Here is a 56,958-nt window from a genome sequence, read left to right as displayed (position 1 = left end):
GATCGTCGAGGTCCCGGAACTGGCCGAGCAGGCTCATCCCCGCCTCCTCCTGCGTTTCGACGAATTCCCGGTCGAAGAGTTCGATGAGCTCGTCGCGCCGGCCGGGACGCAGCGTGTACTGGCGGAGCTCGATCACGGCAGGCGGCGGGCCGACGATGTCGGTGGACACAGCGGGACTCCTGTTCGGTGAGGTGTGAGGTGCGGTGCATGGCGGAGGAAGATCCCGGCCGACGATAGGAGAACCGTGTGACAGGTCCTGTCAGGGTTTTCCGAGGAGAATGCGCGCATGCCTGCGAGTCGACTGCTCTCGGTTCTTCTGCTGCTGCAATCGCGGGGCCGCCTCTCCGCGCAGGCGATCGCCGACGAGCTGAACGTGTCCGTGCGCACCGCCTACCGTGACCTCGCGCGCCTTCAGACCGCAGGCGTCCCGGTCTACGCCGAGACGGGCCGTGGGGGCGGCTACCAGCTGCTCGACGGCTACCGCACCCGGCTGACCGGGATGAGCGAGGGCGAGGCACGGGCCCTGTTCTTCGCTGGACTGCCCGGCCCCGCCGCCGACCTGGGGCTCTCGGCCGAGGTGACCGCCGCCCGGCTGAAGCTGCTCGCCGCGTTGCCGACGGCGCTGGCCGAAGAGGCCGCGCGGGTCGCGGCGGTCTTCCACCTGGACGCCCCCGGCTGGTACCGGGAGCCCGAACAGGCCCCGCGTCTCCCCTTGTTCGTCGACGCGGTGCTCACGCGGCGAGCGGTGGACGTGCGCTACCGCCGCTGGCGTGCCCCGCAGGAAGTGGAGCGCCGTCTCCGCCCCTACGGCCTGGTCCTCAAATCCGGGACCTGGTACCTCGTGGCCGCCACGGAGAAGGGAACCGCGACGTACCGCGTCACCCAGATCCTCGACGCGACACTGGGCGACGAGCGGTTCGACCGGCCGGCGGACTTCGACCTGGGCGCGTACTGGGCCGCCTACCTCGAAGACTTCCACGCCCGCCGCTACACCGGCACAGCCACCGTCCGGCTCTCCCCGGCGGGCCGCCGGCGCCTGCCCGACAACGTCGCGCCGGAAGTGGTGCGGGCCGTCGACTCCACCGCGACCCCCATCGGCGACGACATCGGCGACGACGGATGGGTCGAGGCGGTCATCCCCACCGAGAGCATCGACCACGCCCGCGGCGAGCTGCTCCGACTCGGCACAGACGTCGTGGTCGTCGCACCACCCGAACTGCGCCGGGCCATGGCCACCACCGTGGAGACACTCGCCCGGGCGTACAGCGCCCCTGACGCCGAAAAGAGCCGCTGACCGGCCTTGACCGGCCGAACCTCAGCGGCCTAGGCGGACGTGGTGACCCTGGTGGCGCTGCCGAGGATCTTGGTCGGGGTGATGCGGAGGACCACGCGGACCGCCTCCGGTGGGGCCTCCAGGTACGCCTTGCCGCCGCCCGGGCCGAGGTACTCCTCGGCGATGCGGACGGCCGTCGCGCGGCCGGGGTCGTCGGTGACGGTGGCCGTGCCGCGGATCTCGACGTACAGGTTCGGGTCGGCGGGGTCGAAGACGGTCAGGCCGACGCGTGGGTCGCGGAGTATGTTCCGCGCCTTGCGCCGGCCCTGTTCGGTGGAGATCAGCAGCTCGCCGCCGTCCCGGCTCACCCAGACCACCGAACTCTGCGGGCCGCCGTCGGGGTTCAAAGTGGACAGGACGGCCATGAGCGGGACGTCGAGCAGGCCGCGTACGGTGTCGTTCATCTCAAGGGGCATGGTGGCGAGGCTAATCGCGGACTCCCGCGCGGCGCACCGGAATACCACGGCGGAGCGTCCCGCTCCGGGATCATGCCGTGCCAGAATGCGGCGCATGTCCGTTCGATACCCGCGTCCCCTTCGTCCCGGTGACCGCATCGGCGTCACCTCCCCTTCGAGTGGCGTCCCGAAGGAGCTGCGTGAGCGTCTGGAGGTGGCGATCCGCCGCGTCGAGGCGCGGGGGTACGAGGTGGTCCTCGGGTCCTGCATGGACGGGGCCGGTCATGTCAGCGCCCCTGCCGCCGAGCGGGCCCGGGAGTTCATGTCGATGATGACGGACCCCGGCATCCGCGCCGTGGTGCCGCCATGGGGTGGGGAGACCGCGATCGACCTGCTGCCGCTGCTCGACTGGCAGCGGTTGCGGGACGCCGAGCCGACCTGGCTCGTCGGGTACTCGGACATGTCGGTCCTCATGACGCCGATGACCCTCCTCACCGGCATCGCGACCGTGCACGGCAACAACCTCATGGACACCCCGTACCGGGCACCCGAGGGCTTGCTCTCGTGGCTCGACATCGTCTCCGCCCCGCAGGGGCGGCCGTTCACGCAGATCCCGCCGGACCGCCACCGCGCCTCCGGCTGGGACGACTACCGACTTCACCCCGAGGCCAGTGAGTTCACGCTCGACACGCCGGGCAGATGGACCCGGCTGGACAGCGGCGGCGGCGGCGTCGGCGACGGGGGCGTGGGCGCGGAGGGCCTGGAGGTCGAGGGGCGGTTGATCGGGGGGTGCACCGAGATCCTGTGCAACCTCACGGGCACCGGCTACCTCGACACGTCCGCCTTCGCGCGCGCCGAGGCACCGGAAGGGCTCCTCGTGTACGTCGAAGCGGTGGACGGCGACGCCTTCGCCATCTGCCGGAACCTGCACGGGATGCGGATGGCCGGCTTCTTCGACCCGGCGAACGCGGTGATCGTGGGCCGGACCTCGGCGCCCGACGGCGCCTCACTCACCCAGCACGAAGCGGTCCTTGACGCCCTCGGACCCCTGAACGTGCCGATCATCGCCGATGTCGAGTGCGGACACGTTCCCCCGTACCTGCCCCTCGTCAACGGGGCGCGCGCCCGCCTCGTCCTCACCCCGACCCGTAGCGAGATCACGCAGACGCTGGACTGATCACGCCCCCCACCACCAGCGCCACCGCGGCGTCCAGGCGGGCCAGTTCCGTCGCGCCCGAACACGTCCGCCGTCCGTCCCGTGCCGATCAGTTCCGCCGTCTCCATGGCGCGCACCCTAGCGTGGGCGCCATGAAGACCATCGGCCTCATCGGCGGTATGAGCTGGGAGTCCAGCGCCGCGTACTACCGCCTCCTCAACGAACTCGTCCGTGAACGCCTCGGCGGCCTGCACTCCGCCCGCTGCGTCCTGCACTCCGTCGACTTCGCCGAGATCGAGCGGCTCCAGGTCGCCGGCGAGTGGCACAAGGCGGGTGAGGTGCTCGCCGACGCGGCCAAGGGGCTCGAAGCGGCCGGTGCCGAGCTGCTCCTGATCTGTACGAACACCATGCACAAGGTCGCCGACCAGGTGGAGGAAGCCGTCGCCGTGCCCCTTCTCCATCTCGGGGACGCCACCGCGCGCGCCGTCCGCGCCCAGGGGCTCACCACGGTCGGGCTGCTCGGTACCGCCTTCACCATGGAGCAGGACTTCTACCGCGACCGGCTCGCCTCCCATGGCCTGACCGTCCTCGTGCCCGACGCCGACGACCGCGCCGCCGTCCACCGGATCATCTACGAGGAGCTCTGCCTCGGCGTCGTGCGCGAGACCTCCCGCGTCACGTACCAGCAGGTCATCGAGCGGCTCGTCGCCGCCGGCGCCGAGGGAGTGATCCTCGGCTGCACCGAGATCGAGCTGCTCGTGCGCCCCGAGGACAGCCCCGTGCCGGTCTTCCCCACCACCCGTATCCACGCCGAGGCGGCGGTCCGCGACGCCCTCGGCTGACGTGTCCCCCGCGCGAACACCGCGGAAGGGCCCGTCCGAGGGGAACGGGCCCTTTCCACGTCATTCGCCACGCCCGGCGCGGGTCTCGCGCGGGATCGTGCGGAGCCGGAGGTCACTCCTCCAGGGTCAGCCCCTTGCGCAGCCTGCCGAGCGTCCGGGAGAGCAGCCGGGAGACGTGCATCTGCGAGATGCCCAGCTCCTCGCCGATCTCCGACTGGGTCATGCCGGCGACGAAGCGGAGGGAGAGGATGCGCCGGTCGCGGGGCGGCAGCGAGGCGATCATCGGCTTGAGGGACTCGACGTACTCGATGCCCTCGATCCCGTGGTCCTCGTAGCCGATCCGGTCGGCGAGCGCGCCCTCGCCGTCGTCCTCGTCGGGCTGGGCGTCCAGCGAGCTCGCGGTGTACGCGTTGCTGGCGGCCATGCCCTCGACGACCTCGTCGCGGCTCAGGCCGAGCGCCTCGGCGAGTTCGGCGACGGTCGGCGCGCGGTCGAGCCGCTGGGCCAGTTCGTCACCGGCCTTGGCGAGGTCGAGGCGGAGTTCCTGGAGCCTGCGCGGCACGCGCACGGACCACGAGGTGTCGCGGAAGAAGCGCTTGATCTCGCCGATGATCGTCGGCATCGCGAAGGTCGGGAACTCGACGCCGCGGGACAGCTCGAAGCGGTCGATCGCCTTGATGAGGCCGATCGTGCCGACCTGGATGATGTCCTCCATCGGCTCGCTGCGGGAGCGGAACCGGGAGGCGGCGAACTTGACCAGGGCGAGGTTGAGCTCGACGAGGGTGTTGCGGACGTACGCGTACTCGTGCGTGCCCTCTTCGAGGGCCTCGAGCCGGGCGAACAGCGTCTTCGACAGCGCCCGTGCGTCGAGAGGGTCGACCTGGTCGAAGGGGCCGATCTCCGGAAGATTGTCGGACAGGTCTCCGGGAAGGTGCTGGGGAAGGCTGAGGGTGGGGGGCGGAGTTGCTGCCGACGGCGCGTCGTGGGTACGCGGGGCGTCGAGCCGGGGTGACATGGTCTCCTCCATCGTTTCTTCCTGCTGCGGTTTGCGGCGCCTCCAAAGCCGGCCGTTTCGAATGTTCCTTACTAGCCCTACCTGCTCGACATGGCTTGTTGCAAGTGCCTGTTGTCCTGTTTGACCAGGTATGTGGTGGAGTTCAGGTGCGCGCGTCGGCGTCTCGCTTGTATGGTGCGAGGCACGTCAACCGGCATGCGCGAGAGCGAGAAGAGGCACGGGAATGGACCGCCAGAACACGGGCAGCACGCAGCCGGGGAGGCTGCGGGTCGAGGTCCGCACCGTGGGGGAGAGCGAGGTCCTCACCCCGGTGGGTGAGCTCGATCACCACACGGCCGACGTGTTGCGTGCGCCACTCGACGACGCGCTGGACGCCGGCCGGTCACGGCTTGTCGTCGACTGCTCACGCCTCGACTTCTGCGACTCCACCGGGCTCAACGTGCTCCTCGGGGCGCGACTGAGGGCCGACGCCGCCGGGGGAGGGGTCCACCTGGCGGGAATGCGGCCGGTCGTGGCCCGGGTTTTCGAGATCACAGGCGCGGACGTCGTCTTTACCGTGCACCCGTCGCTCGCGGCGGCGCTGCCCGACTGAGCGGCGGGTGTCGTCGGGGAAAGACCGGGCAGGAGAGCCCCGGTTTGGTCCGTTGTCTGGTGAATCGGTTGATTCGGTTGAGCCGGTTGAATCGGTGAGGTGAAGCGCTGATGGACACTGCTGCCGGTGGCAGGGAGGTCGAGGCTTCGATGGGCCCTGTCGTGGGCGCCGTCGGCCTCGACGCACGTACGCTCGCGCTGGGCGCCACCAGCGGCACCGTCCCGCTCGCTCGCGATTTCACGAGGACGGCCCTCTACGACTGGGGCTGGCTGCCCGCCGCCTCCGCCGACGCCCGGGCCGCCGCCGAGGACGTCCTGCTCGTCGTCTCCGAGCTGGTCACCAACGCCTGTCTGCATGCGGACGGCCCCGAGGCGCTGCGCGTGGTACGTCGGGCCGGGGTGCTGCGCCTGGAGGTCACCGACCGCGGCGCCGGACAGCCCGCGCCGCGCACGCCTCACCGGGGCGGGCGTCCCGGCGGGCACGGCATGTTCATCGTGCAGCGGCTCTGCCTGGACTGGGGGATCGAGCGCAGGCCGGGTGCCCCCGGCAAGACGGTCTGGGCGGAACTGGCCGCTCCCGCCTAGCGCCCACCGGGCGCCCGCCCAGCGCGCCCACTACACCTGGCACGCACACCCAGCACGCACACCCAGCGCGCGCGTCGTACGCGCCTGCGAGGACCGCGGTGGCGCCCGGCGACGGGCGCACACTTCGGTCCTCCTTTTGTCTTCCCTCCGCAACGCCCCAGGCGTACCTTGACGCCCAATCTGATAAGCCGTCAGTAACTTTGCGGTGAGGGGTGCTTGGATCGTGCCGTACCGGAGGAGAACAGCCGTCGCGCTGGCAGCGGCAGCGGCGGCGGCAGGCTCGGCGGTGCTGGTCTCCGCCCCTGCCGCGCAGGCCGCGGTCGTCGACGTGGACTACGCGTGCGAGACGAAGATCGGCCCCAAGAGCGCCGTCTCGCCCGTCGACATCACGGCCGTCAAGAGCGGCACCGCCTACACGATCACCATGTCCTTCGAGAAGGGCGTCTCCGACAGCCCCATCGAACTGCCCAAGGGCGTCATGACCCCGCGCGCCGAGCTCAGGCTCGGCGGGGCGGACCAGGGCACGATCAAGGTCAAGGGCGTGCCGAACACGGCGGCCATCCCACCCGACACCCCCATCAAGATCGGCCGGCTGACCGGCACGTACACGCCGAAGAAGAGCGGCAGGGTCACCTTCACGGCCGGGGTGCTCACCGTGCACGCCCTCGGCATGGACGCGGCCGTCTGCACCCCCAAGAACAACCCGAAGCCGTCCCTGGAGCTCGACGTGACGGCCGGGGGCGGATCCCCGGGAGAGACGGAGGCCACCGGCGGCGGCGAACTGCCGAAGACCGGACCGCTCGACTCCGCGACGGCGCTCGGCACCCTCGGCGGCACGGTGCTGCTGACCGGCGCGGCCGGAGTGCTCTGGCTCACGCGGCGCACGGCGCGCTGATGCGGGGGGCGTGGGTGGCCGTCATGCTCGGCGTGGTGGCGGCCGCGCCCGCACCGCCGGGATGGACGGCGGGCGCGGCCCAGGGGCGTCCGTACGTCTATCTGGAGGGCGCGGCCGGCAGCGTCCTGGAGGACACCCTCTCCGTCACCAACCCGGGCCCGAAGCCGCTCACCGTACGGCTGAGCGGCCAGGGCACCCCGCTCGCCTTCGCCGCGCGGACGGTGACGGTACCGGCGCGGACCCGCGCGGACGTGCCGTTCGCCGTCACCGTCACGGCGGACACCGCGCCCGGAGAGCACCGGGGAACGGTGAGCGCCGAGGCGGGCGGGCGCGCGGTGCGAGTGCCGGTGCACCTCCGGGTGAGCGGACCGAGCCTGGCGGCGCTCACCGTCGAGAAGGTACGGCTCGACGGCTCGGGCACCGTGCACTACACCCTGGTCAACCGCGGCAACACGGTGCTCGCACCCAGCCTGTCCCTCCGCGCCGAAGGCGTCCGCGGCACCGTCCTCGACCGCGCCGCCCGGGCCCTGCCGCTCACCCTGCGCCCCGGCGAACGGATCACCCGCACCGAACCCTGGCCCGACCCGCCCGCGCTCGACTCGGTCACGCTCGACCTGCGGGCCACGGCCCCCGGCGCCCCGGCCGCGGCGGCCCGCGCCGAGCGGGTGTTCGTGTCCGGGGGTGCGGTCGCCGCCGGGGCGGGAGCCCTGCTCGCGGCGGCGGGCGCTGCCGCCGCCCTCGCGACCCGAAGACGCCGCGACCGGGCCGTGGACCGGCACGAGATGCCCGTGGAGGAACCCCAGTTGGCGAACGTGGTGGACGTGGCGGCAGGAGCGGACCGATGAGGACCAGTGGTACGGGGACGGGGACGGGTCGGGCGCAGCAGCGGAGCGCCCGGTTCACGACGGGGGCCGGGACGCCGACGCCCCGCGCCCGCCGCCGGGCCCGCCGGGCGGGAGCGCTGGCCGGAACCCTGCTCGTGGCGCTCGCGCTCGCCCTCCTCCCGCCCACCGCCCAGGCGTCCGCGCCCCGGCCCACCGTCGAGCTGTCGCAGACCGAGGGAGGCAAGGGCGGCGAGATCACGGTGAGCGGGGCCGGGTGGAAGCCGGGCGCGCTGCTGATGCTGCTGATCTGCGGGCAGTCCGCGCCCGGCAAGGGGGTGATCGGGGGCACCAACTCCTGCGCCAACACCCTCGGCCGGGCCGCCACCGTCGACGCCGCGGGCGCCTTCAGCCGGAAGATGCCGGTGGCCGAGCCGCCCAAGCCCTGCCCCTGCGTGGTGCACGTGGCCGGGGTCACCGGACAGCAGGACGTCGTGGACGTGGCCTTCACGGTCTCCGGGCATCCGACCGCCCCGCTCCCCGAGGCCACCGGCGAGGGCAGGCTCGCCGTCCTCGCCTCCGTACGCCTCGACGGCTCCAGCGGCGTCCTGGTCTGGTTCGGCGCGCCCGCCCGGCGCGAGATCGCCTTCACCGTCGGCAACCTCGGCCAGACCCCCGTCAAGGACCCGGTCTTCCAGGTGGGCACGAGCCATGGTGTCTTCTCCCCGCGGTACGAGGAGCGCCAGTGGCGCGGCACGATCGAGCCCGGCAGGAAGGCGCAGATCAGACTGCCCGTCGAGCTGTCGGCTGGCGCGCACGGCGACTACGAGGTGTCGGTGAGGTACGCCGGCGAGGTCCTGGTCGAGCAACCGTGGGGGGTCGGCCGGCCCTGGGGCGTGACGCTGTTCTGGCTGCTGCTCGCTGTGGTCGTCCCGGCCGCGCTCTTCCGGATCGGCATGGCGGTGGTGGACCGCGTCCGGCCGGGCGGCGCCGCCGTGCCCCGCGCCGGACACCGCCGTCGCCGCGCTCTCGTACGTACATCTGCATGCGGACCCGCCCCCGAGCGGGACGAAAGCACCACCGCGACCACGGTCCTGCCGTGGTTCACCCCGGACTCCGCACCGTCCGCACCGTCAGAGATCAGCCCGACGACGAAGGGACACCAGTGAGCACGCAACGGAGGATGAGCGCGGCAGGAGTCGCGCTGATGCTCGGCGGCGCGGGGATCATGCTGGCCGCCAGCCCCGCTCAGGCCGCCGAGGTCTCGTTCAAGACCGAGTGCATTCCGCCGTCCATCTCCGGCATGCCGCCGGTGCAGGGCACCACGAAGGTGCGGATCACCGCGCCGGCGGAGGCGAAGGTCGGCGACGAGGTCGAGGTCGTCTGGAAGACGGTCGAGGCCGCGTCCAAGAATCCCGACGTCATCGACCTGGAGAAGGACACGGTGAAGCCGACCGGCGTCATCAAGGTCGGCGGCGCGGCGAGCGGCACGCTGACCATGGAGGGGCCCCGGCAGAACCCGCCGATCCCGAAGAACAGCCCGATGGTGCTGCCGGACATGAAGGGCAAGCTGAAGCTGGAGAAGGCCGGCGAGATCACGCTGACGCCGGACAAGTACACCATCAACGTCTCGAAGCCGATGTCGACGGACACGAAGTGTTCGCCGAAGGAGACGGTGGCGGTCGGCGCGACGATCAAGGTCTCGGCGGGCGGGGGCGGCGGCTCGTCCGGCGGTACGAGTACGTCGGGAGGCTCGACGAGCACCTCGGGCGGCAGTACCTCGGGCGGGAGTACCTCGGGCGGCAGTACGTCCGGCGGCGCCTCCGGAGGCGGCGGTGGGCAGACCGACTTCGCGGGCAAGGAGGTCGCGGTCCAGTTCTCCTGCCAGTCGCCCGGCCCGGCGAACATCACCTCCAAGGTCACCATCAACGCCAAGAAGAACGGCGGCAGCTACGACCTCACGGTCAAGACCGCCAAGGGCGTCATGGACAGCCCCGCCCCGCTTCCCGCCGGAGCGCTCAAGCCCTCCATGGCGGTCAAGCTCGGCGGCGCCGACAGTGGCACGGTCAAGGTCGACGGCCCGGCGAACGCCGCCCCGCTGGAGCAGGGCAAGCCGGTCGACCTGCCGGACATGAAGGGCACGTACAAGCCCGGCGCGAGCGGCAAGGCCACGCTCAGCCCCGGCACCCTGACCATCAACGTCTCGCTCGGCGGCTCGCCGATCGTGATCCCCTGCCAGGTCAAGGGCACGGTCCAGGCCTCCCTGGAGCTCGACACGACCAAGCAGGAGGGCGGTGCGAGCGGCGGCGGCTCGACATCCGGCGGCGGCTCGGGCGGCTCGGGCGGCTCGGCCGGCTCCGGCGGCGGCCTCGCCGAGACCGGCGCCGAGGACGACGGCGCCCTGCGCGCACTCGCCCTGGTCGCTGGCACGGTGATCCTGCTCGGCGGCGCGGTGTTCACGTTCACGCCGTGGGCGCGGCTGCGGCGCTGACGTAGGTACGGAGACAGGTACGAGAACGGGCCGGTACGAAACGTGCTTCGTACCGGCCCGTTCGGGTCGCGCGGGGCGCGAAGGCTTACTTCACGTCGCCCATGAGCGCGCGGATCTTCTTGCCCGCCGTCATGAACGCGAAGCCTGCGGCGACCGCCACGACCGCCCACAGGGTGTAGTACATGGCGTCGCCCAGCGGCTTGTTGAGCTTGGTCGTCCAGCCGTTCAGCGCGTTGCCCGTCGCCGTGGCCAGGAACCACAGACCCATGATCTGGCCGACGAACTGCTTGGGGGCCAGCTTCGTGGACAGGGAGAGCCCGACCGGCGAGAGGCACATCTCACCGATGGTCTGGACGAGGTAGACGCTCAGCAGCCAGAAGACGGTGACCTTGCCGGTGTCGCTGTTCGCCGCGGCCGCGCCCGCGAGGCCCATGATGGCGAACGAGCCACCGATGAGGAGCATCGCGAGGGCGAACTTCATCGGAGCGCTGGGCTCGCGGTTGCGCGCGGCGAGCTTGACCCACAGCGCGGCGAAGACCGGCGCCAGGACGATGACCATTGCCGGGTTCACCGACTGGTACCAGGAAGCCGGGAACTCCCAGCCGCCGATCATGCGGTCCGTCTTGTTGTCGGCGAAGAGCGTCAGCAGCGAGCCCGACTGGTCGTAGATCATCCAGAACAGGACGGCGGTGGCGAAGAACCACGCGAACGCCTTGATCTTCGGCTTGTCCTCCGCGGCCAGGGCCGGGTTGCGGTACATCGCGACGAAGTACACGACCGGCACGACGATGCCGAGGACCGCGAGCACGTTCACGATGTGCTCTATGTCGTACGTGCCGAGAGCGATGTCGGCCAGGAGCGCGGCGACGGCCAGCCCGCCCCACAGCAGGACCTTGCGCAGCGCGCTGCGCTTCTCCTCGGGCGACGCCGGGGTGCCCGGCTCCTTGCCGACGTCACCGAGGTGACGGGAGCCGAGGATGTACTGGATGACCGCCAGGGTCATACCGAGACCGGCGACGGCGAAGCCGAGGTGCCAGTTGACGTGCTCGCCGAGGTAACCGACGACCAGCGGAGCGGCCATGCCGCCGATGTTGATCGCCATGTAGAAGAGGGTGAAGCCGGCGTCGCGGCGGGCGCTCGGCCGGCCCTCGTAGAGACCACCGACCATGGCCGAGATGTTCGGCTTCAGCAGACCCGTACCGGCGGCGATGAGCGCGAGGCCCGCGAAGAACGCCGTGTCGGAGGGGATGGCCAGGGTGAAGTGACCCAGGGCGATGACGATGCCGCCGACGAGGACCGCCTTGCGGGCGCCCCACAGTCGGTCGGCTACCCAGCCGCCGGGCATCGCGGCCATGTAGACGACCGCGTTGTACACACCGTAGATGGAGGCGGCCAGCGCCCCACGGTCCTCCAGAGGGCCGTCGAGTACACCCGCGACCAGGTAGAGGACGAGGATGGCGCGCATTCCGTACCAGGAGAAGCGCTCCCACATCTCGGTCATGAAGAGAGTGGCCAGGCCGCGGGGGTGGCCGAAGAAGGTCTTCTCGGAACCGGGGGTTCCGGCGGAATCCTTCGTCAGGCTGGACGCCATGTCGATCCTTGCTCTGTCGGGACGCGCGCCTTGTGAGCGTGGTGCGCCCGGTGGGGGAGGCCGGCACCGGTGGGAGTGGTCGCACCCCGCCGGGATCCACGCCCCGGGACGCTGTACGCGCCACGGAACCCGGCCCACAGGTCGTTCACCGTCCTCAAGGTTGGCGGAGCCGACCTCGCGCAGAGAAGAGGACCTTGGCGCTCAAAGCCAGCCAAAGGTCCCCGTTTACCGCAACAGACGTCTCGCCACCATACGACACGACAGTGCCGGATATGGAAGGACTTGAGAGATGGATCACAGGTGACGAAGGAACCAACAGGAGTCATTCCAAGGTCATGCACAGGTTCGCCACCGTGATCCCCAGGGTAGCCGGGGACCCTGTGGATCACGCCCCGGGCCGTCCCCCGTGCGGACTACCATCACCCCATGACCCGTGTACTGCTCGCCGAGGACGACGCATCCATCTCGGAACCGCTGGCCCGTGCGCTGCGGAGAGAGGGATACGAGGTCGAGGTGCGGGAGGACGGACCGACCGCCCTCGACGCCGGACTCAGGGGCGGGGTCGACCTCGTCGTGCTCGATCTGGGGCTGCCCGGCATGGACGGCCTCGAGGTCGCCCGGCGGCTGCGCTCCGAGGGGCACGCGGTCCCGATCCTGGTCCTGACCGCCCGCGCCGACGAGGTCGACACCGTCGTCGGGCTCGACGCGGGCGCCGACGACTACGTCACGAAGCCCTTCCGCCTCGCCGAGCTCCTCGCCCGCGTCCGGGCCCTGCTCCGGCGCGGCGCCAGCGAGCCGGCCGTCCCGCCCGCGACGCACGGGGTCCGGATCGACGTCGAGTCGCACCGCGCCTGGATGGGCGACGAGGAGCTCCAGCTCACGGCGAAGGAGTTCGACCTGCTCCGGGTCCTCGTCCGCGACGCGGGCCGGGTCGTCACCCGCGACCAGCTGATGCGGGAGGTCTGGGACACCACCTGGTGGTCCTCGACCAAGACCCTCGACATGCACATCTCCTGGCTCCGCAAGAAGCTCGGCGACGACGCGGCGAACCCGCGCTACATCGCCACCGTCCGGGGCGTCGGCTTCCGCTTCGAGAAGAGCTGACGGGCGGCGCGTAGGGCCAGGGCCGTCCGGCCCGGGGAGCCCTACGGCCCGTAGGCTCGGGGAAGTTTCCCGTACCCCGCCCGGAGGGCACCGTGCGTCGCCGCCTCATCAACTCCACGCTCGCCGTCGTCCTCGTCGTCATCGCCGTGTTCGGGGTGTCCCTCGTCATCGTCGAGACGCGGACCATCTCCAGCAGCGCCCAGGAGAGCGTGGACTCCGAGGCCGTGCGGCTGGTCTCCATCGTCGACAGCCGGCTCATCGGCGGGGAGCCCGTCAACCCGGACATCCTCGCCGAGCAGAGCGGCGCCAAGCGGTACGCCCTGATCGAGATCCCCGGCCGCGCCCCCATCGAGATCGGCACCCGCCCCGAAGGCAGCGTGATCCGGGGGAGCGCCGAGGGCGAGCGCGGCGAGACCGTGACCGTCGAGGAGTCCCGGTCCACGGTCACCGCGGAGGTCGGCCGCACCCTGCTGATCATCGGCGCCGTGGCCCTGCTGGCCGTCGTCGCAGCCGTCCTGCTCGCCGTACGGCAGGCGAACCGGCTCACGTCCCCGCTCACCGACCTCGCCGAGACCGCCGAACGCCTCGGCTCCGGCGACCCCCGCCCGCGCCACAAGCGGTACGGGGTGCCGGAGCTGGACCGGGTCGCCGACGTCCTGGACGCGTCGGCCGAGCGGATCGCCCGGATGCTCACCGCCGAGCGCCGGCTCGCCGCCGACGCCTCGCACCAGCTCCGTACGCCCCTCACGGCGCTCTCCATGCGCCTGGAGGAGGTGGCCGTCGCCGACGACCTGGAGACGGTCAAGGAGGAGGCGACGATCGCGCTCACGCAGGTCGAGCGGCTCACCGACGTCGTGGAGCGGCTGCTCACCAACTCGCGCGACCCCCGCACGGGCTCCGCCATCGCCTTCGACCTCGACGAGGTCGTCAAGCAGCAGATCGAGGAGTGGCGCCCCGCCTACCGCAGCGCCGGCCGGGCCATCGTCCGCTCGGGCAAGCAGGGCATGCGCGCGGTCGGCACCCCGGGAGCCGTGGCGCAGGTCCTCGCCGCGCTGATCGAGAACTCGCTCATGCACGGCGGCGGCACCGTCGCCCTGCGCACCCGGGTCACCGGCAACCAGTCGGTGATCGAGGTCACCGACGAGGGCCCGGGCGTCCCCGCCGACCTCGGCGCGCGGATCTTCGAGCGGACCATCAGCGGCCGCAACTCCACCGGGATCGGCCTCGCCGTCGCCCGGGACCTGGCGGAGGCGGACGGCGGCCGGCTGGAGCTGCTCCAGCAGCAGCCTCCGGTGTTCGCGCTCTTCCTGGGCCGCGAGGTCAGGAGCCGCAAGGACCAGACCCGCCCGGTCCGCTAGCCGGGCTCGTGTGCGCGAGTGCTAGGGAACGCGGTCCGGCTGCTTCCTGGTGGCCCTGGTGGCCTGCGCCGGGGTCTGTACGGGTGCCTGCGCGGCCGTCTGTACGGGCGTCTGGGCCGGCGCCCGCTCCAGGAACGATTCGGCCGTCTGCACCGCCTCCCGCGCCGGCAGCGTCCGGAACACCCAGGTCCGGTACGACCAGAAGCGGAACAGCGTCGCGACGCCGATCCCGAAGAACTTGAAGAAGTTGCTCTGCAGCGGGCTGTCCCAGCCGAAGCCGTACGTCGCCGCGTACAGGATGCCGTTCTGGATCACCAGACCGGCGACGCTGAACAGCAGGAAGAGCGTCAGCTCCTTCGTCCGGCTGCTCTTGTCGCGGTCCCGGTAGGTGAAGTACCGGAAGCCCAGGTAGTTGAATCCGATCGCGATGACGGTGGCGATGATGCTCGCCCGGACGACGGGGACCTCCGTGAGATGGCGTACGAGGTTGAAGACCCCGAGGTCCACCAGGAGGCCGACACCACCGACCGCACCGAACTTCGCGAACTCGCGTGTGAGCCGGTCAAGCCGCACACGCAGTGCGCTGGGTTCACTCATGGTGATTGCTCAGCCCCGTCCGTTCGGTTTCGTCGACCAAGCCATGCTAACCAGCCCGTCTGGCACCTGCCCGGGGACATTGCAAACCATGGGGAAACCCCGCCTCGCTGTCATAAACCACAGGCGGCGGAGGGTCCGCGCATGGTGCGGATACCCTAAGAGGGTGACGTTCCCGGTAGTCGGTATGGTCGGTGGCGGTCAGCTCGCCCGTATGACCCACGAGGCGGGCATCCCCCTCGGTATCAAGTTCAAGCTGCTCAGTGACACCCCGCAGGACTCGGCGGCCCAGGTGGTGAGCGATGTCGTCATCGGCGACTATCGCGACCTGGCCACGCTGCGTGACTTCGCGCGCGGATGCGATGTGATCACCTTCGATCACGAGCATGTCCCCGCCGAGCATCTGCGAGCCCTGGAGGACGACGGCGTCGTCATCCGCCCCGGGCTCGCCGCGCTGGTGCACGCCCAGGACAAGGGGGTGATGCGCGCGAAGCTCGACGAGATCGGCGTGCCGAGCCCGCGCCACCGCATCGTCGCCGATCCGGCGGACGCGGCGGCCTTCGCGGCCGAGGTGGGGGGCTTCCCGATCATCCTCAAGACCGTGCGCGGCGGCTACGACGGCAAGGGCGTCTGGTTCGTGCGCACGGAGGCCGACGCGGAGGACCCGTTCCGTGCGGGCGTCCCGGTGCTCGCCGAGGAGAAGGTCGACTTCGCCCGCGAGCTCGCGGCGAACATCGTCCGCTCCCCGCACGGCCAGGCCGTCGCCTACCCGGTCGTCGAGTCCCAGCAGGTCGACGGCGTCTGCGACACGGTGATCGCGCCCGCGCCGGACCTGTCCGACGAGCTGGCCGGCCAGGCGCAGGAGCTGGCGCTGCGGATCGCCAAGGAGCTCGGCGTCGTCGGTCATCTGGCGGTGGAGCTCTTCGAAACCACCGACGGCCGCATCCTCGTCAACGAGCTCGCCATGCGTCCGCACAACTCCGGCCACTGGACCCAGGACGGCGCGATCACCTCGCAGTTCGCCAACCACGTGCGGGCCGTCCTCGACCTTCCGCTGGGCGACCCGCGCCCGCGCGCGACGTGGACGGTCATGTGCAACGTACTGGGCGGGGACTACCCGGACATGTACTACGCCTACCTGCATTGCATGGCCAGGGATCCGCAGCTCAAGATCCATATGTATGGCAAGGACGTGAAGCCCGGCCGCAAGGTGGGGCACGTCAACACCTACGGCGACGACCTGGACGACGTGCTGGAGCGCGCGCGTCACGCCGCCGGCTATCTGCGAGGAACGATCACCGAGTGAGCAGCATGAGCACCGCCACCGCCCCCGTCGTCGGCATCGCCATGGGATCCGACTCCGACTGGACCGTCATGGAGGCCGCCGCGCAGGCCCTCGACGAGTTCGAGATCCCGTACGAGGTGAACGTCCTCTCGGCGCACCGGATGCCGCGCGAGATGATCGCGTACGGCGAGGACGCCGCCGACCGCGGGATCAAGGTGCTCATCGCGGGCGCGGGAGGCGCCGCCCACCTGCCCGGCATGCTCGCCTCGGTCACCCCGCTCCCCGTCATCGGCGTGCCCGTGCCGCTGAAGTACCTCGACGGCATGGACTCGCTGCTGTCCATCGTGCAGATGCCGGCCGGTGTGCCCGTGGCCACGGTCTCCGTCGGCGGCGCGCGCAACGCCGGTCTGCTCGCGGCCCGGATCCTCGCCGCCCACGACGCCGAACTGCTCGGCCGGATGCGGGAGTTCCTCCAGGAACTCAACGACCAGGCGACCGAGAAGGGCAAGCGGCTGCGGGCCAAGGTCGAGGGCTCGGAGTCGTTCGGCTTCGCCAAGTGAGCAGCGCGGTCAGCGCGGCGGACCGGTTGGCCCAGGCGCGGGAGCTCCTCGCCTCCGCGCCCGTGGTCGACGGCCACAACGACCTGCCGTGGGCGCTGCGCCAGCATGTGCGCTACGACCTGGACCGCCTCGACATCGCGGCCGACCAGACCGGGGCGCTCCACACCGACCTGGCCCGGCTGCGTGCGGGCGGGGTCGGCGCCCAGTTCTGGTCGGTGTACGTCCCCTGTGATCTGACGGGCGACGACGCGGTCAGCGCCACCCTGGAGCAGATCGACATCGTCGACCAGCTGCTCGAGCGGTACGCGGGAGAACTGGCCCCCGCGCTGACCGCGGACGACATGGAGTCGGCGCGGCGGGAGGGCCGTATCGCCTCCCTGAAGGGCGCCGAGGGCGGCCACTCCATCAACGACTCCCTCGCCACGCTGCGCGCGCTGCACACCCTCGGCGTGCGCTACATGACGCTCACCCACAACGACAACACCGCGTGGGCGGACTCGGCGACCGACGAGCCCGGCGTCGGCGGGCTCTCGCCCTTCGGCCACGAGGTCGTCCGGGAGATGAACCGGATCGGCATGCTGGTCGACCTCTCGCACGTCGCGGCGACGACGATGCGGGACGCGCTCGCCACCTCCGTCGCGCCGGTGATCTTCTCGCACTCCTCGTCGCTGGCGGTCTGCGATCACCCGCGGAACATCCCCGACGACGTGCTGGAGCGGCTGCCCGGCAACGGGGGAGTGGCGATGGCGACGTTCGTACCGAAGTTCATCCTCCCCGAGGCCGTGGAGTGGACGGCGCGGGCCGACGAGAACATGCGGGCGCACGGACTCCACCACCTCGACACGACGCCGGCGGCGATGAAGATCCACCGCGCCTTCGAGGCGGAGAACCCGCGCCCGATCGCCACCGCGGCGACCGTCGCCGACCACCTCGACCACATGCGCGAGGTCGCCGGCATCGATCACCTCGGCATCGGCGGCGACTACGACGGTACGGCGTTCACCCCGGCCGGTCTCGACGATGTCGCCGGCTATCCGAACCTGATCGCGGAGCTGCTGCACCGCGGCTGGTCGCACGCCGACCTCGCCAAGCTCACCTGGTCCAACGCGGTCCGCGCGCTGCGGGACGCGGAGGCGGTCTCGCGCGAGCTGCGGGCGACGCGCGGGCCGTCGAACGCGACGATCGACGCGCTCGACACCCCGTCCTCCTGACGGGACGACGGGACAGGTCTTGGCCGTCCAAGGCCCCGCTTCGGCGGGGCCTTGGCGCGTCCGGGCCGGCGGTCGGGGGCGGCGGTCACCCGAACGGAGCGCCCCGCCGCGCCGAGGGAGGGCGCGACTGTCACGGTGGGGCGGTACTGCCTCGTTCAGTTCGGAGTACCGCCATGGCAGATCTTGATGATCACCAGCCTGTCACCGTCGCGCCCCTCGGCCATGTCGGAGAGCCCGACCTTCCCGAACAAGAGGGGTCACTCGACGAGTCGGCCCGGGCGCGGTCCCTGCTCGCGGAGCAGCCCGTCGTCGAGGGGTACACGGAGCCGCCCAGGGTGTTCGACCCGGAGGACCTTCCGCCGGTACGGGCGGCGGAGACCGGTGCCCAGCTCTGGTCCCTGCACGCCGAGCCCGAGGAGGGCGTGGTCGGCACGCTGCGGCGGATCGACGCGATGCGCGCGCTCGTCGCGGCCTGCCCCGAGGACCTGCGCCTCGCGCACACCACCGCGGAGATGGCCCACGCCGTCAACTGCGGACGGGTCGCCGCGCTCCTCGGCCCGGTCAGCTGGGCCGCGGTCGGCGGTTCGCTCGCCACGCTGCGGGCCTACCAGGTGCTCGGCGTACGGGCCGTGAACCTGCCCCGCTTCGACGGCTTCGCCCGCGAGGCCGTACGGGAGATGAACCGTCTGGGCGTCGTCGTGGACCTCTCGGGCGCCGACCCCGAATCGGTGCGCCGTACCCTCGCGCTCACCAGGGCCCCGGTCCTGCTGACCCGCGCGGATCCGGAGGAGCTGCCGGACGACGTCCTGCGCCTGCTCGGCGAGAACGGCGGGGTCTGCATGGTCCCGGTGACCGAGGACCTGTTGGCGACCGCCGACACCCTCGACCGCCTCCGTGCCGTGGCGGGCCCGCACGGCGTGGGCATCTCCCACACCGTGGACCCGGCGACCGGGTACGCCCCGCTCTTCGCCGAGCTGCTCCACCGCGACTGGCCCGCCCCGGACCTGGCCGCCCTGGCTCGCGCGAACGCGATCAGGGTCCTGCGGGACACCGAGTTCCTCGCCCGCACGGCCCGCCTCCGCCGCGCGGTCTCACACGACGGACACGCCTGACACGACGGTGCCCCGCCGCCCCCGGTCGACCGGGGGCGGTTGGGCACCGTCATGTCAGGCGTACAGGCTCTACGCGCGCGGGCGGCCCATCGCGCGGTACACCCAGCCCGCCTCGCGCCAGAGCGTCGAGTCCAGCGCGTTACGCCCGTCCAGGATCACCCGCGAGCTCACCGCCTCCCCCAGCTCCGCCGGGTCCAGCCCGTCGCGGAACTCGCGCCACTCCGTCAGGTGCAGCACCACGTCCGCTCCCCGCCCGGCCTCCAACGCCGAGTCCGCGTACCCCAGCGTCGGGAAGAGCCGCCGCGCGTTGTCCATGCCCTTGGGGTCGTAGACCGTGACCTGTCCGCCCTGGAGGTGGATCTGTCCGGCCACGTTCAGCGCGGGCGAGTCCCGGACGTCGTCCGAGTCCGGCTTGAACGTGGCGCCGAGCACCGCCACCCGCTTGCCCAGGAACGACCCGCCGCCGAGCGCCTCACGCGCCATCTCGACCATCTGGCCGCGGCGCCGCATGTTGATCGAGTCGATCTCCCGCAGGAAGGTCAGCGCCTGGTCCGCGCCCAGCTCGCCCGCCCGCGCCATGAAGGCGCGGATGTCCTTCGGCAGACAGCCGCCGCCGAAGCCGATCCCGGCCCGCAGGAACTTGGACCCGATCCGCTCGTCGTAACCGATCGCCTCCGCCAGCTTCGCGACGTCGCCGCCCGCGGCCTCGCAGACCTCCGCCATCGCGTTGATGAAGGAGATCTTGGTCGCCAGGAAGGAGTTCGCCGCGGTCTTCACCAGCTCCGCCGTCGGGAAGTCCGTCACCACGAACGGCGAGCCCTCGGCGATCGGCCCGGCGTACACCTCGCGCAGCAGCTTCTCCGCCCGCTCGCTCTGCACACCGACCACCACCCGGTCCGGGTGCAGGGTGTCCCGCACCGCGAAGCCCTCCCGCAGGAACTCCGGGTTCCAGGCCAGCTCGACGCCCTCCGGCAGCAACGTCGCCAGCCGCTCGGCCGAGCCGACCGGCACGGTCGACTTGCCGACGACCAGCGCGCCCGACCGGACCACACCCGCGAGCGAGGTGAACGCGGCGTCGACGTAGCTCATGTCACACGCGTACTCGCCGTGCTTCTGCGGAGTGTTCACACAGACGAAGTGGATGTCGCCGAAGGCGCCGACCTCCTCCCAGGAGGTGGTGAAGCGCAGCCGGCCCGTCGACCCCTCGATCCCGGCGACGTGCCGGGACAGCAGCTCCTCAAGGCCGGGCTCGTACATCGGTACGCGCCCGGTGGCCAGCATCTCGACCTTCGCGGGCACGACATCGAGGCCGAGGACCTCGAACCCGAGCTCCGCCATGGCCGCTGCGTGCGTGGCCCCGAGATATCCGGTGCCGATCACGGTGATCTTGAGGGCCATACGGGACTCCAGTGGACGTCGGGCGGAATGCCTGCCCGAGCATAGTCGGGCCCGCGGGCGCGGCATGCCTTCGCCGCCGGTCAGCGAGCCGCCGGTCAGCGATCCGAGGTGACGGTGACCTTCTCGTCGTTCTGGATCTGCTGCACCAGCTGCTTCACCTTCGGCATGTCCCACTTCAGCGAGCCCTGCGGCGCGCTGCCCGAGATCGGGATGTTCATCGACTTCCCGTCACCGCCGCTGATGCCCTTCATCGCGAAGAACATCTTGCCGAGGTCGTACAGCGACATGTCCTTGTCGACGATCAGCGTGTCCAGGCCGGCGCCCAGCGTCGGGTACAGCGTGAACGGGTCGAGGATCGTGCCCGGCGTCGCCGCCTGGTTGGCCAGGGCGGACAGGAACTTCTGCTGGTTCTTCGTCCGCGCGAGGTCCGACTCGGCGAACGCGTAGCGGGTACGGACGAACGCGAGGGCCTGCTCACCGTTGAGGGTCTGCTCGCCCGCCTGGAAGTCGGCGCCGGACTTCTTGTCCTTGAAGCCCTTCTCGATGTTCATCTCGACCCCGCCGAGCGCGTCCACGATGTTCGCGAAGCCGGCGAAGCCGATCTCCGCGTAGTGGTCGATCCGCAGACCGGTGTTGTACTCCACCGTGCGGACCAGGAGCTCGGGGCCGTCCATCGCGTACGCGGCGTTGAGCTTCGAGCCGCCGCGCGCCGCGAACTTCTTCCCGGACTCCGAGCCGACGAAGGACGGGATGGTGACCCAGGAGTCGCGGGGCAGCGAGATCATCGTGTTCCCGCTGGAACAGGCCGCGAGGATCATCATCGAGTCCGTCCGCTTGCCCGCGGCGGAGCCCGTGTGCAGCTTCTTCTTCTCCTCGGCCGACATGCCCTCACGGCTGTCGGAGCCGACGATCAGATACGTGGTGCAGTCACCCTCGGCCGGCCGCTCGATGACCTTGGCCAGATCGACCTCGTTACGCATCCGGGAGCTGGCCCAGGCGTAGGTGCCGACGCTCCAGGCGAGGACGGCGACGACCAGGACGATCGAGCCGACCTTGATCCGGCGCCGCCAGTCGGGCGCGGGGCGCCCGGGCTGCGGCGGGGCGTACTGCGGCGGCACGGTGCCACGGCCTCCGCCGCCCTGGGGGGCGCCGCCGTAGACCTGGCCGGTGTTGTATCCGGAGTCGTAGCCCGGCTGCTGCCCGTACCCCTGGTCGTACCGAGGCGGCTGCTGCGGGACCTGCGGACGCTGCACATGGCGCATCCGGCGAGCTCCCTCGGGCTGTGAGCTCGCGCTGCCACGGCCGTATCCGCCGTCATCGGGCCAGTCATTCATGCGGACCAGTGTGCAGGCCGCGTCCCCGCGGCCGACAGGGCGGGTGGGGAATCGGGGCGGCGCTGTTGCCAAGCTGATGCAAAGGGGACGAGCCGGGGACCCGGCATAAGGTGGAGGGCATGACAGATCAGGCCCAGCGCACGGACCGCCCGGAGGGCGACATCCCGGGCAAGCCCACCTCCGCGTCCCGCACCACCCTCAGCCACATCATGACCAGCCACGACACCAACCTCCTGGGTACGGTGCACGGTGGTGTGATCATGAAGCTGGTGGACGACGCGGCGGGCGCGGTCGCGGGCCGGCACTCGGGCGGACCGGCCGTGACCGCCTCCATGGACGAGATGGTGTTCCTGGAGCCGGTACGGGTCGGGGACCTGGTCCATGTGAAGGCCCAGGTCAACTGGACGGGCCGGTCCTCGATGGAGGTCGGTGTCCGGGTCCTGGCCGAGCGGTGGAACGAGTCCACCCCCGCCCAGCAGGTCGGCTCGGCCTATCTGGTCTTCGCGGCGGTCGACGGCGACGGCAAGCCCCGCCCGGTCCCACCGGTGCTCCCGGAGACCGAGCGGGACAAGCGCCGCTACCAGGAGGCCCAGATCCGCCGCACCCACCGACTGGCCCGCCGCCGCGCGATCAAGGAGCTGCGGGAGCGCCGCGCGGCGGAGGGCTACGAGGACTGACGGGACGCGGCCCCTGTGGGCATGCGTTCCGTCCCGTCGCCCCCTCACCGCGACCGCGTCACGGACACACCACCTCGTCCCCGGTCACCGCCTGGAACGGACCCTGGGACGCCTCCTCCGCCCGCACGGGCGTGACCCCCTTGTAGTCGAGACCCGCCGTCACCCGCAGCGTGCCGCCCAGCCCCTTCACCGCACGCAGCTCCGCCCCCGGCAGCGCCGCCGCCAAGGACTTCGCCGAGCGGTCCCAGCCCGGGTCGTACTCCACCAGCGTGCGCGCACGCTCGGCGCCGTCCCCGGTGCGCGGCGCGCGCGTCGTGTCGAAGCCCGTGGCCCGCAGCGCGTCGTCGACCTTCCGGCCCAGCCCGTCCGTCCGCGTCCCGTTGTAGACCTGCACCCGGACCCTCTTCGGCGCCACGTCCACCACCGCGGGCTTCGGAGCACTCGTCGCCGCGGCCTTCGGGCCGCCGTTCGGCGCCACCTTGTGCGGGGTGAGCGGCTGGTCGTCGCGCAGGGCCTGGAAGAGCTTCTGCGCCTTGGGCGCGTCCCACTTCACCGTCTGGCCGATGCCCTTCACCGGGAAGCTCATCTCCCCGATCGGCACCGAGACGAACTCCGAGGACGCCGGCGTGAAGCCCCGCATCCCCTTCGCGAGGGCCAGGATCTGCTCCGTACCGAAACCGCGGTCCGCCCGTACCGAGGTCAGCATCGTCGTGGCGACCTGGCGGAACCGCACCGGGTTGAGCAGCACCCCGCCAGTGGTCACCCGGTCGATCAGTGCCGCGAGGAAGCGCTGCTGGCGCTGCATCCGGCCGATGTCGGACGCCCCGTCGACATGGCGGGCGCGCACGTACTGCAACGCCTGCCCGCCGCTCAGCTCGTGCGGCCCGGCCGCCAGGTCGAGCCCGGTGTACGCGTCCTTCATGGGCCGCGCCGTACAGATCTGCACCCCGCCGACCGCGTCCACCGTCTTCATGAAGCTGGTGAAGTCGACCTCCAGATAGTGGTCGATCTTGACGCCCGTCATGCTCTCGACGGTCCGCACCGTGAGGCCCGGCCCGCCCTCGGCGTACGCGGCGTTCAGCTTCACCGGGTGGGCCTGGTGCACCGTTCCGGTGGTCGCGTCGACGTGCTCGGGCATCTCGGCGTACGAGTCACGGGGCAGGCTCACCACGCTCGCCCGATCCCGGTCCTCGGAGATGTGCACGAGCATCACGGTGTCGGTGCAGTGGCAGGGTTCACCGCCGAGCCGATACTCCTTGCGCTGCTCCTCCGTGATCCTGTCCCGCCCGTCCGTGCCCACCACCAGCACGTTCATGCCGTTCCCGGCCTGGGGGCGGTTCTTCATGTCCTTGAAGGGGTCGACCCGGGAGATCCCGGTGTCCAGGCCGGTCACCACCGCGTGGCCGATACCGCCCGCTCCCAGGACGAGCACGGAGAGCGTCGTCGCCATCCGCATCCCCCACCGTGGCCGCCGGACCCGTCTGACGCGGCGGGCCGGTACAGGGCGGGCGGCCGGCCGGGGACGGGGCGTGCGGGGCGGTGTGGGCACCGGGGGACACCTCCGCGGGTGGGACGAGGGGACCGTGAGCACGGTAGGCCCATACGATCAGCGCAAGGGTGCACCGGCCCCGGTGACGCGCTTCGTGTCCCCCGTTCGCGGTAACGTGTCGGGCGAATCTGCCGTCTCCCGGGGGACCACCCCGGACCCCCGAGACTGTTTCTTCTGGGGGACGACCCCCAGGACCCCCGAGGATTTCATGCAGCCCCCCGTCTCCGTGATCATGCCGGTCCTCAACGAGGAGCGGCACCTGCGCAACTCGGTTCGTCACATCCTCGAGCAGGAGTACGACGGCGAGATGGAGGTGGTGATCGCCCTCGGCCCGTCCACGGACCGCACCGACGAGATCGCCGCCGAACTCGTACGCGAGACCGCGTCCGACCCCCGCGCGCGCGTCCACACCGTGCCGAACCCCACGGGCCGGACCCCCGCCGCCCTCAACGCGGCGATCAAGGCGTCCCGTCATCCGATCGTGGTGCGGGTCGACGGTCACGGCATGCTGTCGCCCGACTACATCGCGACCGCCGTCCGCCTCCTGGAGGAGACCGGCGCGCAGAACGTCGGCGGGATCATGCACGCCGAGGGCGAGAACGACTGGGAGCGGGCGGTCGCCGCCGCGATGACCTCGAAGATCGGCGTCGGCAACGCCTCCTTCCACACCGGCGGCGAGGCGGGTCCGGCCGAGACCGTGTATCTGGGTGTCTTCCGCCGCGAGGCCCTGGAGCAGCAGGACGGCTACAACGTGGAGTTCATCCGCGCCCAGGACTGGGAGCTGAACTTCCGTATCCGCGAGGCGGGCGGCCTGATCTGGTTCTCGCCCGACCTGCGCGTCCAGTACCGGCCCCGCCCGAACGTCCGCGCGCTGGCGAAGCAGTACAAGGACTACGGCCGGTGGCGCCATGTCGTCGCCCGCTACCACCAGGGCTCCATCAACCTCCGCTACCTCGCCCCGCCGACCGCCGTCTGCGCGATCGCGATCGGCCTGGTCGTGGGCGTGGCGCTCACCCCGCTCGGCTTCGTGATCCCGGCCGGCTACCTCGCCGCGATCACCGCGGGCTCCGTCCCGGCGGGCAAGGGCCTCCCTCTGAAGGCCCGCCTCCAGATCCCGGTGGCCCTCGCGACGATGCACATGTCATGGGGCTTCGGCTTCCTGACCAGCCCGCGCGCCCTCGCGAAGAAGGTCATCGCGAGCCGCCGCCCGTCGGTGAAGGCCGCGAAGGTCTCGGAACCGACGTCGGAGCCGGCCAACGGCGCCTGACCCCCCGCGGTCGACGAGGCCGCGCACAGCGGGCCGAGCAGTACCCCGTGACGGCCGGACCCTTCAGGGCCCGGCCATCACGTCATCGGGAGGGAAGCGTCAGCTCTTGCTCTTGCCGTCCCACCTGTAGACCGAGTAGACCTCCATGCAGTCCACCTTGTCGTCGGCGCCCTCCGGGAGGTCGCCCGCCTCCGTCTTCGGCTTCTTGTACGTGGCGCCCTCGCGCCAGTCGCCGCCGATCACCAGAGTGATGCTCTCCGCCTTGGCGTCGGCCCGGACGGCCGAGTCGGGCAGGCCCAGGGACCTGGCTACGGACAGGGCGTCGGCCTTGGCCTGGTCGCCCTCCGTCTTCGGGTACGTGACGACCGTGTCCTTGCGGGGCTCGGTGCTCCGCGAGGCGGTCGCCTGCGTGAAGCCCTTGTCCTGGAGGCTCTTGGCCATACCGCTCGCCCGACCGTCCACGGACATCTGACCGTCGACTCCCGTGCCGTTGATCACCGTGATGCCCAGGGTGCTCGGCGCGCCGGCCGTCGGGCCCGTCGGCTTCGCGGAGGCGGACGGCTTGGCGCCGGCCGCGTCGCCGTTCTTGTCGAAGGCCACGTCGTCGCGGAGCATCGCCCACATCTTGTCGGCGGACGCCGGGACCATCTCGAGCCACTGGTTCGGCTTCGGCGGATACGCCCTCGTCGGGACCGTCGCCGTCGTCAGGCGGTCGAGCTTCACGTTCTTGAGCTGCATGGAGAGATCGAAGAGCTTCGCCACCGAACGGATCTCGTCGGAGACCTGAAGCGCCTTCGTGGCGGTCTCCGCCAGACCCATCAGCCGCCCGGTGTCGGTCCAGGCGTTCTGCTTCTGGAGCTTCTCCATCATGCCGTTCATGTACATGTGCTGGGCCTTGGCGCGGTTCTGGTCGCTGCCGAACGCGTGCCGGGTACGCAGCCACTGGAGCGCCTGCTCGCCCTTGACCTCGGTGGTGCCCTTGGGCAACTGCAGGCCCGAGCCGCCCTTCACGGTCGCGGTCGATCTGTCCCACACACCGGTCGTCACACAGACCGGGACGCCTCCGACCTCGTCCGCCATCGCGACCACACCGGCGAAGTCGACCATCATCCAGTGGTCGATGTAGACCCCGGTGAGGCTCTCCCAGGTGGTCAGGGTGCAGCCAGGACCGCCGCGGCTCAGCGTCTCGTTGATGGGCCTGTTGGTCGTGGCCGCGTAGGGCGTGCCGTCCTCGTCCTTGCACGCGGGGATCGGGACGACCGTGTCGCGCGGGATGGAGACGATGTTGGCGTTCTTCCGGTCCGCGGAGATGTGCAGCAGCATCTGCACATCGGCGAGCGGCTTGCGGTCCCGCTCGTTCTTGCCACCGCCGAGCGCCACGTTCTTCGCGTCGGCGCGGCTGTCGGAGCCGATCAGAAGGATGTTGAGCGGGGTGTCGCCGAGCGCGTTCGGCGCGGCCTTCTTCACGCCGCTCTCGCCGCCCGCGCGGCTGCCGCCGCGGAGATTGTCGTTGAGGTGCTGGTAGTACAGGTATCCGGCGCCGGCCGTCGCGAGTATCAGGAGCGACAGGGTCCCGGCGACCCAGCGGAATATCTTGCGTTTTCCGCTTTTCCTGGCCCGCCTGCGCGGCCCTTTGCGTCGATGACTCGTACGGACCTGCCCACCGCTCCCGCCACCGTCGCCCGCACTGTCACCGGTACCCCCACCGGTCGTGCGGGTGTCGCCCCCGGCACCCGCACCAGCCGCACGCCCGTCACCGTCTCCGTAGAGACTCTCGTCCCAGCCCAAATCGCGGGCGTGCGGAACGCGTCCCCGCGTCCCCTCCCTACGCACGCTGCTCTGTCCCACCCCTGGTCCCCTCGGTTTTCAGGCGCGTTCCGCGACCCGGTGTTTCCGGGTCACTGGGCGCACACCTTCTTGTCTGCTTCGACCTGACCCACGTCCGGCGCCTTTACCGGACCGGTGATGGGCATCCCCGCGCCCTTGAAGTCGGAACCGAGGACGAGCGTCATGGGCTCGCGCTCCCCGGCGTTCGTGGTGCCAGGCTTCAGCGCCGTGGCGGGCAGGCCCATCATGTCCGCGAGCTTGCGGGCCTGATCGGCCTGGTTCGGTGCGTACGTGAGTGTGGTCTTCGCCGCCTTCTCAGGAGCGTTGGACTTGTTCGTGGACCTCGTCACGCCCTGCTCGTTCTGCAGCCAGACGATCGTATTCTGCGCCGCGCCCGTGATGCCGCTGCCGTTGTAGACGTCGACGCGCACGTCGACCGCCTCGGCGCGCGGTCCCTGGAGCAGCTTCGCCTCGGCCTGGGCCTGCGCGTTCTTGGCGTCCTTCTCCTTCTTCTTCACCTCGGTGAAGGAGATGTCGTTCTGCACCATGTTGAAGACCTGCGGTGCCTTGGTCTGGTCGAGGACGACGGTCGCCCGCTTGTTCGGCGGCTCGTCCGGGTTGTCCACGACGGGCACGGTCATGAAGGTGATGTTCTTGAGGTCGACCTTGCCGAGCTCCTTGGCCAGGGTGGTCAGCTTCATGGCGGTGCCTATTCCCCGGTCCACGGTGAGCGCCTTGGTCGCCGCGTCCGCGACCGAATACAGCTTCGTCGGGCTGTCGAGCGTCTCTTCCTTCAACTGCCGGATCATCGACGCGAGGAACTGCTGCTGCATCTTGATCCGGTCCAGGTCGCTCTCGTTGCCGAGACCATGGCGGTTGCGGAGGAACGCGAGCGCGTCCTCGCCCATGATCTTGTGCTCACCCTTGGGGAGGTTGAGCTTGGAGTACGACTTGTCGTGGATGGGCTTGTTCAGGCAGACCTTCACGCCGCCGACCGCGGTCGACAGTGTCTTGACGGCGTTGAAGTCGACCATCATGAAGTGGTTGATCTCCAGCCCGCCCGAGAGTTCCTTGACGGTGCGCATCGTGCAGCCCGGGTCGCGGCCGTCGACGCCGAACGACTCGTTGAACTTCGTGGTGCCGACCGAGCCGGGGATCACCTTGGTCGAACCGTCGGGCTGCTTCGTGGGGCAGTCCGGGATCTTGATCTTGAGGTCCCGGGGGATGCTGATGGCCGTCGCGTTGGTGCGGTCCTCCGAGACGTGGAAGAGGAACGTCGTGTCGGCGTGGCCGGTGACGTTGTCCTTGTTCCCGTAGCTCGTGTTGCCCTCGCCGGTGCGGACGTCGTTGCCGATGATCAGGATGTTCAGCGGCCCCTCCATCGTCTCGCCTCCGGAGGCGGCGTCACCGACGTCGATGGTGTTGAGGTTGCCGTTGAAGTGGTCGTACAGCGCGTACGCGCCCGCCGCACCGGCCACGAGCACGACGGCCATCGTCCCGCCCGTCCAGAGCAGGACCTTCTTCTTGCGGGACTTCTGCGGCTTGCGCTTGCGGCGACCGGCCGACGGCTGCGTGCCGCCGGGGCCCTCGGGGGCGCGGCGGCGGCGCTGCCCGGGAACGGGAGCCTCGGTCGCGGTGCGCGAACGTTCTGAGCCCCGTGAACGCTCCGCGCTCCGGGAGCGCTGCGCGGTGCGCGAACCCTGCCCGCTCCGGGAACCCTCGGCGCTTCCGGAGCGCTCAGCGGATCTCGGAGCCGGAGTGGTGACGCCGCGGGAGTGGGACTGGTGCGTCGACTGCTCAGCGGAGTGGTTCAGTCGCAGTTCGTAGTTGCCGGTCTGCGGGTTGAGTACCCACTGGTCGGCGGGGTCGATCTCGTCCGCCTGTCCACGGCTGTGCGCGTCCACGGTTACTTGAATCCTCCGTCGGTGCCACGCGAGGCGCCTTCCCCGTCGGGCGCTCGGTCGTTCGATCCGTCTGAGTGCGCGACCACGCGGTCGGGTGCACCGGATCGCGTCACACTATCCGCCCAGTTCAGCGTGGGGCGACGTCCGTGACAAATTCCACGCCCCTTACAACCGGGCAATTTGCTCAAACCTCATCCACCCCAGCCCTCCCCTTGGACTCCCCTTTACTCACCCCCCTCGACGGGCCCCTAGGAGCACGCACCCTCGGCCGCGTTGCGCCCCGAGAACGTCGGGGTCGGGGCCGGGCTCGGTGAGCCCGCGTCGTCCGGCTTCCCGTCGCGGCCTGTGCCCTCGCCCGCGCTCTCGGATGACGACGGCGTGCCGCCCGGCTTCACCGTGACGGGCTTGTCCTCGCGGAGCTGCTTGAAGAGCTGGCTCGCTTCGGGTTGTACGAGTTCGTCCCGGTTCGCGTTGTACGAGTACGGCTGCCGCGGCACCGTCAGGAACTGCACCTTCTCCGTGGGGACGGCCCGCATCGAGCGCGCCAGGTCGTACAGGTCGCGGAGCGAGTCGAGCCCCCGGTCGGTCGTGATGGACTTCGTCGCCGCGTCCAGGACCGGGTACAGCCGGGTCGGATTCAGCAGGACGCCGTTGCTCTGCACCTTGTTGACCAGGGCCCCCAGGAACTGCTGCTGGCGGTCCATGCGTTCCGTGTCGCTCCCGTTCCCGAGCGACTTGCGGGCCCGTACAAAACCCAGCGCCTGCTCGCCGCGGAGCGTCTGGCGCCCGGCCGGCAGCTTCAGGTGGGCGCCGTCGTCGTCGATCGGCTCCTTGAGGCAGATCTCCACCCCGTTCACGGCGTCGACCATCTTCTTGAAGCCCTGGAAGTCGATCACCATGTGGTGGTCCATCCGGATGCCGGTCAGCCGCTCGATCGTGCGGATCGTGCAGGCTGTGCCGCCGATCTCGAAGGCCAAGTTGAACTGGGTGAACTGTTCGCCCGTGCGCGTTCCGTCCGGTGCGCGGCAATCGGGGATCTCCACCATCAGGTCGCGCGGAACGGAGACCGCCGTCGCGTTCGACTTCCCCGCCGAGAGGTGCAGCAGGATCGTGGTGTCGGAGTGCTGGGTCCCCTTGTCCTTCCCGTACCGGGAGTTGCCGGCGCCGGCCCGGGTGTCGGATCCGATGAGCAGGATGTTCCGCGCGGACGAGACGACGGCGCTCGGGCGCTCCTTCTCGTACTCGAGCAGTTCGGCGGCGGCGCTGGTGTCGGTGGTGATGTTGTTGTCGAGCTTGCGGTAGAACCACCAGCCGGCACCCGCCGCGGCGAGGACGACGACCGAGCATCCGAGCGCCGTCCAACGCAACCAGCGCCGGGCGCGCGGGGCGTCTCCCTCGCCGCCGCCGGCAGCAGCTCTGGCCCCGGTCCGGGCATTGCTCGTGCCAGGACCGCCCCCCGCCCCAGCAGGCCTTCCGGCCCGGGCGCGAGCACCGGCCCCCTCCTCCACACCGGCCGGTCCCTCCTGGCTGGGCGTCTCGTCCCCGGCCGGGGGGTCGGGTTCGGCGGGCGGGCCGGCGCTGTCCGTCACGTCTGAGTCCATCCTTCATGGCGTCGGCGGGCGAGCCGGGGCCGCCGCTCACATACATGGACGGCCGAACCTGACGCCTGGTTGTGCGGGCAGGGGGGTGCGTACCCGCCGATCATGTACCGGAGTTGACGCACAGACCCGGGGACTCGGCGAGTCGGTGCGCCATACGGGTGGATCCTCAGCGGGTCGTCAGGTCGCGGTCACCGTGACCCGCTCGCTCTCCACCCGCTTCTCGAGGGCCTCGGGCGCCAGTTGGTCCAGGTTCCGGCACAGGACGACGGAGGCTCCGGCCGCCAGAGGCGCGTACAGCCCGGCGGAAAGACCGTCCCAGGTGTCGTACGGACGGCCGGACAACAGCCGCGCGCCGGGCGCGAGACCGAGGGCCTCGGCGTCCGCGCGGGCTCGCTCGACGAGTTGGATGCCGGACAGTTCCGTACCGTCGACCAGGAGTGCCGGAGCGTCCGCGTCGACCGGGACGAACGGGGCGAACCGGTCGCCCTGACTCGGCACCTCCACCGCGTAGTCCGCGTAACCGGCGGGCGGGGCGGGGAAGCGGCGGCCCATCGGAGCGAGGGAGAGCGCGATCCGGTCTCCCGAGCAGGTCAGGCCCGCCTCCAGGGAGTCGGGCCCGGCGACGACGTAGTCGGCGCCCGCCGGGTCGCCGCCGAGCTCGGCGGTCACGCCGACCGACGAGCAGGCCAGCAACCAGACGGCCGTCTGCCAGTGCGCGGGCAGCAGCAGCGCGAGCCGGTCGCCGGGGGAGGCGGAGAGCTCTCCCTGCAGCAGGTTGGCGGTCTTGGCCACCCAATTGGCGAAGGTGGCGACGGACAATTCGACGCGCTCACCGGTGGCGTCGTCGTAGAAGGTGACCAAGGGGCGGGCGGGGTCCGCGGCGAGCGCGGATCGCAGCAGGTCGGCGGGGGTGCGGTCGCTGGCGTTCACGCGGGCAAGGGTACGCGGGGAGGTGTGCGGGACCCCGCCGTACCGGTGACACCGTCCACCGGTCGGCCCGACGCTCCGTCAGTTTCCGGGTGGAATCCCGCCGTGCGGAACGGCCCGGGGATACGGACGATCGCCTCATGCGTGCCTACCTTGTCTCCTCGATCGCCGTGACCTGCGCGGCGGCGCTCGCCCTGCCGTTGTCCCTCGCGACGCCGGCGGTGTCGCTCCCACCGGGCGCGCCCACGGGGTCACCAGCGGTCGTACCGACCGCCGGGGACCCCGCCGCGCAGCCCGCCTCCACCTCCGACACCGTGCCCGCCTCCGACATCGAGTCCGCGTCCGCATCCGAACCTGCCTCCGCACCCGTACCCGCAACCGCATCCACCTCCGGCTCCGTCGAAACGGACGTCGCCGGAACCACCCAGTCCCTGCCGCTCGGCCCGATCGGAACCGCACGGCGGGCCCTCGGCGCCACCGCGGCGGCGCAGGGCCTGACCCGACGGGACGTCAGGCCCTTCTCGCTCGTGGGTGTCGTCTGGGACGACGCACGAGCCGAACTGCACGGCACGGTCCAGGTCCGGACCCGGGCCACCGGGGGCGGGGAGTGGTCGGAGTGGCAGGAGGTGGAGATCCACAACGAGGACCACGGGGCCGACCCCGGCACTCCCGAGGCCGCGGCGGGCGGGCTCCGCGGCGCCACCGCGCCGCTGTGGGTCGGCGACTCGGACGGCGTCGAGATCCGCGTACTGCCGGGACAGGGCGGAGCGGACCACGGGCCCGGCGCGGCGGAGGCTCCACCGCTTCCCGGCGGGCTGCGCCTCGAACTCGTCGACCCCGGCCCCGAGCCGGCCTCCGACACCACCGCGGACACCGCCTCCGACACCGCGGACACCGCCTCCGACACCGCGGACACCGCCGACGGAGCCCCGACGGCGACCCGGGCGCTGGCCACTGGTGCGCGGACGACCGCGCCCCGTGCGCTGCGTGCGCCGACCGTCGAAGAGGCGGCCGCCGCCTCCGTCAACGCCCAGCTCGCCCCGGTCGGTACGGCCGCGATCCCGGCCGCGGCCGCGGCGAAGCCGTACATCGGACCCCGCCCGAAGATCGTCACGCGCAAGGGGTGGGGGGCCGACGAGAAGCTGCGGGAGAAGGGCTTCGTCTACACCAAGGCGGTCAAGGCGGCTTTCATCCATCACAGCGCCACCGGCAACAACTACACCTGCAAGCAGGCCCCCTCCGTCCTCCGCAGTATCTACCGCTACCACACCAAGAGCAGCGGCTGGCGTGACTTCGGCTACAACTTCGCCGTCGACAAGTGCGGAACCATCTACGAAGGCCGCGCGGGAGGCGTGGCCAAGCCGGTACTCGGCGCCCACACGCTCGGTTTCAACACCAACAGCATGGGCATCGCGGTCCTCGGCAGCTATGCCAAGACGGCTCCGCCGGCCGCCGTGGTGACCGCCGTCGCCCGACTGACGGCGTGGAAGCTGGGGCTGCACGGGGTGAATCCGAAGGGCAAGGTGACGCTGACGTCCGGTGGCGGAAACCTCTACAAGAAGGGCAAGAAGGTCAAGTTCAACGCCATCGCGGGGCACCGGGACGGATTCGCGACGGCCTGCCCGGGCGCACGCCTCTACGGCAAGCTCGGCACCGCGAGGAGCGCGTCGGCGAAGTACCAGGGGCGACGGTGATGAGGTCGCCGGTCCGACCATCTGCATAAACTGACCGGTCACATCGCACGGACGAGCGGACGCGCGGACGAGTGACGAGACCGGACCCGGACAGGAAGCAGAGACGACAGGTGACAGAAGCGATCCTCCTGGTCGGTGGCAAGGGCACGCGGTTGCGGCCCCTGACGGTCAACACGCCGAAGCCGATGGTTCCGGCGGCCGGCGTCCCGTTCCTGACGCACCAGCTGGCAAGGGCCAAGGCCGCGGGCGTCGAGCACGTGGTGCTCGCCACGTCGTACCTGGCCGAGGTCTTCGAGCCGCACTTCGGGGACGGCTCGTCGCTGGGGCTCAGCCTGGAGTACGTCACCGAGGAGGAGCCGCTCGGCACGGGCGGCGCGATCCGGAACGTCGCCTCGCGCCTCCACTCGGGCGCCGACGACCCGGTGCTCGTCTTCAACGGCGACATCCTGACGGGCCTGGACATCCGGGCCCTGGTCGCCACGCACGCCGACTCGGGCGCGGACGTCTCGCTGCACCTCACCCGGGTCGAGGACCCGCGGGCGTTCGGCCTGGTCCCGACGGACCCGACCGGCCGGGTCACGGCGTTCCTGGAGAAGCCGCAGACTCCGGAGGAGATCGTGACCGACCAGATCAACGCGGGGGCCTACGTCTTCCGCCGCTCGGTCATCGACACGATCCCGGTGGGCCGCCCGGTCTCGGTCGAGCGGGAGACCTTCCCCGAGCTCCTCGCGGCCGGCGCGCATCTGCAGGGCCTGGTGGACTCGACGTACTGGCTCGACCTCGGCACCCCGCAGGCGTTCGTCCGCGGCTCCGCCGACCTGGTCCTCGGCCGCGCCCCGTCCCCGGCGGTGCCGGGCCGCTGCGGCGACCGCCTGGTCCTGCCGACGGCCCGGGTCGCCCCGGACGCCAAGCTCACGGGCGGCACGGTGGTCGGCGCCGGCGCGGTGGTCGGCGAGGGCGCCCGCATCACGGGCTCGACGGTCCACGCGGGCGCGGTGGTCGAACCGGGCGCGGTGATCACGGACTCCCTGATCGGCGCGGGCGCCCGGATCGGCGCGCGCACGGTCCTGACGGGCGCGGTCATCGGCGACGGAGCCGAGGTGGGCCCGGACAACGAACTCCGCGCCGGCATCCGCGTCTGGTGCGACGCGGTGCTCCCCCAGGGCTCGGTCCGCTTCTCCTCGGACCAGTAGACCCCCCGCCGCGCCGGCGCCGCACCACACCTACGGAGGTCCGCACGGGAGGACCCGTACCTTTCCCCACTCGGCTGTACGGGTGGTGCGGGTGGGAAGCCACGCCCGGCCGCGGGCCGGGCGCACCTCCCACCCGGCGGCACCCGCCCCGTTACGCTCATACACATGGCCGGCCGCTTCACACCCCTCACCCCCACCACCCGCACCACCGTGCGCGGCGGCCACGTCCCCGTACCCGCCCAGGCACGCGAGGCTCCCGAGCCCCCCGCCCCGGACGCCCCCGAGACCCCCCGCACCCCCGATCTCGGCCTCACCCTCGGCCCCCTGCGCCGCGGCCCCGGCGACCCCACCTTCCGTACGACCCCCGACGGGTCCGTCTGGCGGGCCAGCCGCACCCCCGCGGGCCCGGGCACGCTGCGGGTCGCCGTCCGCGCCGGAGCCGTGGAGGCCGAGGCATGGGGCCCGGGCGGCGACTGGCTCCTGGACGGCCTGCCCCGGCTCCTCGGCGCCGACGACGACCCCGCCGCCTTCGTCCCCCGCCACCGCCTCCTCGCCGCGACCCACCGCCGCCGCCCCGGTCTCCGCCTGACCCGCACCGGCCTGGTCATGGAGTCACTGATCCCGTCGATCCTGGAGCAGAAGGTCACGACCGACGAGGCGTACCGCGCGTGGCGACTGCTTGTACGGAAGTACGGTGACCCCGCGCCCGGCCCCGCCCCGGACGGGATGCACGTCATGCCCGACGCTCCCACCTGGGCCCGGATCCCCTCCTGGGAGTGGCACCGCGCCGGCGTCGACGACAAGCGCGCCTCCACGGTCCTGCGCGCCGCCCGGGTCGCCCGCCGGCTGGAGGAGGCCGCCGGGATGGAGCCCGAACAGGCCCAGCGGCGACTGGAGTTGATCCCCGGCATCGGGCCCTGGACCTCCGCCGAGACGATCCAGCGCAGCAACGGCGCCCCGGACGCGGTCACCGTCGGCGACTACCACCTGCCCGGTATCGTCGGCTACGCCCTCGCGGGCGACCGCACGACCGACGACACGGCCATGCTCGAACTCCTCGCCCCCTACGCCGGCCAGCGCCACCGCGCGGCCCGCCTGATCCTCCTCAGCGGCCGCGTCCCCCCGCGCCGCGCACCCCGTTTCACCCCCGGGAACATCGCGGCGCTCTAGGGGGTGTCTTGCCGATCAGGCCGGGCTCGCGTGCCCTGGCACCGCTCCCCCGTAGCCCTTCGGGCACGGGAGGTACCCCCACGCCGCGTTGTCGTCGGTCGCCAACTCCCCCGTAGCCCTTCGGGCACGGGAGGTGCCCCCACCGCGTTGTCTCCCTCCTCCGCCTTGCGATACACGGCACCAGACCCCGCTCCCTGATCCGGCCTGATCGACAAGACACCCCCTAGGAGCAGCCCTCACCGCACCTCGATGAACTGCCCCGCCTGCCGCGCCGGCCGGTCCTTCGGTGGTGCCGCCGCGTGCCCGACCGCCACCGCGCCCATCGGGTCCCAGCCCTCCGGCAGCGCGAGCACCTCCCGTACGACGTCACGGCAGAACATCGTCGAGGACACCCACGCCGAGCCGAGCCGCTCGCCCGCGAGTGCCACCAGGAAGTTCTGCACGCCCGCGCCCGCCGCGACCACGAACATCTCCCGCTCGGCGGCGTCCCGGCGCGCGTCACCATAGTGGTGCGAGCCGTCCATCACGAGGCACGGCACCACCAGGTACGGCGCGTCGCGCAGGACGTCCCCGCGCCGCACGCGCTTCGCGATCGACTCCTCCGGCCTGCCGTCCCGCCGCAGGTCCGCGATCCACGCGTCCCGCATCGCGTCGAGCAGGCGCAGCCGTGACTCCGGTGACTCCAGCAGGACGAACCGCCACGGTGTCGTGTGGTGCGGCGCCGGCGCCGTGACGGCCGCGGCGACGGCACGCCGTACCGCCCCCGGGTCCACCGGCTCGTCGGTGAACTCCCGGACGGTACGCCGCAGGGTCACCGCCTCCCGTACGGCCTCCGAGGTCCCGAGCCGGAACATGTCGTCGGCGGCGCCGCGGACCAGCGCCCGGGCGCCGTCCCCGCCCGCGTTGTCCACCAGATGCGGCAGACCGCGCACGACGGCCACCGGAAGACCGCTCGCCTTGCCCTTCACCAGGTCGCCCGCGGCGGCCAGTTCGTCGGCGGTGGCGACGACGGTCGCGCTGAGCGGATTGCCGTACGCGTCCGTGCCTCCGCGCAGGTCGTCGAGCACGCGCACGCCGGCCGCGCCGATGGCCACGTCCGTCAGCCCGCTGCGCCAGGGCCGCCCGAAGGTGTCCGTGACGACGACACCGACGTCGACGCCGAGCACGTCCCGCAGTCCCTCCCGCAGGGCGCGGGCCGAGGCGTCCGGGTCGACGGGCAGCAACAGCACCGTCCCCGCGGGGGTGTTGGAGGCGTCGACCCCGGCCGCGGCCATGATCAGGCCCTGGCGGTTCTCGACGATGCGCAGGGTGCCGCGCCGCGCCACCACCCGTACCGTCTCGGCGTCGATCGCCTCCTCCCGGTCGTCGGCGGCGATCACCCGCCCCTCGGCCTTGCTCACGATCTTGGAGGTGACGAGCAGGACGTCCCCGTCCTGGAGGCCGGGGGAGACGGACGCGATGAGCTTGGCGAGGTCGTCCCCGGCCTTCACCTCCGGCAGCCCGCCGAGCGCCCAGACCCGATATCCGGTCGCCCCCCCGCCGGCGCCCACCGCCCCGTCCGCCGGCGCCACGCCACCAGCGGGCACGATCGCGCCCGTCGGCACCGCCCCGTCCACCGGCACCGCCCCGTCCGTCGGCATCGCCCCCTCCACCGGCGCCACCCCGCCCGCCGCCCCCGTCATCCGCGAAGCTCTTCCGCGAGCGCCAGCGCCTCGCGCGCCATCGTGGCCGTCGCGTCCAGGTCCGTCATCATCAGGGGCACCGCCCGGCAGCGGATGCCCGCCGCCTCGACGTCCTCGACCGTGCCCGCGTCCACCGTGTCGACCAGCCAGCCGTCGAGCAGCCCCGAGCCGTAGTGCCGCGCCACCGCCGAGGCCGTGGACTCCACGCCCACCGCCGCGAGCACCTTGTCGGCCATGCCGCGCACGGGCGCGTCGCCGACGATGGGGGAGAGGCCGACGACCGGCACGTCCGCCTCGGCGATCGCCTCGCGGATGCCCGGCACGGCCAGGATCGTGCCGACCGACACGACGGGGTTGGACGGCGGGAAGAGGATGACGTCCGCCTCGGCGATGGCCTCCAGCACACCGGGCGCCGGCTTCGCGGCCTCCGCGCCGACCGCCACGACGGCCTGCGCGTCCACGGAGGCCCGCAGCCTCACCCAGTACTCCTGGAAGTGCACCGCCCGGGACTCGCCGTCCACCTCGATGGCGACATGGGTCTCCACGCGGTCGTCCGACATCGGGAGCAGGCGCACGCCGGGCTCCCAGCGGGCGCACAGCGCCTCGGTGACGGCGCTGAGCGGGTACCCGGCGGCCAGCATCTGCGTACGGACGATGTGCGTCGCGAAGTCGCGGTCGCCGAGGCCGAACCACTCGGGGCCCACCCCGTACGCCGCGAGCTCCTCCTTCACCGTGAAGGACTCGTCCTCACGGCCCCAGCCCTGCTCCTCGTTGATGCCACCGCCGAGGGTGTACATCACCGTGTCGAGGTCCGGGCAGACCTTCAGTCCGAAGAGGTGGATGTCGTCACCGGTGTTGCCGACGACCGTGATCTCCGCGTCCGGCGCGGCCTGCTTGAGGCCGCGAAGGAAGCGGGCACCACCGATGCCACCGGCCAGAACCACAATGCGCATGTGGATCAGTCTGTCAGGCGGATACGACACCGGGGGCGGCCGGGGCGCACCGCGCCCGCACGGATTCGTGCATGGGCATCTCGGTGAGGCCGGGGAAGTACACGTGCAGGCTGACCGCCGGTTCGAGGGAGTCGTTGACGACCTCGTGGACGTACCCCGGCGCGAACACGCGCTGCGCGCCTCCCGTGAGCGTCCGCGCGCCCCGGTCCGTACGCTCCGTCAGCTCCCCCTGCAGGACGGTCAGTACGCCGGAGGAGGGGCCGTGGTCGTGGAGCCCGCTGCCCTGGCCGGGCACCCAGGAGAGGAGCCAGACCTCGTAGCCGGGGCCGGTGCGCAGCCGGTGGTACCAGCGGGTGGTGGCGTCGTACTCGACATGGGGTGCCCACTGGGCGCGGTCGGCGGCGATGGAGCGGGCGAGACCGGCGAACTCGGCCACGGTGGCGGGGTGCTGGCGGGCGGGCTGCAGGAGGTGCTGGACCTCGAGGATGTCGCCGGCGATCTGAAGGTCGCTGTCGCTGTTCATGGGTGCGGGGTTCCTCGGCAGAAGCAGGGAGTGCAGGTGCGGGGGTGTCGCAAGGAAAGCGGATGCCGCTGGAAAAGCGGGGTAAGGAATGCGGGTGACGCGGGAGAAAGCGGAAGCTGGAGCTCTACGGCATCAACAGCTGGGACAGCAACAGCAACAGCGTGCCTGGACAGCGCGGCGGAACCCACGGGCGTGGGTCGCGGAGGGCGCTGAGGTCGCTGGCATGGGATCAAAGGTGACGGGCGAGCCACCCGACTGTCAACCCAATGCCCGTTTTGGCGGTAATGTTTCACCTCATCCGGTTACAGCGCCCGGAGAAAGGTTTGTGCAGCCGCTGGGCGGGAGACATGGCGCAACATACGTGCCCGTAAACGCGGCTGAGATCCCGTGATCGGACTGTGATCCGGATCGCTTCCGTGGCTGGATCGCAACAAGATCCACCTCTCGGGCGTCTCCCTTCGTGAGGGAGCGGTGCGGCCAAGCCGGTGGCATGTGTCTCGTTTTTTGGTGATTTGAACACTTTCCGCATAGCCTTGGTTCCGCAGAGTGAATACCGGGCCCAATAGCAGATTCCGGCTTGACTCGCACAGAGCACGAACTTGTAATTTCACTCGTGTCGTTCGGCCGAAATCGGTAACGGCAACATCACGGGGACGTAAAGACAGACGAGGGGCGCACATGACCGAGTTGTTCCAGGAACTGCTGGTCGAGGACGCGGACGAGGAACTCGGCTGGCAGGAGCGCGCACTCTGCGCCCAGACCGATCCCGAGTCCTTCTTCCCCGAGAAGGGCGGCTCGACCCGCGAGGCCAAGAAGGTCTGCCTCGCCTGCGAGGTCCGCTCCGAATGCCTTGAGTACGCCCTTCAGAACGACGAACGATTCGGCATCTGGGGCGGCCTGTCCGAGCGGGAACGCCGCCGCCTGAAGAAGGCCGCGGTCTGACCGGCGCCCGTATCCGCGCCGCCGGCACCCGCTCGCCAAACCGCGCACACCTGTACACAACGAACGGTCCGCATCCTGTGCTCTGTCCACAGGCGGCGGACCGTTTGTTGTGCAGCCGTTAGTGTGGGGCCCCGTCCGAGACGTACCCACGCCCCCCGCGGGCGACCCCCGGCCGGAGGGCCCGTACCTCGATGTCCTCAACTCCTGAGTTCCCGCGACACGTCGTCACCGCCGTGCTCGTCGCCCACGACGGCGCCCGCTGGCTGCCGGACGCCCTCGCCGGGCTGCTCGCCCAGGAACGCCCGGTGCAGAACGTCGTCGCCGCCGACACCGGCAGTGCCGACGACTCCGCGCAGCTGCTGACCGCCGCGATCGGCGCCGACCGCGTCCTCCACCTCGCGCGCCGCACCGGCTTCGGTGCCGCGGTCGAGGAGGCCGCCCGCACCGCCCCCGTGCTCGGACCCGAGGAACTCACCTATCTGAAGCGCCCCAGCGGCTGGGACCCGGTCAGCAGGACCTGGAGCGACGACGCCTACGACCTGCCCGAACTCCCGCACGGCGAGCCCGTGCAGTGGCTCTGGCTGCTCCACGACGACTGCGCGCCCGAGCCGGACGCCCTCGCCGAACTCCTGCGCGTCGCCGACTCCGACGCGTACGCCGCCGTCGTCGGACCCAAGCTCCGCGGCTGGTACGACCGCAAGCAACTGCTCGAAGCCGGCGTCTCCATCGCCCGCAGCGGCCGCCGCTGGACCGGCCTCGACCGCCGCGAACAGGACCAGGGCCAGCACGACCAGGTCCGCTCCGTCCTCTCCGTCTCCAGCGCCGGCATGCTCATCCGCCGCGACGTCTTCGAGGACCTCGGCGGCTTCGACCGCCGGCTGCCGCTGATGCGCGACGACGTCGACCTGTGCTGGCGCGCCCACTCCGCCGGCCACCGCGTCCTCGTCGCCCCCGGCGCCGTCCTGCGTCACGCCGAGGCCTCCGCCCGCGAACGGCGCACCGTCGACTGCGCGGGCCGCTCCGTCGCCAGCCCGCACCGCGTCGACAAGGCCGGCGCCGTCTACACCCTGCTCGCCAACGCCCGCGGCGCCGCCCTGCCCTACGTACTGATCCGGCTCGTCCTCGGCACCCTGCTGCGCACCCTCGCCTACCTCGTCGGCAAGGTCCCCGGCCAGGCCGTCGACGAGGTCATGGGCCTCTTCGCGACCCTGCTGCGCCCCGAGAAGATCCTCGCCGCGCGCAAGCGCCGCAAGAACCCCGCCGTCGCCGCGAGCGAACTGCGCCCGCTCTTCCCGCCGCCCGGCGCCACCGTCCGTGCCACCGCCGAACAGATCGCCGCGAACTTCGGCGGCTCCGACGCCGATTCCGGCGGCTCCCGCCACGGCGTCGTCGAGTCCGGACCCGGCGGCGACGACGCCGACTTCCTGGAGGTCGAGCAGTTCGCCCGGCTGAAGAAGATCGCCGGCAAGCCCGGACCGGTCCTCTTCGCCCTGCTCCTGCTCGTCTCCGTGGTGGCCTGCCGCGGCCTCTTCGGCGGCGGCTCGCTCGCCGGCGGCGCCCTGCTCCCCGCCCCCGACTCCGTCTCCGAGCTGTGGGGACGGTACGCGGACAGCTGGCACGCCCTCGGCACCGGCGGCACCCAGACCGCACCGCCCTACCTCGCCGTCCTGGCCGGGCTCTCCGCGCTCTTCCTCGGATCCACCTCCTTCGCGCTCACCGTGCTGCTCGTGTGCTCGGTCCCGCTGGCCGGCTTCACCGCCTACTTCGCCGCCCGCCCGATCGTCGAGTCCCGGCTGCTTCGCGCCTGGGGTGCCATCGCGTACGCCTTCCTGCCCGCCGCCACCGGAGCGCTCGCCGCCGGCCGCCTCGGCACCGCCGTCCTCGCGATCCTGCTCCCGCTGATCGCCCGCGCCGCCGTCGCCGCCCACGGACTGACCGGCGGCACCGGCACCCCGAGCGGGACCCGTGGCAGCTGGCGCGCCACCTGGGCGTACACCTTCCTGCTGACCTTCGCGATGGCGTTCACGCCGATCGTCTGGCCGCTCGCCGTCGTCCTCGGCATCGGCGTGCTCGTCCTGCGCCGCGGTGACATCACGGCGTACGGACTGCGCTTCCTCGCCGCCGTCGGCACCCCCGTCCTCGTCCTGGCCCCCTGGTCGCTCTCCCTCCTGACCAGCCCCTCCGCCTTCCTGCGCGAGGCCGGCCTCGACATCCGTACGGGCACGGCCTCCGCCCTCGACCTCCTCGGGACCAGCCCCGGCGGCCCGGGCACCACCGGCGGCCTCCTCCTCATCGGCATCGTGCTCGCCGCCCTGGCCGCGCTGCTGCGCGAGGAGCGCCAGTTCGCCGTCCGCGCGGCCTGGGCCGCCGCCCTCGCCGGACTCCTGTTCGCCGTGGTCTCCAACGGCGCCGGGGGCACCGGCTGGGCCGGACCCGCCACCCTCGTCTACGGGGCCGCACTGCTCGCCGCCGGCATGGTCGGCGCCGAGGGCGGACGCACCCGCGTCGCCGCCCACGGCTTCGGCTGGCGCCAGCCCGTCGCCGCGCTCATCGCCCTCGCCGCCGCGCTCGGCCCCGTCGTCGCCGCGGCCACCTGGATGATCGGCGGTGCCGACGGCCCGCTGACCCGGCGCGACCCGGTCCAGGTCCCGGCGTTCGTCGCCGAGGAGAGCGACACCCGCGACCAGCCCCGCACCCTCGTCCTCGGCGGCACCTCGCCCGGCGAGGTCGCCTACACCCTGGTCCGAGGCTCCGGCGCCCGCCTCGGCGACGCCGAGCTGGCCGCGGCCGGTGGCAGCGACGCGGGTCTGGACAAGGTCGTGGCTCACCTGGTGGCCGGCTCGGGCGCCGACCAGACCGAGGAGCTCAGCGGGTTCGCGATCCGCTACGTCCTCGTACGGGACGGGGCACCGCGCCAGATGAGCCGCGTCCTCGACGCCACCCCCGGCCTCAGCCGGCTCAGCCAGCTCGACGGCAGCGCGCTGTGGCGCGTCGACCGCGAGGTCGCCCGCGCGACGATCGTCCTGCCCGGCGCCAAGACCACCGACGCTGCGGTCAGGCCGGTCACCGTCGCCGCCGGGCCCGTCGAGGCGCACACCACGATCCCGTCGGGCGCGGCCGGCCGCGTCCTGCGCATCGCCGACCGGGCCGACGAGGGCTGGACCGCCACCCTCGACGGCAAGGAGCTGGAGAAGACCACCGTCGACGGCTGGGCCCAGGGCTTCGAGCTGCCCGCCCAGGGCGGCCGCCTGGACCTCACGTACGACCAGCCCCTCACCCACACCCTGTGGATCTGGGCCCAGGTCGGTCTCGCCATCGTCCTGCTCGTCCTCGCCCTGCCCGGGCGTCGCCGCGAGATCGACGACGACCTGCCCGAGGAGGAGATCGCGATCCCCGCCCAGGCGATGGAGGGCGACGGCCGCCGGGCCCGCCGCCTGCGCGCCGCCGCCGAGGCGGAGGCCGCGTCGACCGCGGTGGAGGAGCAGACCTCGGAGCCCGCCGCCGTCCCCGAGCAGCAGACGTACGCCGCCGAGGAATGGCAGCAGCAGCCACAGGAGCAACCGCAGGAGCAGTACGCCCAGCAGGGTTACCCCCAGCAGTACACGGAGTACGCGGCCGACCCGTACCAGCAGCAGGGGTACGACCAGCAGCAGTACCCGCAGCAGTACGACCAACAGGGGTATCCGCAGCAGCCGTACGACCCGTACCAGCAGCAGGGGTACGAACAGCAGCCGCCGCAGCAGGGGTACGAGCAGCAGCAGTACGACCAGCAGGGGAATCCGCAGCAGCCGTACGACCCGTACACGTACGGCTACGAGACCGAGCAGCGTCCCGACGGGAGCAGCAACCAGTGAAGCGCACCACCCTCTCCCTGATCGCGGTCGCCACGGCCCTCGCCGCCGTCACCGGCTTCGCCGCCCTGACCGAGCCCGACGGCACCGCCCCGGTCGCGACGAGCGCCACGGAGCCGATGCCCGTGGAGCGCTCCAGCCTGCTGTGCCCCGCGCCGAGCACGTCCGAGGTGGCCGAGACGGACTACACCTCGTACACCCCGGCCGGAAAGCCCGCCGCCGGCCAGACCGACGCTTCCGGCAAGGCCGCGGCCAAGGCCGAGCTGAAGCCCGCCCCGCTCGCCGCCACCCCCGGCGGCACGGCGGCGAAGAAGCCCGCGGCCGCCAAGGCCCCGGCGACCGTCACCGAGCCGGGCAAGCCCGTCTCCGCCGAGGCGAACGGCGGCGCCGCACCCGCCCTGACCGGCGCGGCGACCGGCGCCCTCGCCCCCGGCTGGACGGTCCAGCAGACGAGCGTGGTCCCGGCGGGCGGTGCGCGCGGACTGCTCGGCGTCACCTGCTCCGCCCCCGACACGGACTTCTGGTTCCCGGCCGCCTCCACGGCCAAGGAGCGCCAGGACTACGTCCACCTCACCAACCCCGACGACTCCGCCGCCGTCGCCGACATCGAGCTGTACGGCCCCGAGGGCGCACTCCCGTCGCAGCTGACCGAGGGCATCCCCGTCCCGGCCCGCTCCAGCGTCCCCGTCCTGCTCTCCACGCTCACCGGCGAGGCCCCGGCGGCCGACGTGACCGTCCATGTGACCACCCGCAGCGGACGCGTCGGCGCGGTCATGGGATCCGCCGACGACAAGCTCGGCAGCGACTGGCTGTCCGCCTCCGCCGACCCGGCCGGCACCGCCGTGCTGCCCGGCATCCCGGCCGACGCGACCTCGGTGCGCCTGGTGGCGTACGCACCGGGTGAGGACGACGCCGAGCTGAAGATCCAGCTGGTCGGCGAGAGCGGCACGATCGTCCCCGCGAGCGCGCAGTCCCTGCACGTGAAGTCGGGCATGACCGCCGCCGTCGAGCTGCCGGACCTGACCCGGGGCGAGGCGGGCTCCCTGCTGCTCACCCCGTCGGACCCGAAGAAGACCACCCCGTTCGTGGCCGCGCTGCGCGTCGTGCGCGGCAAGGGCGACAAGCAGGAGGTGGCCTTCGTCCCGGCGACCGCGGCGATCACCGCCCGCGCCACCGTCGTCGACAACCGCTCCGCCGGATCGATCCTCGCGCTCACCGCCCCGGGCGCCGCGGCCCAGGTCAAGGTCACCGCCTCGGCGGGTACGGAGGGCGGCACGCCGGTCTCCAGGACCGTCACGGTCAAGGCGGGGACGACGATGAAGGTGACGGACGTGGTCCCGGCCGGCCTGAAGGGCTCCTACGCCCTGACGGTCGAACCGGTCTCGGGCGGACCCGTCCACGCCGGACGCACCCTGGCGATCCCGCTGAACGGCATCCCCATGTTCACCGTCCAGACCCTGGCGGACGACCGGGGCATGGTCCAGGTCCCGACGGCCCGGCAGGACCTCTCGGTCCTGGACGACTGACGTCCCGCCGGCCGGCTCCGAAGAGTGCCCCGCGTTCCCCCGAAGGGGTCGATCGTGCCCGTACCGTCAGTCCTGCCCGTACGTCAGTCCTGCCCGTACCGGGGGTCGACCGACTCGGGGGAGAGGCCGAGCAGCTCGGCCACCTGCTCCACGACGACCTCGTGGACGAGCAGCGCCCGCTCGTCCCGGCTCTTCGAGCGGATCTCGACCGGCCGTCGGTAGACGACGATCCGGGCGGGCCCGCCCTTCTCCGCCGGCGCGGCCCCGCCCAGCGGCACCGACTCGCCCGGCACCGACGGCGGCACGTCGAGAACCATGAACTCGACGTCCGCCAGCTGCGGCCAGCGCCGTTCCAGGCGCTCCACGGAGTCCAGGACCAGATCGCGGAAGGTGTCGGCCCGCGTCGCGGACAACGGCACCTGCGGCGGGGCGACCGGCCCGCGCATACCGCGGCCGTGACGATCGCGGCGGCGCGTCCGTGGCTCCACCGGAACCGGACGGGACTCCGCCGCATCGGGCTCGGCCGGACGGGACGAGGGGTTCGGCGGCACAGGACTGTCCATCACTGACGCAGCGTAACTCTCCTCGGTGCCCGCCGACCGTGGCGCACACGCGGCACCTCGACACCGGCCGGACCGGGGCTGTCGATAGTTGAACATTCCGGCCAGGCACGGGCTCGGTTCCAGGGGCTCCCGCGATCGGCCATCTGGCCGTCGTTGACCGGATTCCTGTCGTCCGTTGTCCGGATCGGCTGCCGTCCCCACCCCCGTTTCTCTCCTTACGCGCAGGTCAGCACGGCGGTCCGAAGACGGGCCGTGTCCGACGTCACACCGCGACACGGTGGAGTGACACGGTGGAGAGTCGTCGCGGCCCGCTCAAGAGTGCGGTACCGTCCAACGTCGTGAGCCCTGTACGTCGCTGTTCGCGCACCGCGTGCGGCCGCCCTGCCGTCGCGACACTGACGTACGTCTATGCCGACTCGACTGCGGTCCTCGGCCCGCTCGCCACCTACGCCGAGCCCCACTGCTACGACCTGTGTGCCGAACACAGCGAGCGCCTCACCGCGCCGCGCGGCTGGGAGGTCGTGCGGCTCTCCGTCGGCAACGCCCCGGCCCGCCCCAGCGGCGACGACCTCGAAGCCCTCGCCAACGCGGTACGGGAAGCGGCGCGCCCCCAGGAGCGCGCGGCCGAGGCCGGTGGCAAGGGCGGCGGCCGCGGCGGCGACCCGATGGAGGTCGGACGCCGCGGGCACCTGCGCGTCCTGCGCTCCCCCGACTCCTGAAGACCCCTGCGGGACTCCCGAGACTCCTGAGCCCCTGCGCTCCTCCGATCCCTGAGCCGCCTGAGACTCCTGAGTCTCCTGCGGACTTCTGAGCACCTCCGAGCACCTCTGACGGCCCAGGCGCCCTGCCCCCTCCTCGCCGGCCCCCGGTAGGTTGGGCCTTCGTACACGCGCCGCACACGCGTGCTCAGGCTTGAGGATTCAGGAGGGTTGTTCCGTGGCTGCTGATCTGTCGCAGATCGTGAAGGCGTACGACGTCCGCGGGGTGGTGCCGGATCAGTGGGACGAGACGCTCGCCGAGCTGTTCGGCGCCGCGTTCGTCCGGGTGACCGGTGCCGACGCGATCGTGGTCGGCCACGACATGCGGCCCTCGTCGCCGGGCCTGTCGGGCGCCTTCGCCCGTGGCGCGGCCCGTCTCGGCGCCGATGTCACCCTGATCGGGCTCTGCTCCACGGACCAGCTGTACTTCGCCTCGGGCAGCCTCGGCCTGCCCGGCGCGATGTTCACGGCCTCGCACAACCCGGCCCAGTACAACGGCATCAAGATGTGCCGCGCCGGCGCCGCGCCCGTCGGTCAGGACACCGGCCTGTCCGAGATCCGCGCCCTGGTGGAGCGCTGGTCGGACGAGGGCGCCCCGGAGGCGGCCCCCACCACCGGCACGATCAGCGAGCAGGACACGCTGCGGGACTACGCGGCCCACCTCACCGCGCTCGTCGACCTCACCGCGATCCGCCCGTTGAAGGTCGTCGTGGACGCGGGCAACGGCATGGGCGGCCACACCGTCCCCACCGTCCTCGCGGGCCTGCCGCTGGACGTCGTACCGATGTACTTCGAGCTGGACGGCACCTTCCCGAACCACGAGGCCAACCCCCTCGACCCGAAGAACATCGTCGACCTCCAGGCCCGCGTCCGGGCCGAGGGCGCCGACCTCGGCCTCGCCTTCGACGGCGACGCCGACCGCTGCTTCGTCGTCGACGAGCGCGGCGAGGCGGTCTCCCCGTCCGCGATCACGGCGCTGGTGGCCGCGCGCGAGCTGGCGAAGTCCCCCGGCGGCACGATCATCCACAACCTGATCACCTCCTGGTCCGTCCCCGAGGTCGTGCGCGAGAACGGCGGCACGCCGGTCCGCACCCGCGTCGGCCACTCCTTCATCAAGGAGGAGATGGCGAAGACCGGCGCGATCTTCGGCGGCGAGCACTCCGCGCACTACTACTTCAAGGACTTCTGGAACGCCGATACGGGGATGCTCGCCGCGCTCCACGTCCTCGCCGCCCTCGGTGGCCAGGACGGCACGCTGTCGGAGCTGGTCTCCTCGTACGACCGCTACGTCGGCTCGGGCGAGATCAACTCCACGGTCGACGACCAGGCGGGCAGGGCGGCGGCCGTCAAGGCGGCGTACACCGGGCAGGACGGCGTCACCCTCGACGAGCTGGACGGCCTGACGGTGTCGGCGGACGACTGGTGGTTCAACCTGCGCCCCTCCAACACCGAGCCGCTGCTCCGCCTGAACGTCGAGGCCCGCGACGAGGCCACCATGGCCAAGGTCCGCGACGAGGTCCTCGCCATGGTCCGCGGGACCGACTGACACGGCTCGCCCCGCGGGGGCACGGGTTCTCCCCAGGGGGGACACCATCTCCGGGCCGGGACGCCTTCGCCCCGCGGGGGCACGGGGTCTCCCCACCGGGGCACCGTGCCCCCGCCTGGGGGCGGGTGCTCCCCGGCGGGGATGCACCGTCTCCTCGCAGGGACGGGCTCTCCCTTCCGGCGGACGGGCCGGGCGACGGGCCGGGCGGCCGAACCGCGCGCCCCGTCCCCCGGCGGTAGGCTGACCAGGCCCAAAGGGCAGCACCACCACCGTTTTGTGCGAAGGGAAACCCCATGCCGCTCGAAGCCGGCCTCCTGGAGATCCTGGCCTGCCCGGCGTGCCACGCGCCGCTGAACGACCGTACGGCGGCCGAGACCCCCGAACTGATCTGCACGGGCGACGCCTGCGGCCTGGCCTACCCGGTCCGCGACGGCATCCCCGTCCTCCTGGTGGACGAGGCGCGCCGCCCGGCGTAAGCCGCCCGGCCGGGCGTGCCGTCCTCCGGACGGTTCGCCGCCGACGGCGAGCGCCACCCACGGGAAGACCCGCACCTCTGCCCTCTCCGTCGTACGGGTGGTGCGGGTGGGAACCGCAAGCACGGCCGAAGGCCCTGCACCACCACGAACCCGCACCCGCCCCGCACCGCCCGGAGGCACCGCCACATGCTCGACGAGACCCTCCTCGACGCACCGGACGCCCTCGCCCTCGCCGACCGCCGCGGCCTCCTCCGCGGCGCCGCCGAAGCGGGCGCACGGGTACGGACCGCCGCCCGCCACGCCACCGAGGCCGGTATCGCCGAACTCAGCCCCGAAGGCCGGCCCCGCTCCGTCCTCGTCGCGGGCCCCGGAACCGCGGCGGCCGGAGTCGCGGACCTGGTCGGCGCCCTCGCCGGCGCCGCCGCCCCCGTCATCCGCCTCCAGCCCACCGGCGTCGCCCCCGCCGCCGGCGCCCTGCGCTGGGCGCTCCCCGGCTGGGCCGGATCCGTGGACCTGCTCCTCATCCCGACCACCGACGGCTCCGAACCCGGACTCGCCCTCATCGCCGAGCAGGCGTACCGCCGTGGCATCACCGTCGTCGCCGTCGCCCCCAAGAACTCCCCGCTCGCCGAGACCGTCAGCGCCCCCCGCGGACTGCTCGTGCCCATGGCCATGGCCCCGCACGAGAGCCTCGAGGAGTACGAAGAGACCCTCGCCGCAGGCCCGGGCTCCCTGTGGGCCCTGTTCACCCCGCTCCTCGCGCTGCTCGACCGGGTCGGCCTCCTCGAAGCGCCGTCCGAGACGCTGGAGAAGGTCGCCGACCGCCTGGACCGTACGGCCGAACGCTGTGGCCCGGCCATCGCCACGTACAGCAACCCGGCCAAGACGCTCGCCGCCGAACTCGCCGACTCGCTGCCGCTGATCTGGACCGAGGGCGACGCCGCGGGCCCCGTGGGCCGCCGCTTCGCCGCCGTCCTGGCCGAGCTGGCCGGACTGCCCGCGCTCGCCGCCGAACTGCCCGAGGCGCTGCCCGCCCACGGCGTGCTCCTCGCCGGCGACTACGCGGCCGGCGCCGACCCCGACGACTTCTTCCGCGACCGTGTCGACGAGGCACAGGCCCTGCGCGCCCGGGTCGTCCTGCTCCGCGACCGCCCGGCCGACGCCGGCGGCCTGACCGCCGCGCCCGCCGCCCGGGAGCTGGCACTCAGCCACGGCACGGCCATCAGCGAACTGGAGCCGGAGGGCGGCGGCGAACTGGAGACCCTCGCCGAACTGCTCGCCGTCACCGACTTCGCCGCCATCTACCTCGCGCTGGCCTCGGCCGGCATCGCACCACCGCACTGACCCGGCCGCCGGAACCGGGCGCTCCGACGCACCCCGACGTACCCCGCCATACGTCGCCGAGACACCCCACGGACACCACCCGCTGAGACACTCCGCCGACCCACCTCCCGCCCCGAGGAAAGCTGGAACGTTCGATGGACCGCCTCGTCAACACCGTTCGCCCCTACGCCTGGGGCTCCACGACCGCCCTCCCGGAACTGCTCGGCACCACCCCCACCGGTGAGCCCCAGGCCGAGATGTGGATGGGCTCCCACCCCGGCGCTCCGTCCCGCACGGAGCGCGGACCGCTGAACGAGGTCATCGACGCCGATCCCGTACGCGAACTGGGCGCCCCGGCCGTCGGGAAGTTCGGCCCGCGCCTGCCCTTCCTCCTCAAGGTGCTGGCCGCCGGCGCCCCGCTCTCCCTGCAGGTCCACCCCGACCTCGCCCAGGCGAAGGCCGGATTCGCCGCCGAGGAGAAGGCCGGCATCCCGATCGACGCGCCGCACCGCAACTACAAGGACGCCAACCACAAGCCCGAACTGATCTGCGCCCTCACGCCGTTCACCGGGCTGTGCGGCTTCCGCGACCCCGTCGAGGCCGCCGACACCATCGCCGCGCTCGGCGTCGACTCCCTCAAGCCGTACGTCGACCTCCTGCACGCCCACCCCGAGGACGCCGCGCTGCGCGAGGTCATGACGGCCCTGCTCACCGCCGACCACGAGGAGATGGCGCACACCGTCACCGAGGCCGCGGCCGCCGCCGCCCGCCTCGGCGGCGCCCTCGCCCCGTACGCCACCCTCGCCCACCACTTCCCGGGCGACGCCGGCGTCATCGCCGCCATGCTGCTCAACCCGATCCAACTCCAGCCCGGCGAAGCCCTCTTCCTCGGCGCCGGCGTGCCGCACGCCTACCTCGACGGCCTCGGCGTCGAGATCATGGCCAACTCCGACAACGTGCTGCGCTGCGGTCTGACCCCCAAGCACGTCGACGTCCCGGAGCTCCTGCGCGTCGTCCGCTTCGAACCGAACGAGCCCGCCGTCCTGCGCCCCGAGGCGTCCGAATCGGGCGAAGAGGTCTACGACACCCCGATCGACGAGTTCCGTCTCTCCCGTTTCGTACGGGCGGAGGGCGCGGCGCCCACCGACATCACCGCCCGCACCGCGCAGATCCTGCTCGCCGTCGCGGGCCGGCCCAGGGCGGGCGACCTGACCCTCGCCCCCGGCGAATCGGTCTTCGTCCCGGCGGGCGAAACAACCGAACTGTCCGGTACGGGCACGGTCTTTCGCGCCACCGTCGCGGCCTGATGCAACAATGACCGGCCGTATGGCGGCCACAGAGCCGGAGCATCGACGAAGGGAACACGTACACCCATGAGCGCGTCAGGCGGAACCAAGGCGATCGTCGCGGCACTCGTCGCGAATCTCGCGATCGCGGTAGCCAAGTTCGTGGCGTTCCTCTTCAGCGGTTCGTCCTCGATGCTCGCCGAGAGCGTCCACTCGCTCGCCGACTCCGGCAACCAGGGGCTCCTGCTCCTCGGCGGCAAGAAGGCTAAGCGCGAGGCGACCCCCCAGCACCCCTTCGGCTACGGCCGCGAGCGGTACATCTACGCCTTCCTCGTCTCCATCGTGCTCTTCTCCGTCGGTGGCATGTTCGCCATCTACGAGGGCTACGAGAAGATCAAGCACCCGCACGAGATCGAGGCCTGGTACTGGCCGGTCGGCGTCCTCGTCTTCGCGATCATCGCCGAGACCTTCTCCTTCCGTACGGCCATCAAGGAGTCGAACGCGATCCGCGGCAGCCTGTCCTGGAAGGAGTTCGTCCGCCGGGCGAAGGCCCCCGAGCTCCCGGTCGTCCTCCTGGAGGACCTCGGCGCCCTCGTCGGCCTCATCCTCGCCCTCGCCGGTGTCAGCGTGGCGCTCGTGACCGGCGACGGCATCTGGGACGGCATCGGCACCCTCTGCATCGGCATCCTGCTCATCCTGATCGCGATCGTCCTCGCCGCCGAGACCAAGTCGCTGCTGCTCGGCGAGGCCGCCGGCATCGACGAGGTGAAGAAGATCGAGGACGCCATCGTCGACGGCGAGACCGTCACCCGCCTCATCCACATGCGCACGCTCCACCTCGGCCCGGAGGAGCTCCTCGTCGCCGCCAAGGTCGCCGTCCAGCACGACGACACGGCCACCGAGGTCGCCGCTGCCATCAACGCGGCCGAGGAGCGCATCCGCGCCGCCGTCCCGATCGCCCGGGTCATCTACCTGGAGCCGGACATCTACACCGAGTCGGCAGCGGCGGCGGGCCCTCACCCCGCCACGTCCCCGGGCGACGCGAGCCACTGACGGACACCACCGTGAGCGGCGCCGACGCAGGCCCCGCACCGCAGGGGCCCGAGGTCACCACGACCCCGGGCCCTTCGCCGTCCCGGCGGCCGCCGCCCCTCACCCGGCACCCGCGGCACCTCCGCCTCATCGGCCGGATCCCGCCGTCCCGGCGCCCGGCGGACTGTGGCCCGCTGCGCTGATCGGTGTAGATTCGTGACCAGCCAGACGTCGCTGCTGATGGCGGTCGGGCGGTCCGCAACGGACCGGCCGAGGGAGAGAGGGCCTCCGACGACTGCACCGCGGGAGTACCGGGCATTCGTATGCCCGCGCTACGCCACCACGCGGTGTCAGGCGCCCCGACCGACCCTCGAACCCGATCCACGAGGAGCAGCCCAGTCATGACGACTGTCGCCAACCAGCAGGACTTCAAGGTCGCCGACCTGTCCCTTGCCGCCTTCGGCCGCAAGGAGATCACCCTGGCCGAGCACGAGATGCCCGGCCTGATGTCGATCCGCCGCGAGTACGCCGAGCAGCAGCCGCTCGCCGGCGCCCGCATCACCGGCTCCCTGCACATGACCGTGCAGACCGCCGTCCTGATCGAGACGCTCGTCGCCCTCGGCGCCGAGGTCCGCTGGGCCTCCTGCAACATCTTCTCCACCCAGGACCACGCCGCCGCGGCCATCGCCGTCGGCCCGAACGGCACCCCCGAGGCGCCCGCCGGCGTCCCGGTCTTCGCCTGGAAGGGCGAGACCCTGGAGGAGTACTGGTGGTGCACGGAGCAGGCCCTGACCTGGCCGAACACCCCCACCGGCGGCCCGAACATGATCCTGGACGACGGCGGTGACGCCACCCTCCTCGTCCACAAGGGCGTCGAGTTCGAGAAGGCCGGCTCCGCCCCGGACCCGTCCACCGCGGACAGCGAGGAGTACGGCCACATCCTCCGTCTCCTCAACCGCACCCTCGGCGAGAACCCGCAGAAGTGGACTCAGCTCGCGTCCGAGATCCGCGGCGTGACCGAGGAGACCACGACCGGTGTCCACCGCCTGTACGAGATGCAGCAGGCCGGCTCCCTCCTCTTCCCGGCGATCAACGTGAACGACGCCGTGACGAAGTCGAAGTTCGACAACAAGTACGGCTGCCGCCACTCCCTGATCGACGGCATCAACCGCGCCACCGACGTCCTCATCGGCGGCAAGGTCGCGGTCGTCTTCGGCTACGGCGACGTAGGCAAGGGCTGCGCCGAGTCCCTGCGCGGCCAGGGCGCCCGCGTCATCGTCACCGAGATCGACCCCATCTGCGCCCTCCAGGCCGCGATGGACGGCTACCAGGTCGCCACCCTCGACGACGTCGTGGAGACCGCCGACATCTTCATCACCACGACCGGCAACAAGGACATCATCATGGCGTCGGACATCGCCAAGATGAAGCACCAGGCCATCGTCGGCAACATCGGCCACTTCGACAACGAGATCGACATGGCCGGCCTGGCCCAGATCCCCGGCATCGTCAAGGACGAGGTCAAGCCGCAGGTCCACACCTGGACCTTCCCGGACGGCAAGGTCGTCATCGTCCTCTCCGAGGGCCGCCTCCTCAACCTGGGCAACGCGACCGGCCACCCCTCCTTCGTGATGTCGAACTCCTTCGCGGACCAGACACTGGCCCAGATCGAGCTCTTCACCAAGCCGGAGCAGTACCCGACCGACGTCTACGTGCTGCCCAAGCACCTCGACGAGAAGGTCGCCCGCCTCCACCTCGACGCGCTCGGCGTCAAGCTCACGACCCTGCGCCCCGAGCAGGCCGCCTACATCGGCGTCCAGGTCGAGGGCCCGTACAAGCCGGACCACTACCGCTACTGATGCCGGGACCGACGGCGCCCGTGCACTGACGCACGCCCGTCCCGAACACCCGTAGAGGAAACAGGCAGGCCCCCGCACCCCCGTGCCGGGGGCCTGCCCCGTCTACCGCCCCAGCAAGCACCCCGAGGACCCATGCCCCGCGGCCGCTATTCGCTCCATGACCCGCACGATCACACCCCCCTCGGTGAAGAGCACTTCAACTGCGCGCCCGGCCCCTCCGGCTGGCGCTACGTCTCACAGACCACCAGTCCCTCCGGCGAACACGCCGGCTCCGTCGACCTGGCCATCGACGAACTCGGCCGCCCCATCCGCCTCGAACTCCACGCCGCGAGCTGGCAGGTCCGCGGCGCCGCCCTCGACGGCGTCACCTGGGTCCGTACCGACCCCACCGGCACCCATGCCACGGAAGGCAATGTGCGCGCCCATGCCTTCACCGGCGCCTCACCGGCGTTCCTCGTCGCGCTCACGCGACTTCTGCGTCTCACCCCCGCTTCCCCCGCGACCCGCGTCCGGCTCGTCGCCTTCACGAGTCCGGTGCTCGCCCCCCTCACGATCGACCAGTCCTGGGCCCTGGTGAAAAGTGAAACGCACGCCACTGACAACGGCCCGCTGACCGTGGACGAGTACCAGGTCAACGCCCTCGACACGGGCGAGCAGCACACGCTCCACATCGCCGGCGACGTGGTCCTCTCCGCCCCCGGCATCGAACTCGAAGCCCTCGAGACCCCGCCTACGGTCTGGCCCTAGGCGGGCGGCGCGAACCCGGTCGCCGTGCCGGACCCACCCGCGTCCGACGCCCCCGCGTCCGGCGTCGCGACGGGCGGCGTCACGGGCCGGGCGACAGACGCGACGGCCGGGGCGACGGGAGCCACGAACCCCGGCACCAGCCGGCCGCCCACGCCCTGCCCCGCAGAGGCGAAGGCCCGCCGCGCCTCCCGGGCCTGCCGCTCGCCGACGACCCCGGCCAGATACGCCGCGGCCGGCACACCCGGCGGCGGAGGCGTCCCCGTCCGCGCGACCAGCTCATCGGCCAGCCGCTCCGCGAGCTGCCTCCCCACGCCCGGGTCGAGCTGCCGCATCCGCGTCAGGTACTGCCGTATCTCCAGCCACAGCCCGTCCGGCACCGCCGACAGATCCAGCTCGGCGAACCGTCCCACGAGCCACGGCGGCGGAGGGGGTACGACCGCGCTCCGATCCGCCGGAACCCGCTCCCGCACGACCAGCGTCCCCGCGAAGACGTCCCCGATCCGCCGCCCCCGCTCCGACACCAGCGAAGCGATACAGGCGACCACCCCGAAGGTCATGAGGATCTCCACGACCCCGATCGCCCCCCGCACCAGCGCGTGCCGGAAGCGGATCGGCCCCCCGTCGTCCCGCACCACCCGCAGCCCACAGGCCAGCTTCCCCAGCGAACGCCCGTGCGACAGCGTCTCCACCGCGATCGGCGCCCCGACGAGCACCAGCAGGAACGACGCGATGGATATCGCCATCTGCGCGGCCTCGTCCAGCGAGGCCGTGGCCAGCGCCAGCCCGACCGTGATCAGCAGATAGACCGCCCACACCGCCAGAAGATCGAGGAACAGCGCCAGAGCCCGGCTCGGCAGTCGCGCCGGTTGCAACCCCAGTACGACAGCGTCCCCCGTCACAACCCCGCTCACGGCGCCCACCCTTCTCCGGCCTTCCCGACCCCTCAGTACGACAGTCTGCCAAGCTGATCCGCAGCGCGCCGCAGTAGTACGGACCCGTACGCACCCAGTGCCTGGAGCAGCAGCCGATCATGGACCTCGACGTCTACGTCACCGCCCACCGAGCCGAGTGGGACCGTCTCGACCACCTCCTGCGCCGGGGCGGACAGTTCACCGGCGCCGAGGCAGACGAGCTCGTCTCCCTCTACCAGCGGACGGCCACCCATCTCTCGCTGATCCAGTCCAGCGCCCCGGACCCGATGCTCACGGCCCGGCTCACCCAGCTCGTCGCCCGCGCCCGCGCCGCGGTCACCGGCACCCGCCGCTCCTCCTGGCGCGACGTGACCGGGTTCCTCACGGCAAGCTTCCCGGCGGCCGTCTACCGGTCCCGCCACTGGTGGGTCCCGACGGCCGTCCTCTCCACACTCCTCGCCGCGCTCATCGGCTGGTGGATCGGCACGCACCCCGAGGTCCAGTCCGCGATCGGCGCTCCGGCCGAACTGCGCGAGATGACCCGCCCGGGCGGCCAGTACGAGACGTACTACTCGAGCCACCCGGCAGCCTCCTTCGCCGCCCAGGTGTGGACGAACAACGCCCAGGCCGCCGCCATGTGCCTGGTGCTCGGCGCGTTCCTCTGCGTCCCGGTGCTGTGGATCCTCTTCCTCAACATGCTCAACCTCGGCGTCGGCATCGGCCTCATGTCCTCCGCCGGCCGCCTCGACGTCTTCCTCGGCCTGGTCCTCCCGCACGGCCTCCTCGAACTGACCGCCGTCTTCGTGGCCGCTGGCACCGGCCTCCGCCTCGGCTGGACCCTTATCGACCCAGGCCCCATGACCCGTCGATCCGCCCTGGCCCAGCAGGGCCGCGCGGCGGTCGGAATGGCGATCGGCCTGGCGCTGGTCCTGTTCCTCTCGGGCCTCATCGAAGGCTTCGTCACCCCGTCGGGCCTCCCCACCTGGGCGCGCATCACCATCGGCGTCGCGGCTGAGCTGGCATTTCTCGCCTACGTCTATGTCCTGGGCGGCCGGGCTGCCCGAGCGGGCGACACGGGGGACGTCGAGGAGCCCGACCGCAGCGCGGCCCTGCCGACCGCTGCCTGATGTGCAGACGACCCCGCTGACCTGCTAGTCTCTCCTTCGCCCACAAAAGCCGTTGACACGGTCGGCGTGGGGAGGTAGATTCGACTAGTTGCCACGGACTGGACAAGTCCGAAGGCCAGCAGCTAGAATCTCTCTTGCTCCGGTCGGGAAGTCGATTTCCACGGAGCCACCCCGATTCCTTATTCGAATCACGAAGCCACCGATTAGGTCGGCCGAAATGAATCTGATAAAGTCGGAATCGCCGGAAAGGGAAACGCGAAAGCGAAGAACAGACCGGCAGCCCGCTCCAGCGGGTGGCAGAAACGGAAAACGGATCTGCTAAGCTGGAAACACGAAAGACCGAAGGGAAGCCCGGAGGAAAGCCCGAGAGGGT

Annotated in this window: 49 protein-coding genes (1 of these 49 only partly in view); 32 read left to right on the top strand and 17 right to left on the bottom strand. The window is 71.8% G+C overall.

What is annotated here, in order from left to right:
• Window positions 1-169, bottom strand: the 5' portion of a protein-coding gene (locus tag ACFYV5_RS27130; protein ID WP_389172666.1) for an NIPSNAP family protein. The gene continues 569 nt to the left of window position 1, outside the view; 169 of the gene's 738 nt are visible here — the first part of the coding sequence; it begins with the start codon at window positions 167-169; its stop codon lies off the left edge, out of view.
• Window positions 170-286: 117 nt separating this feature from the next.
• On the opposite strand from ACFYV5_RS27130, the gene ACFYV5_RS27125 reads away from it, so the two are divergent.
• Window positions 287-1,294, top strand: a complete 1,008-nt coding sequence (locus ACFYV5_RS27125; RefSeq protein WP_389172664.1) for a helix-turn-helix transcriptional regulator — start codon at window positions 287-289, stop codon at window positions 1,292-1,294.
• 29 nt (window positions 1,295-1,323) lie between these two features.
• On the opposite strand, the gene ACFYV5_RS27120 is transcribed toward ACFYV5_RS27125, so the two are convergent.
• Window positions 1,324-1,749 (bottom strand): PPOX class F420-dependent oxidoreductase, encoded by a 426-nt coding sequence (locus ACFYV5_RS27120; protein ID WP_389172662.1) that lies wholly within the window; start codon window positions 1,747-1,749, stop codon window positions 1,324-1,326.
• A 94-nt stretch (window positions 1,750-1,843) separates the two neighbouring features.
• Here ACFYV5_RS27120 and ACFYV5_RS27115 point away from each other — a divergent pair, with 94 nt between their 5' ends.
• Window positions 1,844-2,905 carry a S66 peptidase family protein gene (locus tag ACFYV5_RS27115; protein WP_389172660.1) on the top strand — a complete coding sequence of 354 codons (1,062 nt, stop codon included), beginning with the start codon at window positions 1,844-1,846 and terminating at the stop codon, window positions 2,903-2,905.
• A gap of 131 nt (window positions 2,906-3,036) precedes the next feature.
• On the top strand, window positions 3,037-3,726 hold the full coding sequence (locus tag ACFYV5_RS27110; protein WP_355114601.1) for an aspartate/glutamate racemase family protein: 690 nt from the start codon (window positions 3,037-3,039) through the stop codon (window positions 3,724-3,726).
• A 112-nt stretch (window positions 3,727-3,838) separates the two neighbouring features.
• Here the strand turns inward: ACFYV5_RS27110 and ACFYV5_RS27105 are convergent, their stop codons facing one another.
• On the bottom strand, window positions 3,839-4,753 hold the full coding sequence (locus ACFYV5_RS27105) for an RNA polymerase sigma factor SigF (protein WP_355114603.1): 915 nt from the start codon (window positions 4,751-4,753) through the stop codon (window positions 3,839-3,841).
• 211 nt (window positions 4,754-4,964) lie between these two features.
• Here ACFYV5_RS27105 and ACFYV5_RS27100 point away from each other — a divergent pair, with 211 nt between their 5' ends.
• The 6 genes from ACFYV5_RS27100 (at window position 4,965) to ACFYV5_RS27075 (ending at window position 10,124) form a co-directional block, all read left to right on the top strand.
• Complete coding sequence (locus ACFYV5_RS27100) at window positions 4,965-5,333, top strand: STAS domain-containing protein (RefSeq protein WP_355114605.1); 369 nt, start codon at window positions 4,965-4,967, stop codon at window positions 5,331-5,333.
• A gap of 149 nt (window positions 5,334-5,482) precedes the next feature.
• Window positions 5,483-5,917 (top strand): ATP-binding protein, encoded by a 435-nt coding sequence (locus tag ACFYV5_RS27095; protein WP_355114690.1) that lies wholly within the window; start codon window positions 5,483-5,485, stop codon window positions 5,915-5,917.
• A 223-nt stretch (window positions 5,918-6,140) separates the two neighbouring features.
• On the top strand, window positions 6,141-6,812 hold the full coding sequence (locus tag ACFYV5_RS27090; RefSeq protein WP_355114607.1) for a peptidase: 672 nt from the start codon (window positions 6,141-6,143) through the stop codon (window positions 6,810-6,812).
• A gap of 23 nt (window positions 6,813-6,835) precedes the next feature.
• The gene (locus tag ACFYV5_RS27085) at window positions 6,836-7,657 is read left to right on the top strand and encodes a hypothetical protein (RefSeq protein WP_389173159.1); all 822 of its coding nucleotides are present in this window, start codon (window positions 6,836-6,838) and stop codon (window positions 7,655-7,657) included.
• Complete coding sequence (locus ACFYV5_RS27080; protein ID WP_389172657.1) at window positions 7,654-8,802, top strand: hypothetical protein; 1,149 nt, start codon at window positions 7,654-7,656, stop codon at window positions 8,800-8,802. Before ACFYV5_RS27085 ends, ACFYV5_RS27080 begins: the two co-directional genes overlap by 4 nt.
• A gap of 14 nt (window positions 8,803-8,816) precedes the next feature.
• On the top strand, window positions 8,817-10,124 hold the full coding sequence (locus ACFYV5_RS27075) for a hypothetical protein (RefSeq protein ID WP_389172655.1): 1,308 nt from the start codon (window positions 8,817-8,819) through the stop codon (window positions 10,122-10,124).
• An 85-nt stretch (window positions 10,125-10,209) separates the two neighbouring features.
• Here the strand turns inward: ACFYV5_RS27075 and ACFYV5_RS27070 are convergent, their stop codons facing one another.
• Window positions 10,210-11,715 (bottom strand): peptide MFS transporter, encoded by a 1,506-nt coding sequence (locus ACFYV5_RS27070; protein WP_389172653.1) that lies wholly within the window; start codon window positions 11,713-11,715, stop codon window positions 10,210-10,212.
• Between the two features lie 426 nt (window positions 11,716-12,141).
• Here ACFYV5_RS27070 and ACFYV5_RS27065 point away from each other — a divergent pair, with 426 nt between their 5' ends.
• A complete protein-coding gene (locus ACFYV5_RS27065; RefSeq protein WP_355114615.1) occupies window positions 12,142-12,819 on the top strand; it encodes a response regulator transcription factor in 678 nt (225 codons plus the stop codon).
• Between the two features lie 92 nt (window positions 12,820-12,911).
• The gene (locus tag ACFYV5_RS27060; RefSeq protein WP_389172651.1) at window positions 12,912-14,177 is read left to right on the top strand and encodes an ATP-binding protein; all 1,266 of its coding nucleotides are present in this window, start codon (window positions 12,912-12,914) and stop codon (window positions 14,175-14,177) included.
• Between the two features lie 21 nt (window positions 14,178-14,198).
• On the opposite strand, the gene ACFYV5_RS27055 is transcribed toward ACFYV5_RS27060, so the two are convergent.
• Window positions 14,199-14,774, bottom strand: coding sequence for a GtrA family protein (locus tag ACFYV5_RS27055; protein WP_355114619.1), 576 nt, complete (start codon window positions 14,772-14,774; stop codon window positions 14,199-14,201).
• A gap of 88 nt (window positions 14,775-14,862) precedes the next feature.
• Here ACFYV5_RS27055 and ACFYV5_RS27050 point away from each other — a divergent pair, with 88 nt between their 5' ends.
• The 4 genes from ACFYV5_RS27050 to ACFYV5_RS27035 all read left to right on the top strand — a co-directional run bounded on the left by ACFYV5_RS27050 (window position 14,863) and on the right by ACFYV5_RS27035 (window position 18,939).
• A complete protein-coding gene (locus ACFYV5_RS27050; RefSeq protein WP_389172648.1) occupies window positions 14,863-16,077 on the top strand; it encodes a 5-(carboxyamino)imidazole ribonucleotide synthase in 1,215 nt (404 codons plus the stop codon).
• Between the two features lie 5 nt (window positions 16,078-16,082).
• Window positions 16,083-16,616: a 5-(carboxyamino)imidazole ribonucleotide mutase gene (gene purE, locus ACFYV5_RS27045; RefSeq protein ID WP_355114693.1), complete on the top strand. Its 534-nt coding sequence runs from the start codon at window positions 16,083-16,085 to the stop codon at window positions 16,614-16,616.
• On the top strand, window positions 16,613-17,827 hold the full coding sequence (locus ACFYV5_RS27040; RefSeq protein WP_389172646.1) for a dipeptidase: 1,215 nt from the start codon (window positions 16,613-16,615) through the stop codon (window positions 17,825-17,827). Before purE ends, ACFYV5_RS27040 begins: the two co-directional genes overlap by 4 nt.
• Before the next feature lie 173 nt (window positions 17,828-18,000).
• Window positions 18,001-18,939: a membrane dipeptidase gene (locus ACFYV5_RS27035; protein ID WP_389172644.1), complete on the top strand. Its 939-nt coding sequence runs from the start codon at window positions 18,001-18,003 to the stop codon at window positions 18,937-18,939.
• A gap of 69 nt (window positions 18,940-19,008) precedes the next feature.
• Here ACFYV5_RS27035 and ACFYV5_RS27030 read toward each other — a convergent pair whose 3' ends face one another.
• Both ACFYV5_RS27030 and ACFYV5_RS27025 read right to left on the bottom strand, forming a co-directional pair.
• Window positions 19,009-20,337, bottom strand: a complete 1,329-nt coding sequence (locus tag ACFYV5_RS27030; protein WP_389172642.1) for a UDP-glucose dehydrogenase family protein — start codon at window positions 20,335-20,337, stop codon at window positions 19,009-19,011.
• Window positions 20,338-20,432: 95 nt separating this feature from the next.
• Window positions 20,433-21,671 carry an LCP family protein gene (locus ACFYV5_RS27025; RefSeq protein ID WP_355114629.1) on the bottom strand — a complete coding sequence of 413 codons (1,239 nt, stop codon included), beginning with the start codon at window positions 21,669-21,671 and terminating at the stop codon, window positions 20,433-20,435.
• Between the two features lie 119 nt (window positions 21,672-21,790).
• Here ACFYV5_RS27025 and ACFYV5_RS27020 point away from each other — a divergent pair, with 119 nt between their 5' ends.
• Entirely contained in the window at window positions 21,791-22,348 is a 558-nt protein-coding gene (locus ACFYV5_RS27020; RefSeq protein WP_389172640.1) for an acyl-CoA thioesterase, read from the top strand.
• A gap of 58 nt (window positions 22,349-22,406) precedes the next feature.
• Here the strand turns inward: ACFYV5_RS27020 and ACFYV5_RS27015 are convergent, their stop codons facing one another.
• Window positions 22,407-23,804 (bottom strand): LCP family protein, encoded by a 1,398-nt coding sequence (locus ACFYV5_RS27015; protein WP_389172638.1) that lies wholly within the window; start codon window positions 23,802-23,804, stop codon window positions 22,407-22,409.
• A 301-nt stretch (window positions 23,805-24,105) separates the two neighbouring features.
• Between ACFYV5_RS27015 and ACFYV5_RS27010 the strand changes: the two genes are divergently transcribed.
• Window positions 24,106-25,164, top strand: coding sequence for a glycosyltransferase family 2 protein (locus tag ACFYV5_RS27010; protein WP_389172636.1), 1,059 nt, complete (start codon window positions 24,106-24,108; stop codon window positions 25,162-25,164).
• 99 nt (window positions 25,165-25,263) lie between these two features.
• Here the strand turns inward: ACFYV5_RS27010 and ACFYV5_RS27005 are convergent, their stop codons facing one another.
• The 4 genes from ACFYV5_RS27005 to ACFYV5_RS26990 form a co-directional block, all read right to left on the bottom strand.
• A complete protein-coding gene (locus tag ACFYV5_RS27005) occupies window positions 25,264-27,012 on the bottom strand; it encodes an LCP family protein (RefSeq protein WP_389172634.1) in 1,749 nt (582 codons plus the stop codon).
• 50 nt (window positions 27,013-27,062) lie between these two features.
• On the bottom strand, window positions 27,063-28,895 hold the full coding sequence (locus tag ACFYV5_RS27000; protein WP_389172632.1) for an LCP family protein: 1,833 nt from the start codon (window positions 28,893-28,895) through the stop codon (window positions 27,063-27,065).
• Between the two features lie 248 nt (window positions 28,896-29,143).
• Window positions 29,144-30,496, bottom strand: a complete 1,353-nt coding sequence (locus ACFYV5_RS26995) for an LCP family protein (RefSeq protein ID WP_389172630.1) — start codon at window positions 30,494-30,496, stop codon at window positions 29,144-29,146.
• Between the two features lie 177 nt (window positions 30,497-30,673).
• Entirely contained in the window at window positions 30,674-31,426 is a 753-nt protein-coding gene (locus tag ACFYV5_RS26990) for a TIGR03089 family protein (protein WP_389172628.1), read from the bottom strand.
• Window positions 31,427-31,563: 137 nt separating this feature from the next.
• On the opposite strand from ACFYV5_RS26990, the gene ACFYV5_RS26985 reads away from it, so the two are divergent.
• The 3 genes from ACFYV5_RS26985 to ACFYV5_RS26975 all read left to right on the top strand — a co-directional run bounded on the left by ACFYV5_RS26985 (window position 31,564) and on the right by ACFYV5_RS26975 (window position 35,480).
• Entirely contained in the window at window positions 31,564-33,117 is a 1,554-nt protein-coding gene (locus ACFYV5_RS26985) for an N-acetylmuramoyl-L-alanine amidase (RefSeq protein ID WP_389172626.1), read from the top strand.
• Window positions 33,118-33,227: 110 nt separating this feature from the next.
• On the top strand, window positions 33,228-34,310 hold the full coding sequence (locus tag ACFYV5_RS26980) for an NDP-sugar synthase (protein ID WP_355114646.1): 1,083 nt from the start codon (window positions 33,228-33,230) through the stop codon (window positions 34,308-34,310).
• A gap of 165 nt (window positions 34,311-34,475) precedes the next feature.
• Entirely contained in the window at window positions 34,476-35,480 is a 1,005-nt protein-coding gene (locus ACFYV5_RS26975; RefSeq protein ID WP_389172624.1) for a DNA-3-methyladenine glycosylase family protein, read from the top strand.
• A 236-nt stretch (window positions 35,481-35,716) separates the two neighbouring features.
• Here ACFYV5_RS26975 and ACFYV5_RS26970 read toward each other — a convergent pair whose 3' ends face one another.
• The 3 genes from ACFYV5_RS26970 to ACFYV5_RS26960 are packed head-to-tail and all read right to left on the bottom strand — an operon-like array spanning window position 35,717 to window position 38,638.
• Window positions 35,717-37,120 carry a coenzyme F420-0:L-glutamate ligase gene (locus ACFYV5_RS26970; protein WP_389172622.1) on the bottom strand — a complete coding sequence of 468 codons (1,404 nt, stop codon included), beginning with the start codon at window positions 37,118-37,120 and terminating at the stop codon, window positions 35,717-35,719.
• 38 nt (window positions 37,121-37,158) lie between these two features.
• A complete protein-coding gene (gene cofD / locus ACFYV5_RS26965; RefSeq protein WP_389172620.1) occupies window positions 37,159-38,115 on the bottom strand; it encodes a 2-phospho-L-lactate transferase in 957 nt (318 codons plus the stop codon).
• 13 nt (window positions 38,116-38,128) lie between these two features.
• Window positions 38,129-38,638 carry a cysteine dioxygenase family protein gene (locus tag ACFYV5_RS26960; protein WP_355114654.1) on the bottom strand — a complete coding sequence of 170 codons (510 nt, stop codon included), beginning with the start codon at window positions 38,636-38,638 and terminating at the stop codon, window positions 38,129-38,131.
• Window positions 38,639-39,316: 678 nt separating this feature from the next.
• Between ACFYV5_RS26960 and ACFYV5_RS26955 the strand changes: the two genes are divergently transcribed.
• From ACFYV5_RS26955 to ACFYV5_RS26945, 3 genes are all read left to right on the top strand, one after another.
• Window positions 39,317-39,580, top strand: coding sequence for a WhiB family transcriptional regulator (locus tag ACFYV5_RS26955; protein ID WP_015033978.1), 264 nt, complete (start codon window positions 39,317-39,319; stop codon window positions 39,578-39,580).
• Window positions 39,581-39,771: 191 nt separating this feature from the next.
• Window positions 39,772-43,434, top strand: coding sequence for a glycosyltransferase family 2 protein (locus ACFYV5_RS26950; protein ID WP_389172617.1), 3,663 nt, complete (start codon window positions 39,772-39,774; stop codon window positions 43,432-43,434).
• On the top strand, window positions 43,431-44,957 hold the full coding sequence (locus tag ACFYV5_RS26945) for a DUF5719 family protein (protein ID WP_389172615.1): 1,527 nt from the start codon (window positions 43,431-43,433) through the stop codon (window positions 44,955-44,957). The genes ACFYV5_RS26950 and ACFYV5_RS26945 overlap by 4 nt, the downstream gene beginning before the upstream one ends.
• Before the next feature lie 83 nt (window positions 44,958-45,040).
• Here ACFYV5_RS26945 and ACFYV5_RS26940 read toward each other — a convergent pair whose 3' ends face one another.
• Entirely contained in the window at window positions 45,041-45,520 is a 480-nt protein-coding gene (locus ACFYV5_RS26940) for a metallopeptidase family protein (RefSeq protein ID WP_355114661.1), read from the bottom strand.
• A gap of 290 nt (window positions 45,521-45,810) precedes the next feature.
• Between ACFYV5_RS26940 and ACFYV5_RS26935 the strand changes: the two genes are divergently transcribed.
• The 8 genes from ACFYV5_RS26935 (at window position 45,811) to ACFYV5_RS26900 (ending at window position 54,547) form a co-directional block, all read left to right on the top strand.
• Window positions 45,811-46,239, top strand: a complete 429-nt coding sequence (locus ACFYV5_RS26935) for a DUF3499 domain-containing protein (protein WP_355114663.1) — start codon at window positions 45,811-45,813, stop codon at window positions 46,237-46,239.
• 217 nt (window positions 46,240-46,456) lie between these two features.
• Window positions 46,457-47,824 carry a phosphomannomutase/phosphoglucomutase gene (locus ACFYV5_RS26930; protein ID WP_389172612.1) on the top strand — a complete coding sequence of 456 codons (1,368 nt, stop codon included), beginning with the start codon at window positions 46,457-46,459 and terminating at the stop codon, window positions 47,822-47,824.
• A gap of 293 nt (window positions 47,825-48,117) precedes the next feature.
• Window positions 48,118-48,300: a Trm112 family protein gene (locus ACFYV5_RS26925; protein ID WP_355114666.1), complete on the top strand. Its 183-nt coding sequence runs from the start codon at window positions 48,118-48,120 to the stop codon at window positions 48,298-48,300.
• 186 nt (window positions 48,301-48,486) lie between these two features.
• On the top strand, window positions 48,487-49,644 hold the full coding sequence (locus ACFYV5_RS26920) for an SIS domain-containing protein (protein ID WP_355114668.1): 1,158 nt from the start codon (window positions 48,487-48,489) through the stop codon (window positions 49,642-49,644).
• Between the two features lie 134 nt (window positions 49,645-49,778).
• Window positions 49,779-50,930 (top strand): mannose-6-phosphate isomerase, class I, encoded by a 1,152-nt coding sequence (gene manA, locus ACFYV5_RS26915; protein ID WP_389172609.1) that lies wholly within the window; start codon window positions 49,779-49,781, stop codon window positions 50,928-50,930.
• 66 nt (window positions 50,931-50,996) lie between these two features.
• The gene (locus ACFYV5_RS26910) at window positions 50,997-51,962 is read left to right on the top strand and encodes a cation diffusion facilitator family transporter (protein WP_389172607.1); all 966 of its coding nucleotides are present in this window, start codon (window positions 50,997-50,999) and stop codon (window positions 51,960-51,962) included.
• Between the two features lie 380 nt (window positions 51,963-52,342).
• Entirely contained in the window at window positions 52,343-53,800 is a 1,458-nt protein-coding gene (ahcY, locus tag ACFYV5_RS26905; RefSeq protein WP_355114673.1) for an adenosylhomocysteinase, read from the top strand.
• Between the two features lie 132 nt (window positions 53,801-53,932).
• Window positions 53,933-54,547: a hypothetical protein gene (locus ACFYV5_RS26900; protein WP_389172604.1), complete on the top strand. Its 615-nt coding sequence runs from the start codon at window positions 53,933-53,935 to the stop codon at window positions 54,545-54,547.
• Here ACFYV5_RS26900 and ACFYV5_RS26895 read toward each other — a convergent pair.
• Entirely contained in the window at window positions 54,544-55,458 is a 915-nt protein-coding gene (locus ACFYV5_RS26895) for an RDD family protein (RefSeq protein WP_389172602.1), read from the bottom strand. The two genes, ACFYV5_RS26900 and ACFYV5_RS26895, sit on opposite strands and share 4 nt — an antisense overlap.
• A 119-nt stretch (window positions 55,459-55,577) precedes the next feature.
• On the opposite strand from ACFYV5_RS26895, the gene ACFYV5_RS26890 reads away from it, so the two are divergent.
• On the top strand, window positions 55,578-56,585 hold the full coding sequence (locus ACFYV5_RS26890; protein WP_389172600.1) for a stage II sporulation protein M: 1,008 nt from the start codon (window positions 55,578-55,580) through the stop codon (window positions 56,583-56,585).
• Window positions 56,586-56,958 lie beyond the last annotated feature (373 nt).

The organism is Streptomyces sp. NPDC003035, from assembly GCF_042888285.1.
Classification (GTDB): Bacteria; Actinomycetota; Actinomycetes; order Streptomycetales; family Streptomycetaceae; genus Streptomyces.
The sequence above is the reverse complement of the archived record's forward strand: the minus strand, read 5'-3'. Positions and strand labels throughout refer to the sequence as shown.

Bases quoted from the DNA above. Each gene is read 5' to 3' on its own strand.
- ACFYV5_RS27125 (WP_389172664.1), top strand. From the start codon at position 287: ATGCCTGCGAGTCGACTGCTCTCGGTTCTTCTGCTGCTGCAATCGCGG.
- ACFYV5_RS27120 (WP_389172662.1), bottom strand. From the start codon at position 1,749: ATGCCCCTTGAGATGAACGACACCGTACGCGGCCTGCTCGACGTCCCG.
- ACFYV5_RS27115 (WP_389172660.1), top strand. From the start codon at position 1,844: ATGTCCGTTCGATACCCGCGTCCCCTTCGTCCCGGTGACCGCATCGGC.
- ACFYV5_RS27110 (WP_355114601.1), top strand. From the start codon at position 3,037: ATGAAGACCATCGGCCTCATCGGCGGTATGAGCTGGGAGTCCAGCGCC.
- ACFYV5_RS27105 (WP_355114603.1), bottom strand. From the start codon at position 4,753: ATGGAGGAGACCATGTCACCCCGGCTCGACGCCCCGCGTACCCACGAC.
- ACFYV5_RS27100 (WP_355114605.1), top strand. From the start codon at position 4,965: ATGGACCGCCAGAACACGGGCAGCACGCAGCCGGGGAGGCTGCGGGTC.
- ACFYV5_RS27095 (WP_355114690.1), top strand. From the start codon at position 5,483: ATGGGCCCTGTCGTGGGCGCCGTCGGCCTCGACGCACGTACGCTCGCG.
- ACFYV5_RS27085 (WP_389173159.1), top strand. From the start codon at position 6,836: ATGCTCGGCGTGGTGGCGGCCGCGCCCGCACCGCCGGGATGGACGGCG.
- ACFYV5_RS27080 (WP_389172657.1), top strand. From the start codon at position 7,654: ATGAGGACCAGTGGTACGGGGACGGGGACGGGTCGGGCGCAGCAGCGG.
- ACFYV5_RS27075 (WP_389172655.1), top strand. From the start codon at position 8,817: ATGAGCGCGGCAGGAGTCGCGCTGATGCTCGGCGGCGCGGGGATCATG.
- ACFYV5_RS27070 (WP_389172653.1), bottom strand. From the start codon at position 11,715: ATGGCGTCCAGCCTGACGAAGGATTCCGCCGGAACCCCCGGTTCCGAG.
- ACFYV5_RS27065 (WP_355114615.1), top strand. From the start codon at position 12,142: ATGACCCGTGTACTGCTCGCCGAGGACGACGCATCCATCTCGGAACCG.
- ACFYV5_RS27055 (WP_355114619.1), bottom strand. From the start codon at position 14,774: ATGAGTGAACCCAGCGCACTGCGTGTGCGGCTTGACCGGCTCACACGC.
- ACFYV5_RS27050 (WP_389172648.1), top strand. From the start codon at position 14,863: ATGGGGAAACCCCGCCTCGCTGTCATAAACCACAGGCGGCGGAGGGTC.
- purE (WP_355114693.1), top strand. From the start codon at position 16,083: ATGAGCACCGCCACCGCCCCCGTCGTCGGCATCGCCATGGGATCCGAC.
- ACFYV5_RS27035 (WP_389172644.1), top strand. From the start codon at position 18,001: ATGGCAGATCTTGATGATCACCAGCCTGTCACCGTCGCGCCCCTCGGC.
- ACFYV5_RS27030 (WP_389172642.1), bottom strand. From the start codon at position 20,337: ATGGCCCTCAAGATCACCGTGATCGGCACCGGATATCTCGGGGCCACG.
- ACFYV5_RS27025 (WP_355114629.1), bottom strand. From the start codon at position 21,671: ATGAATGACTGGCCCGATGACGGCGGATACGGCCGTGGCAGCGCGAGC.
- ACFYV5_RS27020 (WP_389172640.1), top strand. From the start codon at position 21,791: ATGACAGATCAGGCCCAGCGCACGGACCGCCCGGAGGGCGACATCCCG.
- ACFYV5_RS27015 (WP_389172638.1), bottom strand. From the start codon at position 23,804: ATGCGGATGGCGACGACGCTCTCCGTGCTCGTCCTGGGAGCGGGCGGT.
- ACFYV5_RS27010 (WP_389172636.1), top strand. From the start codon at position 24,106: ATGCAGCCCCCCGTCTCCGTGATCATGCCGGTCCTCAACGAGGAGCGG.
- ACFYV5_RS26995 (WP_389172630.1), bottom strand. From the start codon at position 30,496: ATGGACTCAGACGTGACGGACAGCGCCGGCCCGCCCGCCGAACCCGAC.
- ACFYV5_RS26985 (WP_389172626.1), top strand. From the start codon at position 31,564: ATGCGTGCCTACCTTGTCTCCTCGATCGCCGTGACCTGCGCGGCGGCG.
- ACFYV5_RS26975 (WP_389172624.1), top strand. From the start codon at position 34,476: ATGGCCGGCCGCTTCACACCCCTCACCCCCACCACCCGCACCACCGTG.
- ACFYV5_RS26970 (WP_389172622.1), bottom strand. From the start codon at position 37,120: ATGCCGACGGACGGGGCGGTGCCGGTGGACGGGGCGGTGCCGACGGGC.
- cofD (WP_389172620.1), bottom strand. From the start codon at position 38,115: ATGCGCATTGTGGTTCTGGCCGGTGGCATCGGTGGTGCCCGCTTCCTT.
- ACFYV5_RS26960 (WP_355114654.1), bottom strand. From the start codon at position 38,638: ATGAACAGCGACAGCGACCTTCAGATCGCCGGCGACATCCTCGAGGTC.
- ACFYV5_RS26955 (WP_015033978.1), top strand. From the start codon at position 39,317: ATGACCGAGTTGTTCCAGGAACTGCTGGTCGAGGACGCGGACGAGGAA.
- ACFYV5_RS26950 (WP_389172617.1), top strand. From the start codon at position 39,772: ATGTCCTCAACTCCTGAGTTCCCGCGACACGTCGTCACCGCCGTGCTC.
- ACFYV5_RS26940 (WP_355114661.1), bottom strand. From the start codon at position 45,520: ATGGACAGTCCTGTGCCGCCGAACCCCTCGTCCCGTCCGGCCGAGCCC.
- ACFYV5_RS26925 (WP_355114666.1), top strand. From the start codon at position 48,118: ATGCCGCTCGAAGCCGGCCTCCTGGAGATCCTGGCCTGCCCGGCGTGC.
- ACFYV5_RS26920 (WP_355114668.1), top strand. From the start codon at position 48,487: ATGCTCGACGAGACCCTCCTCGACGCACCGGACGCCCTCGCCCTCGCC.
- manA (WP_389172609.1), top strand. From the start codon at position 49,779: ATGGACCGCCTCGTCAACACCGTTCGCCCCTACGCCTGGGGCTCCACG.
- ACFYV5_RS26910 (WP_389172607.1), top strand. From the start codon at position 50,997: ATGAGCGCGTCAGGCGGAACCAAGGCGATCGTCGCGGCACTCGTCGCG.
- ahcY (WP_355114673.1), top strand. From the start codon at position 52,343: ATGACGACTGTCGCCAACCAGCAGGACTTCAAGGTCGCCGACCTGTCC.
- ACFYV5_RS26900 (WP_389172604.1), top strand. From the start codon at position 53,933: ATGCCCCGCGGCCGCTATTCGCTCCATGACCCGCACGATCACACCCCC.
- ACFYV5_RS26890 (WP_389172600.1), top strand. From the start codon at position 55,578: ATGGACCTCGACGTCTACGTCACCGCCCACCGAGCCGAGTGGGACCGT.